Origin of the sequence: Stackebrandtia soli (assembly GCF_965137155.1) — a bacterium.
Classification (GTDB): domain Bacteria; phylum Actinomycetota; class Actinomycetes; order Mycobacteriales; family Micromonosporaceae; genus Stackebrandtia; species Stackebrandtia soli.
In genome coordinates, this window is record NZ_CBCRZX010000027.1 from 1 (window position 1) to 57,211 (window position 57,211).

Genomic DNA, 57,211 nt, shown 5'->3' on the forward strand with positions numbered 1-57,211 from the left:
CCCCGCGCGGACCCCCGCCGACACCCAGACCGTCGCACCGGCCGGCGAGAACGACACCGCGTTGCCGACGATGTTGCCGACCACTCGCACCAGCTCGGTCGCCGCACCGGAGACGATCGGCCACTGTGTCCGGTCAACGTCACAGTGGACGGCAACGCCCCGGGCAGTGCCCAACGGCTGGACCGCGACGAACGCCTCCGCGACGACCTCCGCCAGCGACACCGGCGATCGCGCGGAGGTGACCGCGCCCGCGTGGATGCGCGACAGCTCGAACAGGTCGTCGACGAGGCGACTCATCCGGCGGCTCTCCGCGCCGATCCGACGGTGGTAGTCGGCGACGTCGGCGGGCGAGGTGACGACCCCGTCGACGAGCGCCTCCGACAACGCCCGCATGCCCGCCAGCGGGGTCCGCAGGTCATGACTGACCCACGCCACGAGGTCTCGTCGTTGACGTTCCATGACGCGCTCGCGTTCGCGCAGTTCCTCCCGCCACGCGGCCTCGGCGGTCAGACGTCGACCGAGCCACACGGAGACGGCGAGACCGACCGTGCCGGACACACCGACCAGGATGAGCATGACGTTGCGGTCGTGCGGCGACAGGAACATCTCGACCGATGCCCCCAGGATGCCCGCCAGGAGCGACAGGACCGTGATGACGAGGAGCAGGCTCACCGCGACGGTGACGGAGCGGCCCCGCAGGGCTCGCAGCACGAGCGCGCCGGGCACCGCCACGGCGGCGGCGCAGACGGACGCGACGAGCAGCAGCGCCGCGAGGTCGCCCATCATGACGGGTCCCGATACCGGTAGCCCGTGCCCCAGACGGTGATGATGCGCCCGGGTCGGCTGGGATCGTCCTCGATCTTCTCGCGCAGCCGTCGCACATGGACGGTGACAGTGGACTCGTCACCGAAGTTCCACCCCCACACCTCCGTCAGGAGTTGCGCTCTGGAGTGAACGCGGCCCGGGCGGGCCAGCAGGTAGGCCAGCAGGTCGAATTCGCGGGCCGTCACCGCGATCGTCCGACCGGCGAGCGCGACCGTTCGAGCGCCGAGATCCACGACGAGGTCTCCGTCGGTCAGGCGTCGAACCCTGCGGGGAGGTTCGGCGGCGGCGCGACGCAGGACCGACGACACGCGCAACACCAGCTCGCGCGGGGAGAACGGCTTCGCGAGGTAGTCGTCGGCGCCGAGGCTCAGGCCCATGATGCGGTCGTCGGCGTCGCCGCGCGCGGTCAACATGACGATCGGGACCGCCGTTTCGGCGCGCAGAACCCGGCACACGTCCCGCCCGTCGAGCCCTGGCAACATCACGTCGAGCACGACCAGGTCGAAGACGCCGGACCGGAACACGGCGAGGGCCTCGAGACCGTCCCCGCAGACCGTCACGGAGTAGCCGTCGCGTTCGAGATAGCGGCGCACGACGTCGGCGACGGTCGCGTCGTCGTCGACCACGAGTATCGCGGCGTCCGGGAGGGCACTCATGCGCCCAATCTAGGGCGGTCGTGCCATCGGTCGAAACGCCGGACATCGATCGGCGCGGGGCGTCGCCCGCCAAGGAATCTGAAGGAATCGACATGTGTCGATGACAGGCGCGTGGTGGATCCGTTCGGCGCCAATGATCACGCCGATCGGTGACGGCGCGGCGGTGGTCAGTTCTCGCCGCCGATGTCCACTTCGTAGGCCTCGTAGATGAGCCGCGAGACAAGTCGGCGGTATCGATGGACGTCGGCGACGAGATGCCGGACGGGCGGCTCGATATCACCGGGATCGGGCCCGTCCAGGCGGGAGTTCAAGGCGTCGATGCGCGACCGGATGTGGTCGTGCTCGTCGTCGAGGCGCCGCACGGCGGGCGCGAGCCGGGGCGCGTCCGCCGTCAACCGCTCGATCGGAGAATCGTCCGGAGGCGGGGGCGGCAATACCGCGCTGAGCCGTTCCAGGTCGGACCGCAACGATCGAAGCCAGTCCGATCGGGACGAGTACGAGGCGTTTACATCGCGTTCGAGACGCTCGATCGCGTCGCCGTATTGATCCGGTCCGGTCATGGCTCGGCCCTCCTCACCCACGGGCGATCCTTCGATGATGGCCGACGGGAGCGCGGTTGTCCACCCCCGGCGCTCACTGATGAAGGCGCTGAGCAGGGACGACGAGAACGACGACGGGGCCGCCCGCTAGGGCGACCCCGTTAAGTCGGTACGGATGAGACGGACGCGTCTGCCGTCAAGAATCGCCGCGTTGGGCGCTCTCGGCTTGCAGATCGTCGTCGATCTCCTCGTCTTCCTCGGCGGCCTTGTCGACCTCCGCGGGCTCGTACATCTCCTCACAGATCTGGAGGTAGAGCTCGTTCGGATTCGGCAGGTGCTTGATCTCGCGAAGCGCCTGATCCTGACCGGCGGACTCCATCACGAAGGTGCCGTAGTCCATCACTCGGCCGAGCGGGGACTGCTCGTACTTCATGTCGGTGACACGCAACAGCGGCATCATGGCGACCTTGCGGGTGATGATCCCGCTGATGACCATGACACGTTTGTTCGTCAGGATGAACCGGTCGAAGTACCAGTCGAAGACCTTCCACGCGGCCCAACCGAGTACAGCGAGATAGATCAGGACGACGGCGGTCACGGCCGTCGCCTCACCGCTCCAACCGAGCAGGCCACTCACGTACCCGCTCAGGAACGTCGCGAGGACACCCACGACGATCACGGGCATCAGGTGAATCCAATGCCGACGCCACTCGCCCCGGTACTTCTCGGTCGGGAAGAGATAGCGCGCCGTCATCGGCGACGGAGACTCGGGCACAGGCATCTTGCTGGGACCGACCGGCATGCCGGAAGCGTCGAAGCGGAAGCCTTCGAGGTCGTCCGCGGCGATGTCGGGCGGGCCGGCACCGTCTGGTGGCTGACGCGGAATGAGCGGATCGACTTGGTCGAACTGCTCGGTGATCCGAGGATCCGGATCACCGGCCGCATTATCCTGGTACGTCATGGTCTCACGTAACGAGACTGGAAATGAACGTCGCGAAACCCTTGCCGATGTCACCGATGCTGCCGGCAATCGTCTGAACGACATTGCTCGCACTATTTGGACTGAAGGCAACAAAGAAGACCAGGAAAGCCACACCGGCCCAGGTCAGAACCTTTTTCATATCGGGCGAACCCCCTCCCACAGCGGCTCAGACGAGTCGTAACGCCAACCGGGCCAGGTGTGCCGGCGGTCACTACGGCTCACGAACATCGCTGAGCGTACAGCGTTAGTCGCATTGGCGCGGTCAATGTCACTCGTAACGTCTACGGTCACGGCATCCCCTTCCAACGGGTTTAGCCACCTCAAGACTAGCGGTATTTCGCCGCAATCGCATCTTTGAGTCACTTCCTCCCCATGGAGAAAACGGACATATCGCCCTGAAGATGGGGGTCGCACCTCGTGACGGCCGCATCACTCCAGCTCAGGGCCGCACACCACTCGCAGGTGTCAGATTTCCGTCACCGCAACGGATTCCGCCATTCGTGGGATATTTCACGAACACGAGCGATTCAGAAAGTCGAGGCGTGCGCCCGGATCCACGCGTGCATCGCGATACCGCTCGCCACGCCCGCGTTGATCGACCGGGTCGAACCGTACTGAGCTATCGAGCAGACCTGTTGGCACGCCTGCCGGACCGCCTCGGACAGCCCCGGCCCCTCCTGACCGAACACCAAAGCAGACAGTCGAGGAAGGACGGTCGTCTCCAGCGGGACCGAGCCCGGCAGGTTGTCGACGCCGATCACGGCCAGTCCGCGCTCGTTCGTCCACTCCAGAAACTCGTCGACCGTCGGGTGATGAATCACGTGCTGATAGCGGTCGGTGACCATCGCGCCGCGACGATTCCAGCGACGTTTGCCGATGATGTGGACGCTCGCGGCACCGAAGGCGTTCGCGTTCCGCACGACGGTGCCGATGTTGAAGTCGTGCTGCCAGTTCTCGATCGCGACGACGTACGGGAACCGCGTGGCGTCCAGATCGGCGACGATCGCCTCCGTCGTCCAGTACCGATACCGGTCGACGACGTTGCGCCGATCGCCCTCGGCCAACAGCTCCGGGTCGTAGCGCTCATCGTCCGGCCACTCCCCCTGCCACGGGCCGACACCGATCTCCTCGACGTGGTCATTCACGCAAGGAGCTTAGAGGCCGCCCCCGCGCGGACCGACACGGCCGGGTCGGCGCCAGGCCCAACCCACCCGCCGATTCCCGCTTGGTTGGCCAAAAGCTCCGCTTGGTTGGCCAAATGTCGGAAACAGGCGTGATTTCGCAATTTGCCCAACCAAGCGGGACCTTTGCCCAACCAAGCGGAGACACGGGGCCGACAGCGTTGATCGAACAGGGGCAACGGTGGTCTCAACAGGAACACGACCACGACCACGTTCTCGTTCGCGTTCTCGGACGAGGCCCTACCCGCGCTGCGAGTGCGGCAGGGAGCAGGTCGGGGTCCCGCCCGGCAGGCGATGCCGATTCCGGGCCACGAGCCGGTACACCGGCCACGCCAGCGCCGACACTGGCCGCCATGACAGGACGCTCCCCACGATCCGGAGCACCTTGTGCGGCGAGGTCCGCAGCAACGCCGCGATCGCGTCCGGACCCGAGGCACGGCGGCCCACCGCCGGAAGCCACCACACGGCCGCGTCGACGTCGGCGACGGTGAGCCCGTTCACGGACAGGTCGACCCACTGCCACGCCTCTATCGTCACGCCCGGGCCCGCGACCCGCCGCGCCACGTCGGCGCTACGCGAGCAGAAGGCGCAGTCGCCGTCGAACAGGAAGAGCGCGCGATCCGTCATGACGCCAGCGTACGCCCGCACACGGCCGGTCACCACGAGCGCGAACAGCCCCGATCCGCCGAGTCTCGAAAGCCAAGGGGCGCAAGGAAATGGGGGCTCGTGGGCCTCTGGGTCGCCTTCCGGTGCCTGACAGGAGCGCGCCGATCGGTCAGGCGCGCACGCCCGCGCCGCCGTCGACGATGAGGACCTGCCCCGTCACGTAACCCGCCGACGGGGAACACAGGTACGCGATCGCCGAGGCCGCCTCGTCTGCGGTGCCGGGGCGACCGATCGGCATGTCGAGGCCGCGCTGCAACTCGGGAACCGTCGACGAGCCCGTCCTGATCAGGCCCGGCGCGACCGCGTTGACCGTCACGCCGTCGGCCACGAGCTCCATCGACAGGGCCCGGGTCAAACCCGTCACGCCCGCCTTCGCCGCCGCGTACGCGGCCTCTGCCGGGACGCCGTTGACGACGCCCGCCGTCGCGGCGACGTTCACGACCCGACCCCACCCGCGCTCCGCCATGCCCTGCACGAACGCGCGGCTGACGAGGAACGTCGTCGCCAGGTTGCGTTCCACCTCCACGTTCCACTCCGGGTACGTCAACTGCGCCACCGGTCTCAACACGGCGGGCGCGGTCTTCGACGCCAGACCCGCGTTGTTGACCAGGACGTCGACCTCGCCGATCTGCTCCTCGATCGCGTCCGCCAGGCCCGCGACCTCGGCCTCGATCGTCAGGTCGACAACGAATCCGGTGCCGCCGATCTCCTCGGCCCGCTCGTGGATGCGCTTCGTGGTGGACACGAGGACGACCTCCGCGCCGACTGCCGCGAGGCGCTTCGCCACCGCGAAGCCGATGCCGTCCGGGCTGCCCGCGCCGGTGACCAGCGCGACCCGCCCCTCCAGGCTGTCCACATCGGCTGGTTCGGGGGCATCGCGGCGTGCGGAGGGATGCGGGATGACCTCTGCCATGTGTTCGGTTGACGTCGACCGGGAAGGCTCCATGTGGTGCATCCTCGCACGAAACACCGACAGGGGCATCCCCCGACCAATCACCCCATTCCACCCACACGAAGGTCGCCCGCCATGCGCGCGGTGAGGCCGACGCGGGCGCCGTCGCCGTGGCAGGATCGACCCGTGACCACCCGCGACGACGCTGCGACCAGCGACCCGATCGCCGAGCTCGCCGTCGCCGCCATCGCGTCCGCGCTGCTCGGTCGGCCCGTGCCGGCTCGCGAAGGCGACGACTCGACGCTGAACCGCCTCGGTGCGTCCTTTGTCACCGTCGACCGGGCCGGACGGTTGCGCGGTTGCATCGGCTCGCTGTACGCGGCCCGACCGCTGCGCGACGACATCACCCGCAACGCCATCCGCGCGCTGCGCGACCCCCGGCTCCCCGCCGTCACGGCCGACGAATGGCCACAGTTGACGGTGTCGGTGTCGGTGCTGTCGAAACCCGAACCCCTGCCGGTGGGGACCATCGACGACATTCACGACCTGATCCGCCCCGGCGTCGACGGGCTGACGCTCGCGACGAAACACTCCCGCGCGACGTTCCTACCGTCGGTGTGGCGCTCCCTGCCGGAACCGCGAAGCTTTCTGGCGGCGCTGATCGCCAAGGGCGGATGGACGGTGGATGATTGGCCCACCGACCTCCGCGTCGAGCGGTACACGACGACCAGCCACATCTCGCCCGCACCGCGACCACCCTTGGAGACGCTATGACCGACGAGGCGAACGCCCGACGGCTCGCCGCCGCCGTCGCACAGAAGGCCGCGATCGCGTGGATCGCGCCGAACAACGCGCCCGAACGAGCACTGTGGTGCGTCTGGGTCGACGACGCGCTCTACGTCGTCTGCGGCGACGGCGAACAACGCGACCCGGGCTTCGTCGACGGAGAGACGGCCACGGTCGTTCACCGGGGAGACCACGGCGGCCGGATCGTCCAGTACGGTGCCGCCGTGACGCTCGTACCGCATCCGTCTCCGCAATGGGACGGCATCGCGGCGGCGCTCGCCCCCAAACGACTCAACGCAACGGGAGACACGGTCGCCCGCTGGGCCGACGGCTGCCGGATCTGGCGGATCGCGGTGCCGGAGGCACCCGAGACCCCCGAAGAGGAGACGGCCGACGAGACCCCCACGGAGGCCGAAGACTCGACCGTCCCGACCGAGCCGGTCGTCGACGGCTCGGCGCTGACGGTCCTCGTGGGTCGATCACTGCCTGACGACGACCTCGCCGCGCCCGTCCGACCGTCGACGGCCGCACGCCCCACGCGAAAGCCGTTCCGCCTCCACCGGGTCAAACGCCGACACCGGTCCTGACGCGTTCACCGGTTCGGGACGAGGACGCTCGGTAGAGCGGTCGCGGTCGGCGCGGTCACGAAGCCGGACGCATGACGCGTTCACCCGATCAAGCGGGTGGTCACGACACCGCGCGGAGCCCGCGCGGACCGGTCAGGCCGTCGCCGAGATGATGTCCGCCGCGCCCTGACGCAGCAGTTCCGCGGCGACGTCGGTGCCGAGGGCCTCCGGGTCGGTTCCGCGCCCGCTCGCGTCGAGGACGGTCTTGCCGTCGGGCGCGATGACCCGGCCGTGCAGGCTCAGCGTGCCGTCGTCGAGGGTCGCGTAGCCGGCGATCGGTGAGTGGCAGTTGCCGTCGAGCACCGAGAGCATCGTGCGTTCGGCGGTCGTGCGAAGCCACGTCGGCTCGTGCCGGAGGGCGCGCGCGTAGGCGTTGGTGACGTCGTCATCGGTGCGGCACTGGAGCGCGAGCGTGCCGGAGCCGACGGCGGGCACCATCGCGTCAACGGGGAGGATCTGGCTGATCCGCTCCGTCAGGTCGATGCGTTCGAGCCCGGCGACCGCGAGCAGCAGCGCGTCGTACTCGCCCGCGTCGAGCTTCGCGAGGCGGCTGTTCGCGTTGCCGCGCACCGGGACCGGGAGCAGGTGCGGCCAGTGCAGGGCCAGCTGCGCCGCGCGGCGCGGCGACGATGTTCCGATCCGAGCGCCTTCGGGAAGGTCGTCGAGCGTGATGCCGTCGGGTTGGACTACCGCGTCGCGAACGTCGTCGCGTTCGAGGAAGGCGACGATGTCGGTGCCTTCGGGAACGGGCCGGTCGCCCGGAATGTCCTTGACACAGTGGACTGCCAGGTCGCACGCGCCGCCCAGGAGCGCCGCGTCGACCTCCTTCGTGAACGCGCCCTTCCCACCGAGGTCCGAGAGCGGCCCCGTCCACCGGTCGCCGGAGGTCGTCATCGCAACGACCTCGACGGTCAGTTCCGGATCGGCGGCTCGCAAGAGGGCGGAAACCCGGTCGACTTGGGCGAGTGCCATGGGTGAGGATCGCGTGCCGATACGCACAATCGTCGACATGTCGGACAGCCTACGCACCGGCCGGGGCGCCTTGTCACGGCAGGGCGACGAGTTCTCCGCGCGCGATGGGCAGCACCTGACCTCGAACGGTGACGCGTTCGACGACCCCTTCCGACGCCGAGACGACGCATTCCAGGTGCGAGGGTCTGTCGATGTGGGTGCCCTGTTCGATGAGGTACGACGTGTCGCCGTCCGGGGCCGCCCAGCCTTCGGCGACGAGGTAGACGCCGAGACCGAGCGCGGCCGAGCCGGTGGCGGGGTCCTCGACGATGCCCTTCGCCGGGTCGAACAGGCGGGCGCGGGCGGTGGCCTTCTCCGCGTCCCAGGTGAACAGGTAGACCTCGTCGACGCTGTCGTCGGTGATCGGGTGCGCCCGATCGAGCGCGTCCTCGGTGACCGGCAGGTACGGGAACTCGAGGCCCGTCCCCGCGACGCGGAGCCGTCCGGCGAGGTCGTCGGCGCCTAGCCCGCATGCGGCCAGGTACGGCGCGGGGTCGATCGGGTCGGCGATGGTCGCGCTGGCGCCGGTCAGCGTCGCGAACGCCCCGGAGACCGTGACTGCCAGCAGTCCCGCGCCGCATTCCTGGACGAGTTCGCCTTCCTCGACCTCGCCGCGACGGGCCAGGGTCACGGCGGTGCCGATGCTCGGGTGGCCCGCGTACGGCAGTTCCGCCTTCGGGGTGAATATCCGGACGCGGTAGTCGGCCTCCGGGCTCGTGGTCGGGACGACGAACGCCGTCTCCGACAGGTTGAACTCGGCGGCGATCGCCTGCATGCCGGACGGCGTGAGCTCTCCCGCCCCGAACACCACCGCCAGGGGATTGCCGGTGTAGGCACGGCCCGTGAACACATCGACGATCTCGTATTCCAACACGCGCTCAGATTACGTCGTGTCGTCGGCGGTTGCGCTGCGATGCCACTCCGACACCGATGGGGAAAGTGGAGCGTTCCTCGTGCGGAGGCTCGGACCGAGCTCGACGAGAAGGAGTCGTTCACTCGTTCGTGTGGTCCTCCGCGTCCGGTGGCGCCGGCGCGGCGCGAAGTGCCGGGCGCCTTCACAACGGAACCGCCTCTACCGCCGTGACCTCTCACTACTCTTGGTCCACATGGCGGGGATACGGGTCTACATCGCTCGGATGGCGGGTACCGCGATCTTCGACCCGAACGGCGAACAGGTCGGGCGCGTGTCGGACGCGGTGGTGCGCGCGTCGCTCGACCGCGATCCGCCGAAGGTCCTGGGCCTGGTCGCCGAGATCCAGGCGTTTCGCCGGATCTTCGTGCCGATGGGTCGAGTGTCGACGATCGACGCCGCCGCGATAGTGCTCACGACGGGCACCTTGAATCTGCGCAAGTTCGCGCTTCGGCCCGGTGAGTCGCTCGTCCTCGGGGAGTTGCTCGACCGGCCCGTCACGGTCGGCGGCGAGCGGGTGCTCGTGTCCGATGTGGCGATGGAGCCGACCGCCCCCGGCGAATGGCATCTGTCCACTGTCGCGTTGCGTCCGCGAGGGGGCCGGTTGACGCGGCGCGGCCCGTTGCGACAGATCGCGTGGTCCGACATCGACGCGTTGGCGGCGACGGCGGACACCCAGGGCGCCGCGAACCTGGTGTCGGCGACGGAGGGGCTGCGCCCGGCGGACCTCGCCAGCATGGTGCAGGATCTGCCGATGCGGCGACGGGTGGAGCTCGCGGCGGCGCTCGACGACGAGCGCTTGGCCGACCTGTTGGAGGAGCTCCCGGAGCACGACCAGGTGGACATCGTCAACTCCCTGGGGCCGCGTCGGGCGGGTGACGTGATCGGCGAGATGGACCCGGACGACGCCGCCGATCTGCTGAACACGATGCCCGCGACCCAGAAGTACGAGCTGTTGAGTCTGATGGAGCCCGACGAGGCTCACCCGATCCGGCAGCTCCTGAACTACCGCAAGGGAACCGCGGGCGGCATGATGACGAGCGAGCCGCTGATCCTGCCGCCGGACGCGTCGATCGCGGAGGCCCTGGCGCTGTTGCGGGAGCCGCAGCATCCGCCGACGATCGCGGCGCAGGTGTTCGTGTGTCGGCCGCCGACGGTCACGCCGACCGGCCGCTATCTCGGGATGGCGCACTTCCAGCGGCTCCTGCGGGAGCCCCCGAGCATGCTGTTGGCCAGCTGCGTGACGACGGACATCGACCCGATCGACCCGGACCTCCCGCTGCTGGACCTGACGCGGCGGCTCGCCACGTACGACCTGGTGGCGATGCCGGTCGTCCGGGATGACCGGTTGTACGGCGCGGTCACCGTCGACGACGTGCTGGACCACCTGTTGCCCTCCGACTGGAGGGAGCGCGAGCGTGGCTGATCCGCGCAGACGACTCGACGAGCCGCGGCGGTCGCGGCGGCTTCCCCTGCCGTCGATCACGCCGGAGACCTTCGGGGCGTTCGCCGAGCGCTTCGCCAGGTTCATGGGAACGGCGCAGTTCCTCGTCTACATGACACTGTTCGTCGTCGTGTGGGTGACATTGAATCTGGTGGGTCTGTTCGGTTTGCGCTGGGACCCGTACCCGTTCATCCTGTTGAACCTGTTCTTCTCCACGCAGGCGTCATACGCGGCGCCGCTGATCCTGTTGGCGCAGAATCGGCAGGACGCGCGCGACCGGGTCCAGATCGAGTCGGACCGGCAGCGCTCGGAGGCCGCGAAGGCCGACACCGACTATCTGGCGCGGGAGATCGCGGCGTTGAGGATCGCGTTGGGCGACGTCGCGACGCGCGACTTCATCCGCTCGGAGCTGAACCGGATCGGCGAGCACGGAGACGGCCGGACGGCGGACCGGCACTCCTGAGCCCTGCCCGGCGGTTCACCTGCGGGGCGTCAGCGCTTTGGGTTGAGGCGGCGTCGCCGAGGTCGGTGCGGTGTGTCCGGCACGCGGACGCGTCGTCGGCACGCGGGGCTCCACAAGCCCCTACCGGGGTGGTGCTCGGGCGCTGCCGGCGAGCGTCCGTTCGGGCGCTCGCCCGCGCGGGCAAGCCCTTGACGCGCAATCGATCGAACCCTGCGTGTCCAGCCGATTCCGGGGCTGCGCGGCGCGGGTACAGTACTCCTGCGAAACGGCACACCCTGGGAGTCGACTGATGACACAGCCCCCGTATCACGAATACCCACAGTCGTCACCGGGCGATTACAACCCGCACAATCGGCCCGATCCGTACCTGGCCGACCCCCATCCGGGGCACCCCCCGGGCGTCGATCCGTACGCGCCCGAGCCTCCGGCACCGACGCACCACACCGGACCGATCCCGCCGCCACCGGCGACCCACCACACGGGGCCGCTGCCGCAACAGCCCGTACCGGCGGACGTGACGGTTCCCGTGCGCCGCAACCGGCCCATCCACATCCCCGGGCAGTCCCCGCCGACGCACCACACGGGACCGATACCGGCGCAACATGCTCCGCCCGTCCCACACCAGGTCCCCCAGGCCACCCACCACACTGGACCGATGCCGGCCGGTCCCGCACCGTCCCACCACACGGGACCACTTCCAACACACCACACGGGACCGATACCGACGCATTCCGTCCACACCACCGGATCGATACCGCAGCCGCCCCCACCGGACGACGAGCCGTTGATCGACCCGCGCATCGGCTACGCGCCGTTTCCAATGCCGACGGCGGCGACGCCGCCGAAACGGTGGCGGACGTGGGCGATCAGCGGCGGAGCGGGCGTACTGGCCGTCCTGCTCGTCGTCTGGTTCATCGTCGCCGGTGGGGACTCCGGTCCGGATGACGATCAGAGCGGGAACAGCGGCGTTCCCGACCCGAACGCCGCGATCACCGTGAACAGCTACCCGCCGACGGGCCTGTTGCCAGGCGACAGCGTCGACGAGATCGGCAACACGGCGGTTCAACCGCTGTACACGACGTTGACCCGGACCGACCCGAACACCGGCCTGCCCGCGAACATGCTGGCGGAGTCGATCACCGGCGACGACGACGCTCGTGAATGGACGATCACCTTGCGCGAGGGCTGGACTTTCCACAATGGTGAGCCGGTGACCGCGGAGTCGGTCGTCGACTCCTGGAACTACGTCGCCGCCGGATCGATGGACTTCCCCGCGGCGCCACTGTTCCGGTGGATCGAGGGATACGACAACGCGCAGGAGAACGACGACGACATGTCCGGACTGTCGATCGTGGACGACACGACGTTCACGGTACGGCTCGACCGGTCGTGGGCGTCGTTCCCCGCCACTCTGATCTACCCGGCGTTCGCGCCGCTCGCCCCCGAGTGCGTCAACGCCCAGAAGTCGTGCGCGACCCGGCCGATCGGCACCGGGCCGTTCGTCGTCAAGGGCGGCTGGGACCCCGGCACCACGACACTCCGCTATGAACGGTGGGACGAGTACCCCGGCGACGAACCCGCCTACGCGAGCGTCGAGTTCCGGTTCTACACCGACACGAACCTGATGGGCCAGGACTACCTCGCCGGGTCGGGAGACCTCGCGCGGATCAGCGCCGACCAGGTGAAGAACGCGGGCGAGGGCGTGACGTCCTTCCCGACCGGCGAGTTCGGGTTCATCGGCATCCCCCACTACCTCGACGGCTACGCCGACGCCGTGTTCCGCCGCGCGCTGTCACTGGCGATCGACCGCGAGGGCATCCTCGCCGACAGCGGATACACCCATCGACGCGCCGCCGACGGATTCACTGCCACCGGATATCCGGGCTCCGCGGACGACTCCGCCTGCGAAGACTGCGCGTTCGCGCCCGATGAGGCGTCCGCCCTGTTCGACCAGTCCGATTGGCCGAAGGACCAGACCTTCGAGCTCGCGTACGCCGGCGAGGACAAGGAGGCGCCTCGTCTCGCGGCGGCGATCTGCGAAGCCGTGACCACGACGCTCGGCATCGACTGCGAGCAGGTGCCACTCCCGTACGCCACGCTGCGAGAAGCCGTGGAGAACGACGAAGCCAGCGGAGCGTGGCTCGGAAGCTGGATTCCCGAGACCGGCACCGCCGACGGATTCCTCGGGCCGCTGTACGGCTCCGGCAACCAGTTCGGCTACCAGAACGACCAGTTCGACCAGGCGCTCGCCGCCGGCAATCAACAAGCCTCGGTCGAGGAGGCGTTGCCGCTGTACGCGGCCGCAGAGGAGAAACTCGCCGCGTACATGCCGGTCGTGCCGCTGACGACGGGCGTCTACCATCTCGCGCACCGGGATCGCATAGTCGAGGACAGCCTGTACGTCGACCCGACGACGCAGGCCCCGCAGTTCGACCTCGTCGAGGTCAATGCCGCATAGGCATACGTCGATCCGATGGCGGCCTCATCCGGTCGTCCGCACTTTCGGTGAAGCGCCGCACAATCCGTTGCGGAGCCACTCGGACACGGGCAACCTGGAGGCTGTCTCGTTACCCAGCAGATCGGCTCCGGCGGCGCCAGAACGCCATCGGCCGTGTTGTGAAAGCTCCTCCATACAACACCGGTATGCAGGAACTCCTCCGCCTCGCCGAGTGACGCTCTGCCACCCGCCTCACACGACCTGAGATAACGAGACAACCTCTGTGAGCTGGATCGTGATGTCATCGTTATCGGGAGGGGCCGCCGCATGCCGACGCCGCGCCAACCCGACGACGCGACACAACGGCACGAAACGGACGAAACCCCCGCGCCGACTCACCGTGCGAAGGCGGCCGTCCCCGCCGTGACTCCCGTCGACCCGTCGCCCGAACCCGACAAGGACGACGACAAGATCAGCGTCATCCAGATCATCGCCGCCACCAGCGCGTCGACGACCGCCGCCGTCGTCGCGAACCTGCTCGGCGTGATGGGAACCGTCGTCGGAGTCGCCGTCATCAGCGTCGTCTCGTCGCTCGCGACCGCGCTGTACCTGCGGTCGATGAAACGCACCGGCAGGCACATCAAGGCGGTCGTCCAACAGGTGCCACAGCTGCCGGTCCCGCTTCGGCACCCGGCGCCGACGACCCCGACCGACGACGCGGCCACACCCTCGCTGACGTCCACGCGGAAGGACTCCCCGTCCGACGCGACGGCGCTCGACCGGACGACCGTCATCGACAAGCCGACCGAAGAGTCCGCGTCGGCGCCCGCGAAACCGTTCCCATGGAAGCGTTTCGCGATCTCGACCGTCGCGGTGTTCGCCTTGAGCATCGGCGCGCTGACGGCGTTCGCCCTGATGTCGGGCGACCCGCCGGCGACGTACTGGCACAGCCCGGGTCAGGCCAACGAACGCGAAGACCAACCCGGTGACGCCGAGCAGCCCGACGCACCGGTGTCCGAGACGCCGAGCGTCGAACCGTCGACGACCGAGAGCCCGACTCCCGAACCGACGTCGCCCACGCCGACGAGCCCGAAGCCGTCTCCGTCGACGACGGAACCGACGACCGACCCGGACCCGTCGGATCCGCCCGCGAGCCCCGAGCTCCCCGGCGAGGACGTCGAATAGCCGCCCCACCGCCTTGCTATCGGACGGTATGAGGGGCACCCCGCTCGTTACCGGCACTCCCGCGGAGGCAGCGCGTTCACCACCGCGCGGCCTCAGTGTGGAAGCCTCAGGCGCCAAACGGCCCCGCTCTCACCTCCCCCGATACGGGAAGCGGAGAGCGGGGCCGTTCACGAGTTGCGGCGTCAATCTTCGGCCAGGACGGCCGCGAGGTCGGCCGGGACGGGCATGCGTCGCGTGATGCCGATCCGCGCGCGGCCGGTATTGCCTTCGGGGTACTTCCCAAGGGCGGAGCCGGGACCGGCGACGAGCAGCCGGATCACCTGCCCGACCGCCTCGACACGGTCGCCTTCCCTCCACGCCCGGGCCAACATGGCGGCATGCGACCAGGTGTTGGGCCACGGCCAGGGCTGGGACAAGATGTGAGCCCGCTCGTCCGCGGCCCAGAACCGCTGCGAGGTTTCGGCGGTACGGGCGTTCGCGAGTTCGGCGAGGAACGCGGTCTTGGCCCGAGGCGGCATGCGCTCGACGATCACGATGTATCCCTCGTCGTTCCGGGGGCGCAGCACGAACAGCCGGGTTCGCAGCCGCAGGTGTCGGCCTCGCTCGTGGATCCGGTGTTCGGTGGGGCCAGGGCGGCCGTGGGCGCGCAGCAGGCGTCGCCGCGCCACGCCTCACGGCCCTCCTTGACCGCCACGGCGGCGATGACGACGGCGGCGATCGGGTCGGCCCACCACCATCCGAACAGGCTGTTGACGGCGAGCCCCACCAGCAACACCGCGGACAGGTACGTGCACAACAGTGTCTGTTTGGAGTCGGCGACGGCCGAGGCGGAACCGAGCTCGCGCCCCGCACGACGCTGCATATAGGACAGGCCGGGCATGATCGCGAGCGAGAGCGCCGCCAGGATCAGGCCGACGCTGGAGTGGTCGGCCTCCTGGCCGCCGATGAGGGTGCGCGCCGATTCGACCGTCACGTAGGCGGCCAAAGCGAAGAACGAGACCGCGATGATCCGCAGCGTGACCTTCTCGCGGGCTTGACGGGTGTCGTGGTCGGCGGCGGAGAACTGCCACGCCACCGCCGCCGCGGACGAGACCTCCACCACCGAGTCCAGGCCGAACCCGATCAGCGCGGTCGACGAGGCGATGGTCCCGGCGGTGATCGCCACGATCGCTTCGATGACGTTGTAGGTGATCGTCGCGGCCACCAGGAGCCGCACGATCCGAGTCAACTTCGCCCGCCGCGCCGGCGACGGCCCCATCGGGGTGAGAGTCAGGGGTCGCGGAGAAGTCATCAGCAGCAACCCTTCTCATCGGTGGCGGCGCAGGCGGCGGGGTCGACGGCCAGCACCACCCCGAGCAGGTCGCCCAAGGCATGGGACAGACGGGCGTCGGCCAGTTCGTAGCGGGTACGGCGGCCTTCCGGTGCGGCGACCACCAGCCCGCAGCCGCGCAGACACGCCAGATGGTTGGACAGGCTCTGGCGCGTCACCCCCAACAGTTCGGCGAGCTCGGCCGGATAGCCCGGCGCTTCCCGCAGGGTCAACAGGATTCGCGAACGGGTCGGGTCGGACAGCGCGTGGCCGAAGCGAGCCAGCACCTGTCCGTGAGTCAAGGTCTCCACGAGGCTGACAATACATCAACGGATGTATTCACTAGATGCTGTACTGAGGTGCCCGCGTTCGACGAGCGGGACGCCTTCCTGCAAACGAAGAGAATCGTGCCTTGACCACGATCGACGGAGCTTGTCGCGGAGTCCCACGTCCTTTAAGGCCCAAGGGAACGACGTCGCTCGACGAGGACAAGAGGTACCCAGCTCCGGGACCTGTCGCGTTCCCAGGCTGCCGCAGCGTCAGTACGTCAACGGCCACGTTCGCGGACGCCACACGCGACCCGGAGCGGCGATCGACGCCCCACACGACCGACATCGGAAGGGCCGCACCGATCGTCCGCGTCGGCCCCGCGAGACAACCGCCACTTTTCGCCGCCGACGGCGCTCGCCCACGGCAGCCCGGACGGGGCGGGACGTACGATGGGGCCCATGTCTACAGCCCCGGCAGCCACGATCGAGCAGGCGATCCACACCGCGTTGAGCACCGTCGACGACCCGGAGATCCGGCGTCCCATCACCGAACTGGGGATGGTCGACTCGGTTCTCGTCGACGGCACCCACGCCGCGGTCCGCATCCTGTTGACGATCGCCGGATGCCCGTTGAAGGACAAACTCAACAACGACATCACGGCCGCCGTCACCTCCGTCGCCGGGATCGAATCCGTGTCGATCGACTTCGGCACCATGTCTCAGGCGCAACGCCAGGAACTCCAGTCGAAGCTGCGCGGCGCGGGCGGCGGCGACGTCGAGATCCCCTTCAGCCGCCCGGACTCCCGGACACGAGTGTTCGCGATCGCCTCCGGCAAGGGCGGAGTCGGCAAGTCCAGCGTGACCGTCAACCTCGCCGCCGCGCTCGCCGCGAAGGGCCTGTCGGTCGGTGTCGTCGACGCCGACATCTACGGCCACTCGGTGCCGCGCATGCTCGGTGTCGGCGACGCGCGACCCACCGCCGTCGAGGACATGATGATGCCCCCGCAGTCGCACGGCGTGAAGGTCATCTCCATCGGGATGTTCACCAAGGGCAACGCCGCCGTCGTCTGGCGCGGCCCGATGCTGCACCGGGCGTTGCAACAGTTCCTCGCCGACGTGTACTGGGGCGAACTCGACGTCCTCCTGCTCGACCTGCCGCCCGGCACCGGCGACATCGCGATCTCGGTCGCGCAGCTCCTGCCGACGGCGGAACTCCTCGTCGTGACGACCCCCCAGCAGGCCGCCGCCGAGGTCGCCGAACGGGCCGGGTCGATCGCGATGCAGACGCACCAGCGGCTGTTCGGTGTCGTCGAGAACATGTCGTGGCTGGAGACGCCCGGCGGCGAGCGCCTCGAGGTGTTCGGTTCCGGTGGCGGGGAACAGGTCTCGGCGACCCTGTCGACGCGGATGGGCGCCTCGGTGCCGCTGCTCGGCCAGATTCCGCTCGAACCGGCGTTGCGCGAGGCGGGCGACGCGGGTGTGCCGCTCGTCCTCCAGGACCCGAGCTCCCCGGCAGCGCGGGCGATCACCGCTATCGCGGACCGGCTGGCCGTCCGCCGCGATTCCCTCGCGGGCAAGTCCCTGGGCCTGGCCCCCAAGCGGGGCTGAGACTCCTTTTTCGACGCATTCGCCGCCGATCGACCGTAGTGGATTGATCGGCGGCGAATCGTTAGGTTTGACAGTCCACGATGGTCTCACTCAGGCCGAGATCCGCGAGCGGGAAACGCTTCTCTCCGACGTAATTCGGTTCGAGCACGGATTCGAAGACGTCGAGTGCCGCGCGGGCGATGGCCTCGGCTTCGGCGAGCGCCCGGCGAGTGTCATCAGCGGTCTCGGCCTGCCGGACGAGCTCCCGGACCCGCGCGTGATCACCCGAATCTGCTCGGGTCCGTTCGTCGAGGCGATCCCCCGCAATCCCAAGCCCCCACACACCCTGCGGCGCACGCTTTTGCGAATTCCCGAGTGCGACCTCATCGGAGCGAGGGGCCATCCGACCGTCCTGCTAGAAACACGAAGGACTCGTTACGCGCGGGCGCGATCCCGACGGCGTCATCGATCCCTGTGAGCATGGCTGCCGCGAACCCGCTCCCCGCCTCCGCGGAAAGCCGAGCGAGTACGGCCAAGGTCCCGTTCGGGCGATTCTCGTCGGCAGCAAACGCCTCCACAAGTCGAACGGCACCAACCGGGTCGACATCGGTGAGCACAATGGCGGTCGCGACCATCGCGCTCGACTCCCATCCCCATGTGGCGCGCAGTGCGGTGACTTCGTCGTACAACATGACGACGGAGGGGCGATCGCCGTCTCGCACCCGGCCGATGAGACGCCGAACTTGCTCCGACCGTGTCACATAATCGCTGTCCCCCATCATGTCTCGAATCATCTCGGCACGGTCGTGATCGTGGGGTGTCATCGTGATCAGCAACGGTTCCAGCAGATAGTCGAGTAGCGCCGGGTCATCCGGGTCGTCGTCATGGTGAAGGGCGGCGAGCACGACGTCTAGGAGCGCGAAGACCATCGGAGCGCCCGTCGGCGACAGCCGCTCGACGAGTTGGACCAACCCAGTCGCGGTTCCCGCCCTGTCGCATAGTGACGCCAGTTGTGGCAGGGCCGCGTCGATCCGAGACTCTCCGAAGAGGACCGACAACACGATGTCCGCGCTTTCGCAGTGGATCCGGTCATCATCGTCGAGACCTGGAAGCACCGACAGTCTCGCGACGAGTCGACGACACGCAAGCGCCTGTTGGGGATCGCTCTCTCGAAGCGCCGCCGCGAGCTCCGTGAGATCACCGACGTAGCTCCTGACGTCGAGCTGTTTCGCCGTCTCGCGTTCGGCGAACGACAGGAGGGTCGCCGCCAGCCCGGGAACCGTCCCTGCGAGCGAGAGGCTGACGGTGGCCGCGACGGTCGCGGCGAACGGTCCAGGTGTTGTCGCAACACTCGCGGCGAGGGCAGGATCGGTCTTTCCAATGGTCACGGCGACCCCTGCGATGGCGGCCGCACGGCGGTCATCCTCGGTGATCGTTTCAACGATCCGCAGCGCATGGTCCGGTTCCAACCTCGCCTTGACCTCGGCGATGGATCCGATCCGCTCGCCCCGACCCGTCTCAGGGGTGAGCCGATTCGCGGCGTCGAGGGCGGCGTCGAGAACGGTCGCGGCGGTTGCGTCATCCGTGGAAACGAGCGCCCGAGCGATATCGGTCAGTGCGACGGCGCGAATGCGATCATCTGGCAAACGCGCCGCGAACTGTGTCGCGGTGGCGAGGACTCTCCGCGCGGCCGTGGGTTCCGTGATCGCGGTGGCGACTCGCACGGCCGGCCACACCTTCCAGAATCGTGTGTCCAGGCCGTGGTGGTCGCCGAAGACGAGACGTTCCGCCTGTTCCGGCTGGTTGGGCGCGATCTCCACGGCGATGTCGGTGATCGCGGCCGCATGCAGTTCCGGGTCGCGGATATTGTCCCCCGCCGACAACGCGGTGTCCAGGTCGTGTCGGGCCCAGGCCTTGGCGTAGGCGCTCCGCGCGTGGTCGGCGTCGAACCCGGACATTGGAAGGAACGCGCTCGCTTCGGACAGCAACCGTCGAGCATGGACGAGGTCGTCCGTCTCGACGGCGATTCGGCTGTACAACTCGACTTTGGGTACGTCGTAGGTCAGGCCGCGGCACAGGACCACAGCCTTGTCGAAGTGTTCGCGCGCCGCGTCAACGTCTCCGAGAGCGCGGGCGATGTCGAGGTGGGTTCCCGCCAGTGTTCGCTGGTCGGTGATCGTGTCGAGCGCCCGCGCCAAGAGCATCGGGGTGCCGGTCAGGCCCGGGGCAATGACCCGCATACAGCTCTTGCGCGCGCGTGAGGGAAAGTCCGCGACAAGTGTGAACGCGCGTTCCGGATCTAGGGCGGCGACATGAGCAAGGATGGGAACCGCGAGCCCGACCCCGCTGCCGGAGATGAGAATTCCGATGATCCTGGCGATGGTGTCCACATCGTCTCGCGGAACGCGGCGAGCGATCCCCGCCAGGGCCCTTTGCCAGGGGATCCGTCGAGGAATGCGCTGGGCGGTCACGATCGCCCGATCCAGGTCGCCGTGAGCCGCGATCGCGATCGGGAGGCGCCAGGGAATCGCGGCGTCGCGGTGTCGGCGGACGGTTCGGGTGGCACCGGCGCTGATGGCCAGAAGGTCGAGTTGGTTCATGAATGTCCTGGTCGAATGGGACGAGCACCTTGACCATCGATGACGGTATGACCGTGGGCGTGGGCGGACCGTCCGCCGCCTTGGCAATGGCCGGAACAGCTCGGTTCCACCGTGACGGCGAACGTCGCCGCACCGACCGAGATGCCGACTCGGCCGAGGAGGTTCGGGGCGGCAACGGTAGCGCTCTTTCGCCAAGATTTCGATCGGATATCCGGCCGGGTGGCGAGTCGGTGAACGGCCCGGGCGACTTCCATCCACTATGTCTTCTGATGGATGCGCCGCTTGGCGGCACGTGATCGGAGGACGGCCCGGGGAGCACCAGGAGCGCCTGGACGACGGCTCGGGTGGGGTCCGTCAGGTCGCGTCGGCGTCGAAGCGGGGGCGTGGCGTGGCCGGGGCCGCGTCGGAGTCGTCGCCGCTCGGCTGGTCGGGGATGCCCGGCGAGCCGTTGTGGGGGCGCGCCGCGTCCGACAGGGAGGAGGCGGTCTCGTCGAGGTCCTGGCGGAGGCCCGACGTCGAGTTCTTCAAGTCGTCGAGCGCCGACTTCAGCGGGTTGCGGATCGCCGCCTCGTCCTCTTCGCTCAGGACGTGCTTGCGAATGAAGGTCTTCGGGTGCAGGTCGGTGATGTTGATGTCGGTGCCGACCTCGCGGCTGATGTCCGCGGTCGCGTTCGACGCCATGCGGCGCAGTTTGCGCACGCCCTTGCCGACTTCGGCGAGGACCTTCGGCAGCCGTTCGGGCCCGATGATGAACAGGGCGATGAGAAGCACCACCACGATCTCGGCGGCGCCGAGGTTCTCGAACATCACCTGCTCCTTGCTGTCACGAGGGCGTTGATGCGGGGATCGGGGGACGGCCGGGGGGCTGGCCGGGCGAGATCGCCGGTGCCGATCCCGACGCGAGCCCAGCCTACGCGTCTCCGCCCTGCCTTGTCACCCACCGTCGGACCAGCAGATCTCCACCGCCGGTCGTGAAACCACCGTCGCGCATCAACCGACACACGCGTCGATCCGACGAACGGCGGGACGCCGACGCGTGCCCAGGTGAGCCGTGCCGGCGTCGCCGTCGACCCGGCGTCACTCATCGGGGGACGCGGCGAGGGTGACGTCGATGTCCTGTTCGCTGCCGCCGCGGTCGACGGTCAACGTGACGGACTCGCCGGGCGAGGACCTGAGGATCAACGCGCGCAGGTGAACGTCGTCGGTGACGTACTGGCCGTTGAAGGCGACGATCCGGTCGCCGCCGGCGAGACCGGACTCGGCGGCCGGCGTGTTCTGTTCGACGGATTCGACGGTCGCCCCGAGTGTGCCGTTCGGCGTCGTCTTCAGTTTCGCGCCGAGGACGGTCTTGGTGGCCGTTCCGGTGTCGATGAGCTCGTCGACGATCCGTTTGAACTGATTGCTCGGGATCGCGAAGCCGAGGCCGATGCTGCCGCCCTCGCCGTCCTCGTTCGCGAAGGTGTAGATCGACGTGTTGACGCCTATGACGCTGCCGTCCATGTTGATCAGGGGGCCGCCGGAGTTGCCGGGGTTGATGGCCGCGTCGGTCTGGATCGCCGCCGTCACCGTCGCCTCCTTCTCCGAGTCACCGGAGATGACCGGACGGTCGAGCGCGCTCACGATTCCCTCGGTGACGGTGTGGGAGAGGCCCAGCGGCGCGCCGACGGCCATGACCCTGTCCCCCACCATGACCTCGTTGGAGTCGGCCACGCTCAACGCGGGCAGGTCCGATCCGTCGACCTTGATGACGGCGATGTCGGTCGACTTCGCCTCGCCGACGAGTTCGGCCGGCACGATCCGGCCGTCGCTGAACTGGACTTCCATCCTCGCGTTGTCCTCCTCGGCGAGGCCCGCGACGTGCTGGTTCGTGACGATGTAACCCTCCGGGGAGTACACGAACCCGGAACCGTTGCCGCCGCTGCCGCCCGAGGACACCCAGATCGTGACGACGCTCGGGAGGATCTGCTCGATCTTCTCCTGGTAACTGCCCGGCGGTGGGGATCCGTTCGGACTGAAGGTGCCCGTGGTCTGCTGGCCCGGTTTCGTCGCGATGACGCCGAGGAGCGCCCCGAGCATTCCCGCGAGGACGGCGACGACCGCGCTCACGGTGATGACCGTCCCCAATGTCAGCCCGGGGGCCTTCGGTGCCGGGGGGATCGGTGGCTCCGTCGGTGGGAACGTGGGTTCGGGGGTGTGTGTCACGACCGCGTGTGTCGAGGGGTTCCGCCACGGGTCGGTGGCGGCGTCGCGCGCCCACCACGGGGATTGCTGGGGGTGGCCGGTGTTCCCGCCACTTGCCTCGGAGCCGGTGCCCGCGCTGGGTGGCGCAGTGCCGTCGGACATGCGAGAGTCCTCTCCCCGCCGAGCGTGTCGACGTGTCGTCACGGGTGCGCACCACGGCACGAAAAGGCCACCGGTGTCGAGCCCACTGATCAACGGTTTCGATTCGTATGATGCCCGGCGCCCGCAACCCAGAGACGCGCGGCCGACCGTTGATCGATGCTACCTGTCGTCGCATCGTTCGCACCCGCAACAGGCGAAGGCACCCACACCATGGGCGTACGCCCCGGTCGGGTGCCGTCGTCGTCGAAGTCGTCCCGACCCCCCACCGCCGTAGTGCCTGGACGCTCAAGTTCAGGCACTACGGTCGTGGTCGGTCCTGGCCGACCGGTGGCGCCGTGCCACCGGTACGCGGGTGCTTCGGCGCTGTCCGATGAGCGGACGCGCCGCTGTCGTGTCCACGAGACGTCGGGCGCCGCGTGCCGCCGCGAGAGGGATGTGATGCTGGATGAAAAGAAAGTCGACCGTCAAGGTGCCGGAACACGAGCGCCGCAAAACGCGCGGCGTTGTCGCACCGTGAACGGTTCAGCCGTTGAGCTTGTTCAGCTCGTCGGCGAGCGTTCCGGCCTCATCTGGGGTCATCTCGACCACCAGTCGGCCACCACCTTCAAGCGGAACCCGCATGACGATGCCGCGGCCCTCCTTGGTGACCTCCAGCGGACCGTCGCCCGTCCGCGGCTTCATGGCCGCCATGTGTGACTCCCCTCGACTCGTGCCGCTCGACGCGGCGTATTGGGTGGGACATAGTGCGATTGTTTTGGCGATCAACCAAAACTCTCGATCAGCAATCTTCCCCGATGAGCACCGAGAATTCCAAACCGGCCCGGAGTGTTTGTGACGCAGACTGGAAATTTATCACTCCCAGTGTCACAATCACAGCAAGTCGCGCGGCATGTCACTCATATCGCGCCCGCCCCGTTGTGTCAGGACGAAGAGTTGGTCGACATCGGAATCACGGCGCGTCTCCATTCGCCAGTACGTCCCGGTTTCCTTGCCGTACGAACGAAACACCGCACCATCGATCCAATGATGAGCGTCTATGAAATCGCCGAAACGGCGACGATCGACGTCGCGCCGAGGCCTCCGGAACGCGGCGCGGACAACGAGCCTCCCGCCCACGCGACCCGCCCCGCAACCCCTCGTGACACGGCACACAATCGGGCGAGCCGCGAAACGGGTCACGCGTGAAAGCGCGATCGGCGCTGTTCGACATCTACGGCGACCATCTACGCGCCCGCGGCGGCGCCGCGCCCGTCGCGGCGCTCGTCGACCTACTCGAACCGCTCGGGGTCAAGGCGCCCGCCGTCCGCACCGCGATCTCTCGGATGGTCAAACAGGGCTGGCTGACCGCCTGCCACATTCGGGGGCACCGGGGCTACTCCCTGACGCCGCGCGCGACCCGACGCCTCGACGAGGCCGCCGCACGCATCTACCGGACGAGCCGCCGCGACTGGGACGGCAAACTCGACATGGTCATGTTCGCTCCCCCGGTGTCCAGACAGGAACGCGGCCGACTCGCCGACGCGCTGCGCTTCCACGGGTACGGACCGCTCGCCCCCGGAACGTGGATCTCCCCATGGCGCACCCCCGCGCTCCCGACGGTGTTCGCCGAGTCCGATGTGGCGTACGACCGGTTCACGACCGTGCACCACGGCAACACGAAGGCGCTCGTCGCCCGGGCGTGGGACCTGGAGGAACTGGCGCGCAGGTACCGCGAATTCGTCGCGGAGTTGGAGCCCGTCGTCGGGCTCATCGGCGGCGGCACCCCCGATCGCGACGCCTACACGGCACGATTCCAGCTGGTGCACGCGTTCCGGGTGTTCCTGTTCTCCGATCCGGGACTACCGTCACGATTGCTGCCCACGCCGTGGGCGGGGAGCGCGGCGGCGGCGTTTTTCGACGCCCACGCGGCCAGGCTGCGTCCGGCCGCCGACAGGTTCGTCCATGAATGTTTGATGTCGAGGTGAGGTTGACATGTCAGATGCGGTGTTGGTGGAACGCGACGGCGCGGTCACGACGATCACGCTGAACCGGCCGAAGGCGTTCAACGCTCTCGATCGCGCCGCGAAGGAGGCGTTGCTGGCCGCGTTGACGGAGGTCGACTCCGACGAGGCGTGCCGTGCCGTACTGCTGGCGGGTGCCGGCGGGAGGGCGTTCTGCGTGGGTCAGGACCTGCGCGAACACGTGCACAACCTTGAGGGTGATGATCCACTCGCGACGGTCCGGGAGCACTACAACCCGATCGCGCGACTCCTGTTCGGACTCGGTAAGCCCGTCGTCGCCGCCGTACGAGGCGCCGCCGCGGGCGCGGGCGCGTCGCTGGCGTTCCTCGCCGACTTCCGCGTCGGCGGACCGGGAACGAGCTTCACGATGGCGTTCGCGGGCATCGGGCTCGCCGCCGACACGGGCGCCAGTTACACCCTGCCGCGGCTCGTCGGACACGCGAAGGCGACGGAGATGCTGCTGCTGAACACGAAGGTCGGCGCGGAGGAGGCGGCTCGGATCGGCCTGTTGACGGAGCTCGTCGAGACCGACGAGCAGGTAGACCGGAGGGCGCGAGACCTCGCCGCCCAGCTCGCCGAGGGCCCGACGGTCGCCTATGGACGCATCAAGCGGCAGTTGCGATTGGACGGTGACTTCCCGACGATGCTCGACGACGAGGCCGCCGCCCAGTCCGATTGCGGTTTCACCGTCGATCACGCCGGCGCCGTCGACGCGTTCGTCAACAAGCGCAAGCCCGAGTTCGGCGGACGCTGACCGACAGCCGAGGACCGTCCACGAGTCCGCGCCACCGGATGGCGCGGACTCGAAGCCGCGAAGCGGTGAGGACACACTGGCGCGCCTGGGGCCCGGGAGCACGGTCGGAGAGGTCGAGCGTCGGCGAATCGCGTCGACCGGTGGCATGGCGCGTCCGATCCGGTACGGCCCTTGAGGTCGACCCGCACCGGCGGATCAACCGCTACGGCGTCCGGGCTCCATCGACGGCGATGCTTCCACGCCGTGCCTCAACACACCGACGGGCGTCGAACACCGGCCCCTCACCGAGCCGTATACGCCCGGCCTCGCGCGGAGCGCGAGAACAGCGCGACCCCTAGTCTTCCTCGGGGTCGAGGTCCGTCTCCGCACCCGCGACGAACGCCAACATCGACAGTTCGTCGCCGTACGGCGCGACGAACGCGGGCAGCTCCGTCGGGCCGAGCGTGTTCACGTACTCCCAGAACTGGGCGACGGCGTCGGCTCGATCGCTCGCCTCGATCGGGAGTGAGACGGTCACCAGCCACCGCTGTCTCGGGTCAGCCTCGTTCATGGCGATATCCCATCATGCCGACGCGTCGCGCTCGTCGTCAGCCGACTCGACGTGTCCAGGCTCATCCGTTACGGGGTCGGTGACGTTGTCGCCGAGCGCTTTGCGTCGGCTGTCGCGCAGGTCGTCCGCGTCGGACGTTCGTCCCTCACGAAGCGCGGCGACCTCGGCGGCGAGAACGCGCACGAGCTCGTCCTTGAACCCGATGTCGTACGCGAGGCGGGTCATCGCGGCATCGACCTGGCCGGTGCGGTAGCCGCGCGCGCCGGTGTCGAAACGGGTCACGGCGACGTCGGCCTCGGTGAGCGGCCGATCGCTCGGCAGATCCGCCGGAAGACCGTCCACTGTGACGAGTACGAGGCCCGGGTCGTCCCCCGTGGAGAAGACGACGACGGCGAAGGCGACCCCGGCCGCGAGGACGAGCGCCAACGCGACGAGCACGAATTCCATCACATCACTCCAAACGGGACCATCCTCCGCCCGGTGGCGTCGCCGAGTTGCCGGCGCCGCACCGGTTCCATCCCGTGATCCTCGCACGGGGCGTCGGACACGGACCGGCCCCGCCCCCGTCGTGCATCGGGGCGGGGCCGGTCTTGAGGTGTCAGGGCGTCATGAAGGCGTGTGCGGCGGCGGCGAGGTAGAACGGGTCGTCGGCGGCGCACAGTTCGCGGACGGAGTGCATCGACAGGATCGCGATGCCGACGTCGACGGTCAGCACGCCGAGCTGCGCGGCCGTGATGGGGCCGATCGTCGTCCCGCATGGCATGGAGTTGCGGCTCGTGAACGGCTGCCACGGGACGCCCGCACGGTCGCAGGCGGCGACGAACAGGGCCGCACCGGCGGCGTCGGTGGCGTACCGCTGGTTGACGTTGACCTTGAGGATCGGGCCGCCACCGGCGATTGGGTGGTGATCGGGGTCGTGCCGCTCGGAGTAGTTCGGGTGGACGGAGTGGCCGGTGTCGCTCGACATGACGGCCGTGCCGGCGAAGGCCCGGGCGATCTGGTCGCTTCCGGCACCGCGGGCCGCGACGACGCGACGCAGCACGGTGTCGAGGAACGGCCCCGCCGCTCCCGCGTACGACTCGCTGCCGCACTCCTCGTGGTCGAACGCCACGAGCACCGGGACGTGCGAACCGGGGTTCTCGGAGGCGGCGATGAGCGCCGCCGCACCGGCGTGGACGCTCACGAGGTTGTCGAGGCGAGAGCAGGTGAGCAGTTCGCCGTCTCTGCCGAGGTATGCGGGCGGCTGGACGTCGTGCACCATGAGGTCCCACGCGACGACGTCGGCGACGGCGAGACCGGCCTCCTCGGCGAGGTACGCGATCAGTTCCCCGTCGGCAGGGTCGCCGAGACCCCACACCGGTTTGAGGTGGTTCTGCGGGTCGAGGACCTGGCCGTCGTTGACGCCACGGTCGAGGTGGATCGCGACCCGGGGAATGCGCAACAGTGGACGGTCGATGTTGACGAGGTGGGCCGCGCCGTCGCGGGTGACGAGACGCCCGGCGATACCGAGGTCGCGGTCGAGCCAGGTGTCACGGGGGATGCCGCCGTAGACCTCCACCGCGACCTGTCGCCAACCGGCGGCGCCGGCGTCGGGGCGGGGCTTGACCTTCAAGGTCGGCGAGTCGGTGTGCGAGCCGAAGACACGGAAACCGGTGTGCGGGGCCACGTTCTCGGGAACGAACCACGCGACGATCGACCCGGCCCGAATGACGTACTTGCCGCCGGGGTTGTCGTCCCACTCCGCCGTCTCGGACAGCTCCACGAAGCCCGCGGCCGACAGCATCGCGGCGGTTTCCGCGACCGCGTGGTACGGGGTGGGCGACGACGACACGAAACGCATCAGGTCGTCGGTGTGGGTTCGGTCGAATCGCACGGTCATAGCGGGCTTCACTCCCAGGTGTGATGAGGCGGGCATCGTCGCCCGATCGACCCTAACGGGGATCGCGGAGCGCGGCCAAGCCGTCGTTCGGCGTCAACGATCACACCCGCACGACTACCGGACGGATCGCGACGTGGACCTGAAGGCGGGTTCAGGCGGTTTAAGCGTGGCTTCAGCTCGGACCGGTAACGTCGACCGTGGGGAGGAGGCCGGAGGCCCCGACGATCTACCACAAGGGATTGTCAGTGGCGGGATCTTTTGCCCAGCAATGCGTTCCGTCGAACGACATTCGATCTTGGGTTCGCGATCGGACGTGATGATCACGGTCCGTCTCCGGCCCGACCGTCGGAGCGCGGGCGAGGGAATCGAGTGTCAATCGCAACCAAAGCGCGGCCCGCGCGCGACGAGCCGAGCCCGATCGGTGTCGATGCGGGCCGGTCCACGGCGCGACGTCGTGGGCGGAACGGGATTGGGCAGCGTCGAACCGACCGTCGTGCTCCGACGACGGACGAGCGCGAGCGCGCCGAAGCCTCGAACACGACGAGGCCTCGGCACGGACACCGGCACCCGGAACGGCCGAACGGACGGAGGACGAGCCCAACTCCGCACCGACGCCGAGCGCGCCCGCCCGGCCCGCCGCGCGAGCGCGGGTTCGCGAACGGGGCAGACGGGTTACGGCAGCAGTGTCGACGGCGGCGGTCTCGTGTGCGTCGCCCGCGCGGGAGGAGAGGAGACGGTCAGCCACAGGTTGCCGATCCTCCCCTGTTTGAGGGAGACCGCGAAACCGCTCGCGGGGTCGCGAGCGCGCAGCGCGCGAAACGGCGGTTCGAGTTGCCGCAGGACGACCGCGTAGCCGCGCGTCCGCCACCACGCCTCGACGGTCGCGTACAGGGGCTCGGTTCGGTCGAACATGTCCCCGAATCCGTCTCCGCCGCCACGAAACTCGAGTTGGTACGACACTTCGACGTTGACGCTCTCGGCGTCGCCGATGCCGCCCGCGTCGAGCGGGATGGCGTTACGCAGGCCCGGTTGGATCCTGACTCGGAATCCCTTCGCCGTGATCGCGCCGACGGCTGCCGACACGAGCTCGTCGGCGACGGCGTAAGCGTCGAGTTCCGTCACGGTCGCGTGGTCGCGTCGGCTCATGGGTGGTCACCCGTGATGTCGCCTCCGGTGCCGGTGACGATCCGGGCGATGTTGTCCCGGGACTGGTTGTCGTCGGTCCAGTAGTCGGAGTGCGCACCGCCCTTCCACTCGAAGTCGATTGTGGGCAGGGTGATGCTCGGCCCGAACGGACCCATCGGATCGTAGGTCTTCTGCCCGGTGTGCGTCTCGAACAGCGGGGTGCCCGGGTCCGAGGCGAAGCGGCGTCCGCCGAAGTCCTCGTCGCTCGGGTTGTTGCCGAACGCGACCTCGGTCTCGGTGAGGTAGCGGATCGGGTCGTTGCTGGCGTGCGAGGAGTACACGTTCTCGGGGTTGAGACCCAGCTCGGCGGCGGTGTCGGTGCCGACGCCCGGTGATCCGACGAAGATCGCCTCGTCGACGTCGAGGCCGTGGTCCTTGGCGGTGTATCCGATGACGGTCGATCCGTAGGAGTGGCCGACGATGCTGTTGTGCGAGCGTTCGCCTTCGTGGGTGACGCGCAGGCCGTCGCTGAACCGGTCGAGCGCCGTCCCCGCGCGCTGCGCGTAGCCGGGGTCGCTGGCGTCGCCGTAGCGGCCCAGGTTCGTGAGATCGTCCATGCCGTTCCACTCGAGGATCTGGTCGGGGGCGTCGTACCCCAGCCACATGATCCCGGCGGTGCGCTGGGTCGGGTCGAGGTTGTTCGCGTCGTAGACCATGCGGTCGACTCGGCCGATGTCGCCTCGGACGCCCGCCAGCTCCGCCGACGTCCCGGGTACGAACGTGACGATGTTGTCGGCGGTGTCGGGGTTCCCGATCGCGACGATCGCCTGGCCGTCGCCCTCGGTCGAGACGCCGAGCAGGTACGCGCGCTGTTCGTTCGACTGGAGGCCGTCCTCGTCCCGCCCGTCACCCCCGCTGAGCTCCAAGCGATCCTCGATGGCCTCGAGGCCGCGCTTCTTGCCTTGCAGTTCGCGGTATTCGTCGGTGTCGGTCTGTCCCTGGTCCTCCAGGGTCGACATGCGTTCGTTGACGGTGTCGAGTTCGCGGTCGAGGACGAGCCGGTTCGCCTGGTCCCGGGCGGTCGCGGGGACTCCGTCGAGCCAACCGATCCGGTCCGGGTGTTGGGCGATGAGGTACTGCTGTTCCTCCGGGGTCAGCGAGTTCCACCATTCCTTGACGCGCTCCGGGTCCGTGCCGATGGCGGGGACGGTCGACAGGTCCACGGGGGCTTGCTGGCCGGGCACTGGCGGTGTGAGCGCCGCCAGGTCGGTGGAGGCGGTGGTGTCGGCGGTGTCCGCGTACTGGATGGCGGCGCGGAACTGCTCGACGATCTCCTCGGCGGCGGTCTGATCCTTCGCCGACTTCGGTGTGACGGAGCCGTTCTCGGCGACGGTGGCGGAGATCCGGGTGGCGGCCTCCATCGCGTCGGTCAGCATCGCCTTCGCCTTGTCGAGTTCGCCCGCGAAGTCGGAGAGGATCTGATCGGCGCGCTGGAGCATGAGCACCGTGTCGGTGATGACGACGGCCTGGTCGCGGATCGCCTTGTCCGCGGCGGGAGAGCCCTGCCCGTCCCACGCGTCGTCGAAGTCGGTCAATTGCGGCGCGATTTCGTCGGCGCGTTCGTCCAATGCGTCCGCCAAATCGCGATACGCCTTCGCGGACGTGCGAAACGACTCCGGGTCACAGGCTTTCAATTGTGCGAAACTCACCACGGCGACGGGCACCTTTCTCCAATGGTGAAACCGGATCCGTTTTCGGGGGTGTGACGGATCACGGTGTTGTTAGGAAATGGTGCCTGATGACGCTATGAAATCGCCATATCGACTGCCTGATTCGGTGACGCTACCGCCGCCCGCGGCGTCGACACGGCCGGCGAAGGGGTCGACGAATCGCGAGAAAAGGCCATCTGAGCAGCAAAAATGCCGACCCGTGGCCGTCGTTCGCCGTGTCGGCGTCGACGAGGTGGGTCGGCAATCGCGTGAAATGGTTCGCCCGCGCTGTTAAAAACGCGTTAAGAGCCTACAGTGGATGAAAGAAATGCCATGGCGGGCAACCAATGCGTACGGCGGCGTCGGTACCTTCAGGTCGGCGATGGGCGACTAGAAACCAATGTCGATCGATGTTCCGTCGCCGTCGTTCCAGTCGAAGTCGTCGTCTTTCTTCTGCCCCTGAATAACGTCATCACTGTAGTGCATGAGGCGCTCGCCCGAGTCCTTGTCGTAGCGGCCGATCACGGGCGGGAGCGCCTGCTGCGACGGCATCCACAGCGCGTCCTCCTCGAGGAAGTCGTCGTCATCGTCGTCGACGGAGAACGGACGTTCGGAGCCGCCGCGCACACCTGGGCCGAAGTCACTGTTGTCGGGGGCACTGGAGAAGGACATCGAGACCTCGCAATGAAGTGATGGACGGGCCGGTTCGGCGAGCGACTCGCCGACAGGGGTGGCGTCACGAGTCGCCAAACCCGGGACGTCGTCGACGATGGTCGACGAATCCGCGCACGACCCGCGAACACCGACGACGCGACGCTTGTCGGCCATTCTACCGGCGGGTCTCACCGAAGCGCGAGCCTTGTTCCCCGGTCGCGAGCGACGGGACGTCCGGGAGTCGCCCCGGGAACGAACCGGGCGGGACGGACCACCACCCCGCCTTCCTCAGTCCTCTTTCGACTTCAGCGGGGCGCCGAAGCGCTGCGCGTACGTGTTGGCGATGACCTGACCGGTCTGGCTGCCCTCGCCGAGGACCTCGTCGGCGGCGGCGTGGACCTTGCCCGCGAGCATGGTTCGGGCCGCCTGACAGCCTTTGAGGATCTCCTCGGCGAGCTTCTCGTGGCCCGCCTCCAAGGCGGCCGGTTCCAGGCGAAGCCCGGTCAGCGCCCCGCTCGCGTCGACGCGAACCTTGATCGTGCCGGAAGCGTTGGCCGCCTTGGCCTCGATCCGGGAGACCGCCTCCTGAAGTCGTTGTGCCTGCTCGGCCTGGTGCCGCATCCGGCGGTCCATCTCGTCGATCTGGTCGCTGGCCGCTTGGTTCTCCGACATGAGGTCACACCTTCTCGTTGAGCGTCGGGCGGGGTCGTCGACCGCGAGCGGTCGTGTGCGGGACGACGGCACGGACCGGCCGCGAAGCCGGTCCGTGCCGTCACTCGTCAGTCGCGCTTCACGACCGCCGAGGCGGCCTGAACTGAGCGATCAGTTCCTTCGTGCGCTCCAGTTTCGCGGCGTGCTCCGCGGCGGCGGACCGCGAGGTGAGGACGATCTGGTGCGCCAAGGCTCCCGGGTCGGACGCCAGCGCCTCCTCCGTGAGCGCGAGGCCCTTCATCAGCCCGCTCGCGTCGACGGTGACCGTGATCGTGCCGTCCTCGCTGGAATGCTTGGTCTGCAAGACATCCATCGCGGAGGTGAGCTTCTCGATCGCCGACAGTTGATCATCCAGCGCCTGGCTCAGCGAATCGAACCGCGCTTCGGCCTCGGCTATGACGGCGTCGTCCGGTTCGGGGACCCGGGACGGGAGCACGGTGCCGGTCGGCTCCGGGCCGTCCTCGAACTCGAACTCGACGTGCCAGTCGTCGTCGGCCTTGCCGGGCTCGGTCGTCACAGCTCCTCCTCCGGCAGGTACGCCATCTGGACCATCCGGGCGCCGTCACGGCGGTTGACGAGCCAACCACGACCGTTCGGCATCTTCGAGGCCTTGATGTCGTTCATGAGCTTGCCCTCGGACTTCGGCGCCGAGCCCTGGAAGCCCGGCGTGGCGAGGTCCTTCATGCGGCCGAGGAACTGTCCGAACAGGTCACGGGCGGCACCGCCGGCGCGGCGGGTGACGATGACGTGCAGACCGATGTCGCGGCCCTGCGGGATGAGTTCCAGCAGCGGCATGAGCGGGCTCTGGTAACCGCCGGTGGCGACGAGGTCGTAGTCGTCGATGACCGCGAACATCTCCGGCCCCGTCCACCACGACCGGTCGCGCAGCTGCTGCGGCGTGACGTTGTCGGGTGCCCGACGGCCCTTACCGGCGCTCAACAGCGCCTGAACCATCTCGGCGGACTGCTCGGCTGTCGAACAGTGCTTGACGAGGTAGTTCTGCGGGACGGCGCCGAGGAGGCTGCGGCGGTAGTCGAAGAGCACGAACTGCGCCTCCTTCGACGTGGCGCGCGTGGTGATGGTCTTGAGCAGCTGCCGGAGGAAGGTGCTCTTTCCTGTCTCCACATCGGACACGAAGATGAAGTGCGGGTCGTTGGCCAAGTCCAGGTACACCGGCTGGAGATTGTTCTCCGCGATGCCGACCGGGATCTTCCACTTGTCCTGCGGCTCGAACGTCGAGATCGGAAGGCTCTCGTACGGCAGTTTCGCCGGGAGGAGCCGGACGGCGGGTGCCGGGGCGCCACGCCACGCGTCCTTCACCTTCGACACGAAGTCGGTGATGCCGCCGGGAAGGTCGTTGGCGTCCGGGTTGCCGTCGATGCGCGGCAGCGCCGCCAACATGTGCAGTCCGCCCGGGTCCATACCGCGACCGGGACGGTTGGCGGGAACCTGCTCGGCGACCTTGCGGCCGACGAAGGAGTCGAACGCGTCGGCGAGCTTCAACTCGATCTTGCTGCCGAACACGTCGCGGATCGCGGGACGGAACGTCGACCACTTCGCGGTCGTCGCGACGACGTGGACGCCGTACCCGAGACCGCGCTGCGCGATCTGCGTGATGACGCCCTCGAGCGCCTCGAAGTCCTCGCGGACCGTCTGCCAACCGTCGATGCACAGGAACACGTCGCCGAACGGGTCGTCCGTGACGCGGCCGTCGGCGCGCATCTTGCGGTAGGTCTGCATCGAGTCGACGCCGAGCCGCGCGAACCGCTGTTCGCGCTGCTCCATCACCGTGAAGACCTCCGAGACGGTGCGGCGGCACTCGTCGGCGTCGAGTCGCTGGTAGACGCCGCCGACGTGCGGCAGGTCGCGCATCAGGGCGAGACCACCGCCGCCGAAGTCGAGGCAGTAGACCTGGACCTCTTTCGGCGTGTGGGTGAGGGCGAGCGACGCGATCAGCGATCGCAGCGCCGTCGACTTGCCGGACTGGGTTCCACCGGCGATGGCGACGTGACCGGCACCCGCGGCCAGGTTCAGCCAGTAGACGTCGCGCCGCTGCTCGAACGGCTTGTCGACGAGCGCGATCGGGACGCGGAGAGTGCCCTGCTGGTCTTCGCGGGTCGTGCCCAGGCCGCGTTCGGGCGACGTGCCGAGCGGGAGGAACTCCTCCAGCGTCGGCGGGACGTCGAGGGGGTCGAGCCACACCTTGTGGGCGGGCATGCCCTTACCCTCCATCTTGGAGACCAAGATGTCCATGAGGGAATCGCCGACCTTCTCGTCGTCGTCCGCGACCTCTTCCTTCTTCTTCTCCTTCTTCGGCTTCGGCGGCGGGGCCACGAAGCTCGCGGTGAACTCGCGGATCTGCGGTCCGCCCGATTCGGCGATGGCCTTCTCGGCGGCGCTGCGCTGGTACACGCCGGACACATAGGACGCACGGAAGCGGATCAGCGGTTCGGTACCGAACCGGAGATAACCGTGACCGGGAGCGCGGGGCAGTTCGTAGGCGTCCGACACACCGAGGACGGTGCGGGACTCGATCGCCGAGAACGTCCGCAGACCGATGCGGTAGGACAGGTGGGTGTCGAGACCGCGGAGCTTGCCCTCCTCCAAACGCTGGGAGGCCAGCAGAAGGTGCACGCCGAGCGATCGACCGACACGTCCGATCTGGACGAACATGTCGATGAAGTCGGGTTTCGCGGCGAGGAGCTCTGAGAACTCGTCACAGATGATGAGGAGGCTCGGCATGGGCGCGATGGGAGCGCCGGCGGCGCGGGCCTTCTCGTACTCGCGGAGGGAGGCGAACTTGCCGGCGGAACGCAGCAGTTCCTGACGGCGCAGCGTCTCGCCCTCGATGGCGTCCTTCATCCGGTCGACGAGCACGAGCTCGTCGGACAGGTTCGTGATGACGGCGGAGGTGTGCGGCAATTTGTCGAGGCGGGTGAACGTGGCGCCACCCTTGAAGTCGACGAGCACGAAGTTGAGGACTTCGGGCGAGTGCACGGCGGCGAGCGCGAGCACGAGTGTTCGCAGCGCCTCGGACTTACCGGAACCGGTCGCACCGATCATCAGACCGTGGGGACCCATACCGTCCTGGGCGGATTCCTTGATGTCGAGGTCGACGGGGAGACCGTCGGGGCCGACGCCGAGGGGGACGCGCAGTCGGTCGCGGTTGGGGCGGGGTGCCCACGCGCGGTCGGGGTCGTAGTCGTACGGGTCACCGATGTCGAGCAGGTCGGTGAAGCTGAGGTTGCCCTCGAAGTTGTCATCGTCGCCGTCGCCGGAGCTCGTCGCCATCGACATGCGCAGCGGGGTGAGTCGTCGCGCGAGGGATTCGGCTTCCTCGATCGTGAGGGAGTCCGGCCTGCGGATGTCGTCGATCGCGTCGACCGTGCCCATGCGGAGGGTCTGGTCGTCGCGGTGCTGGACGAGCAGCATGCCGGGTTCCATCTGGCGCGGCGGCGGCGTGCTCATGTCCATGATGGTCACACCTTCGACACCGCCTTCGGTGGCGAGGTGGTCGGCGCCGTCGGTGTTGCCGCCGTCGAGGATGACGATGACGTGGTGTCCGTCCCACGGCGGCGAGGCCGGGTTGAAGCGGGGGCGGCCGACGAGGAGGTCGCCGAAGCGTTCCTCGATCTCGCGCAGCGAGTTGCCCATGAGTCGGACCTGGCCGAGCGCGTCGGTCTTCTCGGGGTGCAGCGCGTGGGGGAGCCACTTCATCCAGTCCCAGTGCTGCATGTTGGTGGGGGACGCGCAGACGGCGAGGACGAGTTCGTCGGGGCTGTGCCAGGTCGCGATCTGAGCGATCATGGCGCGCAGCAGCGCGCGGCTCTTCTCGCTGTCGCCCCGGTAATAGAGCCGGGAGAAGCCGCGCAGGTCCATCGCGACGGGGAGGTCGTTGACGACCGCGTTGACGTTGAGGAAGCGGCGCAGCGCCGCCGTGCACAGCGGTTCGAGGTCTTCCACCGGTTTCGACGGTGGTACTCGGATCGGTGTCGCCAGTTGCTGTGGGCCGAGGCCCATGCGGATGACCGCGAAGTCTCCGTCGCCTGATCGGCGTTCCCACAATCGGCTGCTCGCCGCCGTCGACCACAGGGTGTCCGGGTCGGGGTGGCGGTAGAAGAGGCCGCGACGCTGTTCGCGACGCGTCTTGTGGACCTGGCGGCGCAGCTGCGAGAGGCGGCGCAGGTAGTCGCGCCGGATCTGCAGCATCTCCTGCTTGCTCGGGCCCTTCGAGCTGTTCATCATGTTCATGAAGACCATGCCGAGCATCGACACGGCGAACAGGCCACCGGTGACGGCGCGGAGCGGGACGCCGCCCGGACCGCCGCTGCCGGAGCTCGCCATCATGAGCATCATGGCGCCCGATCCGGCGACCATGGGCAGCACCATCATCAGCTGCTGCCAGTTCTTGCCACCCGGTTGCGGTAGCTCCGGCGGCGCCTCTACCTGAAGGTCGCCGTCGGGTAGTTCTGGTGCGGGCCGACGTTGCCGCCGTTTCACCATGACAAGACCCATGAGCAGGTGGCCTCTCTGTGGCTTGGGTTTTCGCTCAGCGTCACCGCGTGAACGGCTGTCTCGTTGCCCGGGAGATCGGCTACCGCGGAGTCACGACGTCGTCGGCCGCCGTCGGATCCGCCGCGTACGACACCGGTACGCGGTAACCCTCCGTCTTGCCGAATGACGCTCTGACACGCGCCTCGCACAACCTTCAGATAACGGAACAACCGCCTGGGTCGCCGATGCCTTGGGGTGCACTCACACCATACGGTGGTCTCGCACATTCAACCAGAGGCCGCCCAGCACCTCGGTTCGCGCGCCGACGGCGCCGAGCGCGGCCAGGCGTGGACGAACGACGTGCCGGGCGCGGGCGAGCGGGTCCCCTCGGCGTCGGCGGGTCGACGGTCGTCGCGTCACGGTCTGCGGCGAGACGGCCGGGCGGTTCGGCGGTCACGGGCCGCGTCGCCGATCCTGGTACCGTGCCCAACACGCCAGGGACGCGGGGACACCGGGCGGGTGAGGCTCCCCCGGCGGACCGAGCGACGCCCTGGCGCACGCCTCCTCGACGGGACGGCCTCCAGCCCGATCGTGCCGCTTGCCAAAGCCGATAGGCTATGGGGCGTCCGGTTACCCGGTAGCTCGCCTCACCCGAGCCGAGGCGTCCCGGATGACCTTGACCGCCGCTCGCACAACCCCCTTGTGATGACACCGAAGAAAAGGACGGCCGACGGTGACCACGGCTATTCGTACCGGCCTGACGCGGATCACGGTATCCGCGCCACGGCGGCGTATCGACCTCGTACTTCCCGACCATGTCCCCGTCAGCGAGTTGTTGCCGACGGTCCTCGACTACGCGGGTGAAGGCGCCGCCGACGAGGCGGAGAAGCACGGTGGCTTCGATCTGCGCCGAGCCGACGGTAAGACGATCAATCCCTCGCAGTCGATGGCGATGCAGCAGATCCGCGACGGCGAGGTCCTGCACCTGGCGCCACGCCACGCCGACTGGCCAGAGGGCGAGTACGACGACGTGGTCGAGGCGATCGCCGCCGGCGCGAAGGTGCTCGGCAAGCCGTGGGACGGCAACCACACGCGTATCGCGGGCCTGTCCATCGCGGCCGCGACCGCCGCGATGCTCTTCGGGGGCCTGCTCATGGCCGGGCCGTCGTGGCTCGGCGTCGGGATCATCTCGCTCGTCATCGCCACTTTGTTGATGGTCATCGGCATCGCCGTGTCCCGCACCGTGGGCGACTCGGTCGCCGGCGCGACGGTCGGGGGTCTGGCACTGCCGTTCGCGGCGCTCGGCGGGTACACGATCCTCGGTGGCCGCGCCGAACTGAGCGATTTCGGGGCGCCGCACCTCCTGGTGGGAAGCGCGCTGCTCGTCGTCCTCGCGATCCTCGGCTTCTACGGCGTCGGTGAGTCGCTGCGGGTGTTCACGGCGGGGGTCGTCGTCGGCCTGCTCGGCATGGTCGCCGCGCTGTTGAGCTTCACGAGCTGGTCGCCCGCCGCCATCGCGGCGGCCACGGTGTCGATCACGGTGGCACTGCTGCCGTCGATTCCGCTGCTGTCGATGCGGTTCGCGAAACTGCCGATGCCGGAGTTGCCGCAGACGGCGAAGGACCTCGTCAAGGACAAGCCGAGCCCGCCGAAGGAAGAGATCTTCGGCAAGGTGCTCCGCGCGGACGAGCTGTTGACCGGCCTGCTCCTCGGAGTGTCCATTGTCACCGCACTGTGCCTGTACGTCGTTCACACCAACGGCATTCCGGCCGCCGCGCCGATTCTCGTCGGTGTCGTCTCGGGCGTCTACCTGCTGCGCGCCCGACTGTTCCCCGCCGTGCGTCAGCGCGTCCCGCTGATGACGACGGGCGCGTTCGGCATGATCCTGTCGGCGCTGTACCTGGTCAGCCTGTTCGGATCGACGCTGGAACTGCTCGGCCTCGCCGCGGTGATCCTGCCGATCGTCGCCCTCGCCACGGCCTCGGGCCTCATCTACTCGAAGAAGACCCCGTCCCCCTACATCGGACGCATCGCGGACGCGGTCGACGTGCTGCTGATCGTGGCCGTCGTCCCCGTCGCCTGCACGACGATGGGTCTCTTCACGTTGTTCCGGGAAATGGTCTAGTCCGTTCCCACAAGCCGTCCACAAGGGCGCCCTCGGCCTCGGCCGGTGGGCGCCCTTGTCATGCACCCCGCACCGCGACGATGTCGAAGCGCGCCGACGACTACCGGCGAAACCTTCCCGAAGACGACTCTGTGTCACGACCACAATTCACGGGAAATCTTGGCACGCAAGGCTTGACAGTGTGCGCTAGCCTGTTGGGACAGGTGACGGTAACGTCGCCTGTGACACATCCCCACGGGAACCGGCGAGCCGGTTCCCGTCGATTGGAAGAGGTGACCACCAAATGGCGGCCAACCAAATTAACAAGGAGTACATGGAGTCGGTTGCGGCCGACTTTGAGGGACTCGCGGAAGAACTAGCCGGCGACGCTCAGGCGCTCATGAACTCGCTCGCCCCCATGGAGCAGGACCTGGTCGGTAAGGCCGGTACCACCTTCACGAACATCAAGAACACGGTCCAGGAGAACCTGACCGTGATCAACCGCGCCCTGGACGACATCGCCGTGGGTATCCGTACCACCGGTCGCGAGATGGACGCCTCTGACGAGCAGAGCGACTCCTCGTTGAACCAGGCCTTCGGTGACGGTGGCTCGGCCGCCTCGCAGCTGTCCGCCGGCCGCTAAATCCCGTCCTCCCAAGCTTCCCTTACTCATAAAGGAGAATCACCATGTCCGGTGACATGATTCGTTATAACGGCGCAGGAATCGACGACGGTTTCGGCGCCCTCGACAGCTTCGTCAACAAGCTCGACACTCGCCTGGACGAGCTCGAGCAGAAGGCCGCCCCGATCGTCGAGACCTGGGAGAGCCAGGTCGCGCGTCAGGCCTACGACGACAAGAAGAAGGTCTGGAACGACGCCGCGGACCGCATCCGCAACGCCATCGTCGAGGTCGGCCGCGCCCTGGCCAGCTCGAAGGAAGAGATGGAACTGACCGACCAGATGGCCAGCCGTCACTTCGGCTAAGCCAACTCAGCGCCTCATCGAGGCGACGAGATCTTGGTGACGGGTGCATCACGTTTCGACGTGATGCACCCGTTTCGTGTGTGCCGCAACGACTCCACCCCCGCGATGCGATGGCAGGACGAGTCGACCGGCGACGGGGGTGCGCAAACCCGTTATCGTGTTACCGCAAGCAAAGCACCCTTCGGAGGAAACCCATGGCCACGAGGCGAGATCAGCTGCAGAGCTACCAGTTCCTGTTGCAACGGGTGGTTTCCGCTCTCGTCTATCGAAAGACCGACCCGGCCAACTCGCCTTTCCGCAAAGCCGGAGGCGCGGTCTTCGCCGGGGTCATGCTCAGCATCCTCGCTCTGGCCGTCACCGCCGTCATCCAGATCTTCACGGGCGCTTGGAAGGACACCAAGTGGTACGACGGCGGAAGGATCATCATGGAAGAGGAGACCGGCGCCCAGTACGTCGTCTTCCCCACGACCGATCACCTGAAAGCGCTGCAGGACCAGGGGTACCACTACGAACAGCTCCTGTACCCGGTGGCCAACTTCGCCTCGGCGGCCCTGCTCGCGGGGACGACCGAGGTCGTCGAGGTCAGCCGCGAATCGCTCGCCGGCGAGGGACTGGAGAGCAAGGTTCCGTCACGCGGCATGATGGTCGGCATCCCGGGTCTCCCGGACTCGTTGCCGACCCCGGAGGAGCTCCTCAAACCCGGCTGGGCGGTCTGCTCGAACCCGACCGAGGACGAGGGGGCGACCTCCGTCCTGTACGTCGGTGTGACCGTCGGCGGCGACCTCGTCCCCAATGTCACGGACCCGGCCCAACCTGGACAGGCGCTCCTGCTGAGCGATCCGGGCGACGACACAATCTACCTCGTCTGGAACGGCTACAAGCACAAACTCGTTGACCCCGACATGGGTTTGGCCATCCTCAACACGGGTGATCCGTTGGACGTCGCACCCGCCGTCCTCAAGGCGATCCCGTCGGGCGCCGACTTCGCGGCCCCCGCCATCGCCAAGGTCGGCGATACTTCGTCGGCCGTAGCCGGCACCACGATCGGCGACGTCTACCGGACGACGAACCCAGCGAACACTCAGTTCCACGTCATCCTCGATAACGGCCCCGCTCGAATCAGCGAGGTGCAGGCCGAGCTCATCACCCGAACCCACGACACCGAAATCCTGGACGGCGAGGTCGGCGCAGTCCCGGACGCGAACCAGAACGCGTTCCTGCCGGACCGCTCCGACAAGAAGCAACTCGCTCAGGCTCTGCCGCAACAGATCCCGCAACTGGCCCCCAGTTGGGACCCGACCGCCCCGGTGTGCGTCAACTACACCAGCGCGACCGACCCGACCCAGATCGTCATCAACGCCGACGACCCGGGCACCAAGGGCGTCGCCACCCAGCAGGTGTCGAACGACAAGAACACCTACGCGGACCGGATCGTCATCCCGCCGGGCGGCGCGATGCTCGTCCAGACCGGGCAGGGCGCGGGCGCGCGGGGCCTCATCACCAGTGAGGGTTGCCTTTTCCTGTTCACCTCCCCCACCGGTGGCGAGCAGGACAAGATGACGATGGCCGTCGGCGGCGTCCCCGGCATCCAGGCCGTCGGATACCACGAGACCAAGCCCGTCACGATCCCGTCCGAACTCGAGGCCCTCATCCCGCCGGGTCCCGCGTTCGACGCGGTCGCGGCAGCCAACACGACCGTCCTGGGAGTGACCGATGCGGGCAAGTAGCACCAAACGACTCGCGGCCGTCGCCGTCGCCGGCCTCGCGGGAACACTCCTCTCCGCTCTGGGCGCGGTGCCGGCGCTCGCGGCCGACTGCGAAAAGCCGTCCGACACCGCGACCGCCGCCCAGATCAACACGCTGCCGTGGGCGCAGGGCGTCCTCGAAGCCGACAAGGTCTGGTCGATGACAACCGGCAAGGACATCACCGTCGCCGTCATCGACTCTGGAGTCCAAGCCGACCACCCGGTGTTCGGCGAGAACCAGGTGAAGCCCGGCAAGGCATACATCGACAAGGTCGAGGACACCGGCGGCTCCGATGACGCGCGCGTCGACTGCGTCGGCCACGGCACCGCCGTCGCGGGCATCATCGCCGGGAAACCCACCAAGGACACCGAGTTCGCCGGCATCGCGCCCGACGCGACGATCCTCCCGGTCCGGGTGGCGAACAAGATGCCCGGCGCGGATCAGGTGCCGGGTGAGGACGAGGAACCGCCGCCGGTGAGCCCCAACGAGGTCGCGGAAGCGATCCGCTGGGCGGCCGACAACGGCGCCGACGTCATCAACCTGTCACTGAAGTACTCGGAGGACTACGGGTCGCTCAAGAGCGCGATCGCCTACGCGATCAGCGAGGACATCGTCGTCGTCGCGTCCGGCGGCAACAACAACACCGACGAGAAGAAGCGCCTGCTCCCGTCGTACCCCGCCGCGTACGAGGGCGTCATCGGCGTCGGCGCCGTCGACGAGAACCTGATCCGCCTCCCCGATTCCCAGGAGGGCGACTGGATCGACATCGTCGGTCCCGGTGCCCGCAACGTCGCTCCGCAGTTCGACGGCAACTACCAGAAAGGCTTCGGCGCGACGTCCGGAGCGACCGCGTTCGTCTCGGGCACCGCCGCGCTCGTTCGCGCGTACCACCCGGACTGGACGCAGGAGCAGGTCACCGAACAGATCCTCAAGACCGCGTCCGCCGTCGGCGCGAACATGAACACGGCACAGGCGAAGACCATCTACGGGCACGGCATGGTCGACCCGGTCATGGCCGTCACCGAGGTCATGCGGGGGGACGCCGAACCGGCCGCACTCCAGCCGATGGACCGCCTGACCATGCAACCCGAGTACATCGCCTCGCTCGAACACGAGGCGTGGGCGACGTCGATGGGCCTGTGGATCGGGCTCGGCGGCTTCGCGGCGTTCATCGCGACACTGTTCGCCGTCGGCGCCATGCGACGCGGCCGCGGCGGCAAGTGGCGGACGAAGAAGGCGTCCCGCGACGTTTACAGGGTCCACATGGGCTCTGACAAGGGGACGCCTGGTGAAGCCCCCGACCGGCGGTTTCCCGTCGAGCGACCGCAATATCGGGCCGCGCCGCCACCGAGTCAGGAACCCCCACAGCCCCCGTTGAGCCCGTCCTACGTCTGTGGACTCTCGTCGAGGCACAGGATCCGCCCCGTGGTCGATTCCAGCCAGTCCGACGTCGAATCAGGACAGTCTGACCGGTTGGCCACCTCCAAGGTCACCATGAGCGCGTCCGATTCATAGCATTCGATCGGCACGGGATCGAATCCCTCGAAACGAACACAGGTCTCCGGCCGAACCACATTCGCATCCACAATGCTCATCATGTCGATGGTGCAGAGCATCCAGGTGCCCGACTCGCGGGTCAACCCGAAGTCCCATCGCATGTCGACCGGTCCGTCGTACTGGGGCAGCATCAGCCGAACGTCGCCGATGACCGTCGACTTCGAACCAGACGTCCTCGATTCACGAATCGACCAGGTCATCGCCTTGTCGTCGAACCATCTCCGCACCGTCTCGATACCTTCGGCCGGCATATTGAAGCGCACCCCGTCCGTCGCGTCCGCGCACGCGAACTCGCGGGCGCCCGCGAGATCACCCGCGAGCACCGACTCCACATAGTCCGTGACGACGTCCTCGGGCTCCGCGCCCGAGAAGAACAGGTAGTACGCGGACCCGGCGAACACCACGGCCAGGGCGACGCAGACCGTCATCATTGTCCATAGTAGTTTCCGAGAGCGCCTCGGTTGCGGCGGCGGGGCGGTGGGGTAGCCGCCGACCGGGTATCCACTGACCGGCGGACCGGTGACGGGGTAACCGCCGGGCTGTCCGCTCACCGGCGCCGACTGCCCCTGCCACGGCGGTGGCTGGCTCATGTACTGCGGCTGGCTCGTCGGCGGTTGACCCGTGTACTGCGGCTGGCTCGACTGAGCCCCCGCGCCCCAGTGCGGCTGTTGATGGGGATCGTGCATTCCGTGTTGCGTCATCCTTCGCACCCTCTGACGTGTTGTAATCCCGCGTCAGCCGAGTGTACAAGTACGGGTAAATATCGATAGGAATCGCAGAATTGAGTGGTGAGTGGACGGACGAGCCCACCCACCACTGTCGACCTAGCGGACGCGGACGTCCACCGACACCGGCTCGCCCGCCGCGTCACCCGTCGTCGCGTCGGCTCCGACCGCCCCGAAGGCGATGTCATCCGCGAGCGTCTCGCGAGCGACGAAGCCCGAGTGGGCGGTCACGGCGGACCGGACGGTCTCGGTGGCGGAGACGACCACCGCGACCCGATCCGTCACCGCGAGCCCGGCGTCCTTTCGGGCCTGCTGGATCACGCGTACCACGTCACGGGCGACGCCCTCGGCCTCCAACGACGCCGTCACCTCCGTGTCGAGGACGACCACGCCCTCCAGGCCGGGCAGCATCGCCGTCCGGTCTGCCGCGCGCGGCGTCATCTTCACGGTGAACTCGCCCTGTTGCAGGCGAACGCCTCCGACGACGACCTCGCCGTCCGGCCCGAGCGCCCAGTCCCCACTCTTCGAGGCCTTGATGACCCGCTGCACCTCGGAGCCGAGCCTCGGCCCGAGGACGCGCGGCACCAGACTCAGCGTCCGATCACAGTACTGGTCCACTTCGGTCGAGAACTCGACGTGCTTGACGTTCACCTCGTCCGCGATCAGCTCGACGAACGGGGCGAGCCGATCCGCATTCGGGGCGGCGATCGTGACGCTGTTCAGAGGCAGGCGAACCCGCAGCCGCGTCGCCTTCCGCAGCGACAAAGCCGCGGAACAGACGTCGCGCACCGCGTCCATCGACGCGACGAGTTCGGCGTCGTCCGGAACCACGGCCGGGTCGGGGAAGTCCGCGAGGTGCACGGAGCGCCCGCCGGTGAGACCTCGCCAGACGTCCTCCGTCAGCAATGGCAACAGAGGCGCCGCCGTCTCGCACAGCAGCCTGAGAACCGTTGCGAGCGTGTCGAAAGCGGCGCGCTCGCCGGACCAGAATCGCATGCGGGAACGGCGGACGTACCAGTTCGTCAGCACATCCACATAGGCCCGGACGGAGACGCACGCCGACGAGAGGTCGTAGCGGTCCATCGCGGAGCGCACCTCGTCGACGAGGACGGAGGTCTTGGCGAGGATGTACCGGTCGAGGACGTGATCACCGACGACGGCCCCGGCGCGGGCCGCCTCGGGGTCCGCCTCGTATCCGGCGGCCTTCGCGTACAGCGCGAAGAAGTGCCAGACATTCCACAGTGGCAATACGATCTGTCGGACCGTCTGCCGGATGCCGTCCTCGACCACGGACATGTCACCGCCGCGCAACACCGGTGAGGACACGAGGAACCACCGCATCGCGTCCGACCCGTAGTGGTCGAACATCGCGTAGACCTCGGGGTAGTTGCGGCGGCTCTTCGACATCTTCGAGCCGTCGCTGCCAAGCAGCGTCCCGTGCACCACGCACGTCTTGAACGCGGGACGGTCGAACAGCGCCGTCGCGAGGACGTGCATCGTGTAGAACCAGCCGCGGGTCTGCGCGGTGTACTCGACGATGAAGTCCCCGGGGAAGTGGTGCTCGAACCAGTCGGCGTTCTCGAAGGGGTAGTGCACCTGCGCGAACGGCATCGCCCCCGACTCGAACCAGCAGTCGAGCACCTCCGGAACTCGACGCATGGTCGAGCGGCCCGTCGGGTCGTCCGGGTTCGGGCGGGTCAGCTCGTCGATGCCCGGCCGGTGCAGATCCGTTGGGGCGACGCCGAAGTCGCGCTCCAACTCGGCGAGTGAGCCGTAGACGTCGACGCGCGGGTGATTCGGATCGTCCGACATCCACACGGGGATCGGCGAACCCCAGAACCGGCTCCGGGAGATCGACCAGTCCCGGGCGTTCTCCAGCCACTTGCCGAACTGGCCGTCCTTGATGTGGCCGGGCGTCCAGTCGATGTCCCGGTTCAGTTCCACCATCCGATCGCGGAACCGCGTGACGGCCACGAACCAGCTCGACACGGCGCGCTGCATCAGGGGACTGTCACAACGCCAGCAGTGCGGGTAGGAGTGCAGGTGGGTCTCGTGACGCAGCAGCCGACCCGACGCGCGCAGGTCGCGAGAGATCGGGGCGTTCGCGTCGAAGACGAGCATCCCGGCGTACGGGCCGACCTCGGCGGTGAAGCGACCGCCCGAGTCGACGGGGACGACCGGCTCGATCCCGGCGGCGTCGGTGACGACCTTGTCCTCCTCACCGAACGCGGGTGCGATGTGGACGATCCCCGTGCCGTCGGACGTCGTGACATAGTCGGCCGTCAGGATCCGATGCGCCCCGGGGTGTCCGAGGAAGAATTCGAACGGCGGCGCATAGGACGTGTCGACGAGCTCGGCTCCCCGGTACCGCGCGACGACCTCCGGCTCCTCCCCCAGTTCGCGCGCGTAGGCGGCGACGCGCGCCTCCGCCAGCAGATACCGGTGCCCGTCCGCGCCCTCGACGACGACGTAGTCGACCTCGGGGTGAACGGCGGCGGCGAGGTTGCTCGGCAGCGTCCACGGCGTCGTCGTCCACACCAGTGCCCGCACACCGTCGAGATCCGTGCCGGGGGCGTTCAGCTGCAGCGAGACGGTCACCGCCGGGTCGTTGCGATCCCGGTAAACGTCGTCCATCTTGGTCTCGGTATTGGACAGTGGCGTCTCGCAGCGCGGGCAGTACCACAGGACACGATGGCCCTGATAGATCAAACCCTTGTCGTACAAGGATTTGAAGGCCCACATGACGCTCTCCATGTAGTCCCGGTCGAGCGTTTTGTAGTCGTTGTCGAAGTCGACCCACCGGGCCTGCCGGACGACATAGCGCTCCCACTCCTTCGTGTAGCGCAGCACGGATTCGCGGGTGACGGCGTTGAACTTGTCGATGCCGAGCTCCAGGACCTCGTCCTTGGTGGTGATGCCGAGTTGTTTCTCGGCCTCGACCTCGGCGGGCAGCCCATGGCAGTCCCAACCGAAACGGCGTTCGACTCGGTGGCCCCGCATCGTCTGATACCGGGGGACGATGTCCTTGACGTAGCCGGTCAGCAGGTGACCGTAGTGGGGCAGGCCGTTCGCGAACGGCGGTCCGTCGTAGAAGACGAACTCGTTGCCTCCGTCGGCGCCCGCGTCGCGCGCCTCGACGGACGCGTTGAACGTGTCGTCGGCGGCCCAGAATTCGAGCACGCGTCGTTCGACGGCGGGTAGGTCGGGGCTGGCGGGGACTCCGCGCCCTGGGTCGTCTTTCGGGTAGGCCATGATCACTCCTTCGCACTGGCCTGGTGTCTATCGATGCCGGTGCGAGGACGAGACCGAAATCGGCCCGCGGTACCACCCCGCTTGGCGACCCGGGAGCTCGTCCCGTCGGGTGACGAGACGGCCTTGAGGGTCGTCCACTCATTGCGCGGCTGTCACGGGCCTACCCGTCCAGGTCTAGTGAGGCTGACGCCCGTTCTTCTGGAAGCTCACCGGTGATGGCCGGTTCGACGCTGTTGCCCCCAGTCTATCGGCGCCCCTCCGGTCCACCGCAATCCGATTCTCACCATCCCCCGCTTGGTTGGGCAAATGTCGGAAACAGGCGTGATTTCGCAATTTGCCCAACCAAGCGGAACTTTTACCCAACCAAGCGGAACTTTTGCCCAACCAAGCGGGGAAATGGAACGGCCCCCGCCGGTCCCTTGCGGGATCGGCGGGGGCCGGCACGAGTGGTGCGGCGAACTACTTCGCGCTCGCGCGCAGCTCGGCTTCCTTCTTGTGCAGGTCTTCCAGACCACCGCACATGAAGAACGCCTGCTCGGGGAAGTGGTCGTACTCGCCCTCGGCGATCTTCTTGAACGCGTCGACGGTCTCAGCGACCGGCACGAACGAACCCTCGACGCCGGTGAACTGCTTGGCGGCGAACGTGTTCTGCGACAGGAAGCGCTCGATGCGACGGGCACGGCCGACGATCAGCTTGTCCTCTTCGGACAGCTCGTCCATACCGAGGATCGCGATGATGTCCTGAAGCTCGTTGTACTTCTGGAGGATTCGCTTCACCTCGGAGGCGACCCGGTAGTGCTCGTCACCGACGACCTCGGGCTCGAGGATTCGCGACGAGGACGCCAGCGGGTCCACGGCCGGGTAGATGCCCTTGTCGGACACCTTCCGCTCGAGGTTCGTCGTCGCGTCCAAGTGCGTGAACGCGGTGTGCGGCGCCGGGTCGGTGTAGTCGTCGGCGGGGACGTAGATCGCCTGCATCGAGGTGATCGCCTTACCGCGCAGCGACGTGATCCGCTCCTGGAGCTGACCCATCTCGTCGGCCAGCGTCGGCTGGTAACCCACCGCCGACGGCATACGGCCGAGCAGCGTCGACACCTCGGAACCGGCCTGCGTGAATCGGAAGATGTTGTCGACGAAGAGCAGCACCTCCTGGTTCTTGACGTCGCGGAAGTACTCCGCCATCGTCAGCGCGGACAGGGCGACCCGCAGACGGGTCCCCGGCGGCTCGTCCATCTGGCCGAAGACCAGGGCGGTCTTCTCCATGACGCCCGACTCGGTCATCTCGTGGATGAGGTCGTTACCCTCACGGGTCCGCTCACCGACGCCCGCGAACACCGACGAACCGCCGAAGTTCTGGGCGACACGGATGATCATCTCCTGGATCAGAACGGTCTTGCCGACACCGGCACCACCGAACAGACCGATCTTTCCACCCTTGACGTAGGGGGCCAGCAGGTCGAGGACCTTGATGCCGGTCTCCAGCATCTCCGTCTTCGGCTCCAACGCCGCGAACGGCGGGGGCTGACGGTGGATGCTCCAGTAGTCGTCGGCGTTGATCTCCTCGCCGGGCTCCAGGTTCAGGCACTCGCCGAGCGCGTTGAACACGTGCCCCTTGATGCCGTCGCCGACGGGAACCGAGATCGGCTTACCCGTGTCGGACACCGGAGTACCCCGGACGAGACCGTCGGTCGGCTGCATGCAGATCGCGCGGATGGTGTTGTCACCCAGGTGCTGGGCGACCTCCATCGTCAGCGTCTTCGTGCCCTCCGACAGCTCTACGTCCACCTTGAGGGCGTAGTAGATCTCCGGCATCGCGTTGCGCGGGAACTCCACGTCGACGACCGGGCCGATGACCCGGACCACGCGTCCCGCTGCTGTGCTTACCGCGGTCATTTATGACTCACTTCCCGCCGCGGCAAGCGCGCTGGCGCCGCCGACGATCTCACTGATCTCCTGAGTGATCTCGGCCTGCCGCGCGGCGTTGCGCTCGCGGGACAGGGTCTTGATCATTTCTTCCGCATTGTCGGTCGCGCTCTTCATCGCACGCCTCCGCGCCGCCGACTCAGCGGCGGACGCCTCGACGAGCGCGGCGTAAACCCGGGTCGTCAGGTACTTCGGCAGCAACGCGTCGAGCAACGCGTCCGGGTCCGGTTCGTACTCATAGGACGGCACCAGGCCTTCGGCGACCTCTTCGATCTCCAGTGGCGCGAGCTGTTTCGCCTCCGGGGTCTGGGTCAAGAGCGAGACGAACTTGGTGTGCACGATGTGCAGCTCGTCGACTCCGTAGACGCCATCGGATCCCGCGCTCGAATCGTCGTCGTCGGCACCGTGCACGAACGCCTTCAACAGCGTCTTCGTGACCTCGGCGGCGTCGGCGACGGTGGGCTGGTCGGAGAACCCGCCCCATTCGGCGGAGACCGGGCGGCTACGGAACTTGTAGTACCCGGCGCCGTTGCGGCCGGTCACGTACAGCACCGGCGTCTTGCCTTCCGCGACGAGCCGCGCCATCAGCTGCTCGGCGGTCCGCAGGACGTTGGCGTTGTAACCGCCACACATGCCCTTGTCACTGGTCACCACGAGGACACCCGAGCGACGCACGACCGGTCGGGCCTGCAACAACGGGTGGTTGATGTTGGCGGTGGACGCCAACGCCGTCATCACACCCGTGATCGCCTGGGCGTACGGCAGCGAGGCCGCCACACGTCCCTGTGCCTTACCGACGCGGCTGGTGGCCACCAGCTCCATCGCCTTGGTGATCTTCTTGATGGACTGTGTGGACTTGATCCGTCGCCGCAGCACACGTAGCTGCGCACCCATAGGTCAGCCCTTCTTCGTGACGACGCGCTGGACGGTCTCCACCGCGACGTCGCCTTCCAGCGCCTCGGCCGGAGCCTCGTTGACGTTGACGGTGTCCTCCTTGGCGAGGAACATCGCCTTGAACCGTTCGATCGCGCTCTTCAGCGTGGCGACGGCGTCGTCTTCGAGCTTGCCGGAGTCGGCGATCGTGGCGAGCAGGTCCTTCTGGTTGTGCCGCAGGTATCCGAGGAACTCGTTCTCGAAGCGACGGACCTCACCGACGGGGATGTCGTCGATGCTGCCGCTGGTGCCGGCCCAGATGGAGATGATCTCCTCCTCCATGGGGTAAGGCTGCGCCACACCCTGCTTGAGGAGCTCGACCATGCGCAGACCGCGCTCGAGCTGCGCCTTCGACGCGGCGTCCAAGTCGGACGCGAACGCGGCGAACGCTTCCAGCTCGCGGTACTGGGCCAGGTCGAGACGGAGGCTACCGGAGACCTTGCGCATACCCTTGACCTGCGCGGCGCCACCGACTCGGGAGACGGAGGTACCGACGTTGATCGCGGGACGGACACCCGAGTTGAACAGGTTCTCCTCGAGGAAGACCTGGCCGTCCGTGATGGAGATGACGTTGGTCGGGATGAACTGCGAGATGTCGCCGGCCTTCGTCTCGATGATCGGGAGACCCGTCATCGAGCCGCCGCCGAGCTCGTCGGACAGCTTCGCGCAACGCTCGAGGAGACGCGAGTGCAAGTAGAAGACGTCGCCGGGGAAGGCTTCGCGGCCCGGGGGACGGCGGAGCAGCAGCGAAACGGCGCGGTAGGCCTCGGCCTGCTTCGACAGGTCGTCGAAGATGATGAGGACGTGCTTGCCGCCGTACATCCAGTGCTGGCCGATGGCCGAACCGGTGTAGGGGGCGAGGTACTTCAGACCGGCCGGGTCGGACGCGGGGGCCGCGACGATGGTCGTGTACTCCATGGCGCCGTGCGCTTCGAGCATGCCCTTGACGCTGGCGATCGTGGAGGCCTTCTGGCCGACCGCGACGTAGATGCAGCGGAGCTGCTTCTTCGGGTCGCCCGATTCCCAGTTCTTCTTCTGGTTGATGATCGTGTCGATCGCGACCTGCGTCTTGCCGGTCTTGCGGTCACCGATGATCAGCTGACGCTGGCCACGGCCGATCGGGGTCATCGCGTCGATCGCCTTGATGCCGGTCTCGACCGGCTCGGAGACGCTCTGACGCGCCATGACGTTGGGCGCCTGGAGTTCCAGTTCGCGCGACGTCTCGGCCTCGATGTCACCGAGGTCGTCGATCGGGTTGCCCAGGGCGTCGACGACGCGTCCCAGGAAGGCGTCGCCGACCGGGACCGACAGAACTCGGCCGGTCCGCTTGACCTGCTGGCCCTCTTCGATACCGGCGAAGTTACCCAGAATGACGACGCCGATGTCGCGCACGTCAAGGTTTTGGGCGATTCCCAGCGTGCCGTCGGCAAATTCCAAAATCTCGTTGGCCATTGTCGACGGCAAGCCCTCGACAATGGCGATCCCGTCGCCGGCCACGGTGACGACACCGATCTCCTCGCGGGAGACTTCCGGCCGGTACGACGAGACGTAGGCGTCAAGCGCGCTGCGAATCTCGTCGGAGGAGATGGTCAGCTCTGCCATCTTTTTCTATCCCTCGGTTTCTTGTGATAGCTGTACCGGACGGATTAACGCCCGCCGGCCAGCGCCTTTTTGGCTTCGGTGAGGCGCCGGGCAACGGTGCCGTCATACAGATCATGTCCGATTTGGACACGAATGCCGCCGATGACCTGCGGGTCTACGGTCAACTTGACCGCCACAGGCTGACCGTATATCTCGCTCAGCTTGTCCGCCAAGCGCGACTCCTGGTCCGACGACAGCAGGGTGGCCACTGTCACGTAAGCAAGGCGCTGTTCGCGCTTCTCCGCGCACAGCTCGAGCAACCGACGAAGACCGGAGTCGAACCGTCGGCCACCGAAACCGGCGACCGCCAGCTCCACGAGCCGGATCGTCGTCGAGGTGGCCTTGCCCTCGAGCAGCGCCCGCACCAGCGACACACGGGACTCGACGGAGGCCGTCGAGTCCGTCAGCGCGACCGCGAGCTCGGAGTCTCCCGAGACGACCTGACCGAAACGGAACAGTTCGTCTTCGACGTCGCCGAGGACGCCGTCGGCGGCACCGGCCGACAGCAAGGCGTCGACGCCGAGGGTCTCCAGACCGGTCCGCAGCTCACCCGGGGTCGACCAGCGACCCTTGACGAGAGCGACGATGACCTTCAGGGCACCCGAGGACACCTTGCCGGACAGGACCTGCTCGGCCAGGTTGGCACGGTCGTCGCCGGGACGACCCGGGTCGGTCAGCGCGCGACGGAGACGGGGCTCGGCCGCGAGGAGGTCGCGCACCGAGAGAATCTCGTCGGCGACCTTGCGCAGCGTGTCCGGCTTCACCCGCTTGGCGTACCCGGTGAGGGCCTGACGGCCCCCCTCCAGTGCTTCACGTGCAGCGGCCGACATTAGCGTGCCCCCGCCGTGTCCTGGTCCAATTCGGACAGGAACCGCTCGACGGTGCCCGCGCGACGAGCCTCGTCGGCGAGCGACTCGCCGACGATGCGGCCGGCGAGAGTGACGGCGAGCTCGCCGACGTCGGAGCGAAGCTCGGTGAGGAGCTGCTGCCGGGACGCGGCCAACTGGTCGCGCCCGGCCGCGATGATGCGCTCGGACTCGGTGCGGGCCTCCGCAAGGATCTCCTCCTTGGCCGCGACCGCGTCGGCACGAGCTTCGTCACGAATGCTCGACGCCTCGGTGCGGGCCTCGGCCAGCTGCCGGCGGTACTGCTCGAGCAGTTGGTTGGCTTCTTCTTGAGCCTTGTTGGCGCGCTCGATGCCGCCTTCGATGGCGTCGACCCGCTTGCGGTAGGTCTCCTCCATCTTCGGGAAGACGAACTTCATCAGCACGAAGCACAGTAGAGCGAACGCGATCACGCCGACGACAATCTCTTGCCAGATCGGGAAGAGGATCGCGCTGCCGTCTGCTGCTGCCATATACATGAATGCTCCCTGAGTGTGGGGTCGACAGCCTTCGATCAGCCGGAGAAGATGAAGGCGAGCAGCAGGCCGAACAGCGCGAGCGCCTCGGCGAGGGCCGCACCGACGAACATCATCGGACGGGTCAGGCCGGCCGACTCGGGCTGACGGGCCGTGGCCGAAATCCAGGCCGCGAAGATCAGACCCACACCGATGGCACCACCGATGGCGGAAAGGCCGAAGCCGATGACGCTAAGGCTTCCAGTCATGTTGTTTCTATCTCCTCATTGAAGGCGTGGCGTGTCCGTCACGCGCACGGTTGTCCCTTGTCGTGGCCCGAGTGGACCAAGAGTCTTAGTGTTCGTCAGCCAGCGAAGTCTGAATGTAGACGGCCGTCAGCAGCGTGAACACGTACGCCTGAAGCAGCTGGATGAAGAATTCGAAGAAGGTCATGACGATCGCCATGATGAACGCGAGGGGCGACGCGGCCATGAACCAGCCACCGGCCTCGAACAGCGTGAAACCACCGAGAATGAACACCAGCAGGATCATGTGACCGGCGAACATGTTGGCGAACAATCGGACCGACAGCGTGATCGGGCGCAGGATCAGGTTGGACAGGAACTCGATCGGAATGATGATCGGGTACATGTAGCCCGGAGTTCCCGAGGGAATCGAGCTGGCCTTGATGTATCCGAAGAAGCCGTGCTTCTTCACACCGACGGCGAGATAGATGATCCACGACAGCACACCGAGAATGAGCGGGAATGCGATGTGCGCGTTGGGAGAGATCTGAATGCCGGGCACGATCGCCATGACGTTCGTCAAAGCGATGAAGCAGAACAGCACCGTAAAGTACGGGGCGAATTTGACGCCCTGGGGACCGATGATGTCCTTGGCAATGCCGTCGCGCACGAATCCGTAAATGGATTCGGCAAGCCACTGTCCCTTGGTGGGAACGATTTTCGGATCACGATAAGTGATGAGGAAGAAGCACAGCAGGATACCGACGGCGAGGAAGATGCCGAAGGTGATGGTGGTGAACCATCCGCCGGGCACGGCAGAGAACCAGTCGCCATAGTTGAAGTTCTCGATACCTGGGGGGAAGTGGATCCCACCTTCCTCCGCGAGTACCACGGGAGCTTCAGTCACCGCTTTCGCCCTTCACCTTGGTTGTTGTTTGAGTCTTCGGGTTGTCCAAATTTCTTGACCACCAAGTAAAGCCCCGCGGCAGCGCCGAGGACACTCCCGAAGAAGGTGCCAAGGTGCTTAGGGATGCCCAGCCATTCGTCGAGCAGCCATCCGGCGCCTCCCCACAGGATCATTCCCGCGAGGAGATAGCTGATTACTGCCCACCCTTGATCGGCACCAGAGGCTCCACTGGGCTTCGGTGTCTGGTCATTGGTCATGTTGGCGCAGAGACTATCAGCCGGGTGGGCACCCTCCCACTCGGCCCTGACACGCCGAGAGACCACAATACCTCAACCATGACCGAGGTCACTGTATGTCGTCGACGGGTTGTACATAAGGCAATCGGACGCGCGACGCCCACACCATGAGCGCCACCAGAACGGCCACAATAGACACAACTGAGCCCACCGCCATCGGCATCATGCCGCTCCATTCGGCGCGAGTGGCCGCCAGGAACGCCCCGGCGAACAGAATGATCTTCGCCACGAGGCCCATCAATCCCGCGGGCAACACCAATCTGAGACCGAGTGGCTCTGTCCATACGACGAAATACCAGGACGCGGCGAAACCGGTGGCGGTCAACGCGACCCCGGCGAGCGCCCCGAGCAGCCCGGCCGTCCCCCGCCAGACGCCGCCGGCGATCGCCAGCGGAACGGCGACGGCGGCGCACGCGTACAGCGCGGGCGGCATGTGGCGCAGCTTGGAATGGGTCATGGCCCCATCGTGACACGCTCAGCCGAGCAGGCGAGCGACGACCATCCCGAGCGATTCGTCTATTGAGGACGCGATTCGGCCGAAGGTCGCGTCGTCCGCGCCCCAGGGATCGGCGACGTCAACACCGTCGTGATCCGCGCGACGTCCGTCGGCGAGGGTGACGAGCGCCATCCCGCGCGCCATGATCCGTCGCTCCCCCGCCACGTCGGTGGGGAGTTCGTCCGGCGCGATCGCCGCCGCGATCAGTCCGAAGTGGTTCAACTGGAAGGTGCGCTCGGCCGCGTCGGGGTAGGCGTCAACGATGTAGGCAACCTGGTCGCCGGTGGCGGCGAGGATGAGGTCGGAGGCCTCGACGTGCTCGCGGGCGAGGTGCCGGGCGCGGAACCCGAACGAGTCTCCGCCCCGGGCCGCGACCTGGGCGGCCGCGGGCGGGTTCATGGCGCTTCCGACCTGGCGATGGTCGACCCCGCACGAATGACTGTAGACGGACGTGGTGGCGCCCCGCGCGTCGACGCGGGCGGCGAACAGGCGCTCCGCCATCGCGGAACGGCAGGTGTTACCGCCGCACACGTGCAGGACGGTGAACGGCGGCGTGGGCGTCCGGTCGTCGGTCACTCGTCGTCGGGCCCGAGCGCGTCGGGGATGACCTCGCGAATGCGGTCCAGGGACAGCGCGCCCTGCCGCAGCACGCGCACGGTGCTCGACGCGCAGTCCACAATGGTTGACGGAACGGTGTCGGCCGACGGTCCGGCCTCGAGGTAGACGCTGACCGAGTACCCGAGCTGCTGCTTCGCCTCCATGGCGGTCGCGGCGGGTGGCTCGCCGGTCTTGTTCGCCGACGACACCGCCATCGGGCCGGTCTCGGTGAGGACTTCGAGCGCGACCGGATGCAAGGGCATCCGCACCGCGACGGTGCCGTCCGTGTCGCCGAGATCCCACTGGAGGGTCGGCGAGTAGTGCATGACGATGGTCAGCGGTCCCGGCCAGAACGCGGCGGCGAGATCCTTGACGTTGTTCGGCACCGACATCGTCAGGCCGTCGAGAGCCTTTCGCGAACCGACCAGGACCGGGGGCGCCATGTCCCGCCCGCGATTCTTCGTTCGCAGCAACGCCTCGATGGACCAGGACTTGAAGGCGTCGGCGCCGAGCCCGTAGACGGTGTCCGTCGGCAGCACCACCAAGTCACCCGCGCGAACGGCGGACACGGCCGCGCTGATCGCGGCATCCCGTTCGCTGGCCTTCCGGCAGTCGTAGAGTCTCACGCCGACCAAGGTTAGATGCTGCCCGACGACCCGGCAACTCGGCTACGGCCGCATCGCGGTCGGAGCTCCGGACGACCGGGGCTCTCGGTCCGGTGATCGGCGAGGACCGGTCGGCACGCGGGTTCTCGCGGAGTGGGCCCGTCATTGAACTGGTGCGGCGGATGCGTTCGGCGGCAAGGGTTCGGGCCGAACACCGACGGGTGCCGTAGCAGACCGGAGAACGGCGACCTCACGCCGTCGGCGGGAAATCCCCTGACGCGTCGGAGTTCCCCGAACTCGGGTGCGCTCGCGAACGGGCCACGCCGGGACGCCGTCCCCGGACGTCCGTCCACTCCAGGCGAACATCGATCGACTGCCCTCGGAGCGATGGCTTCGCCCCGAGCCCCAGGTCAGGTCGGTTTCACGGCCATCGTGAAGCGGGGTTTCCCGGCGAGGTCGCGATGCGGACGCACCTGAGTGAACCCCTTCGCGCGCAATAGATCCGGTACGACGACCTCGTGGGTGTCGTCGTGTTCGATCGCGGTGACGCCGCCGGGGGCGAGTAGCGCGAAGATCCGGTCCACCAAGGGTCGGATAACCGACAGTCCGTCATCACCGCCGAACACGGCGATCGCGGGATCGATTTCGACCTCAGTGGACACGGCGACGGAACTCGGTACATACGGCGGGTTCGAGATGACCGCCGCGCAACGTCCATCCCATTCGGACAGAGTAGTGGGATCGACGGCGTCGGCGTCGACGGCGCGCACCGACGAACCGGCCAGATTGCGTGTCATCCAGTGCCAGGCTCCAGGGTCGCGCTCGACGGCGAAGACGGTCGCGTCGGGACGCTCCGTCGCGATCGACAACGCGATCGCGCCGGTGCCGGAGCACAGGTCGACGATCACGGGATCGGGAACGTCCGAGACCGCCGCGAGCAGCGCTTCCACGACCAACTCCGTCTCCGGTCGTGGCACGAAGACCCCTGGACCAACGGCCAGTTCTACCCGCCGAAAGGCGACGATACCCAATATGTGCTGCAACGGTTCCCGGCGTTCCCGACGAGCCACCACAGACTCATATTCATCGATCTGTTCCGGGCCCGGCGGCTCCGCGACGATGAGCCGTCCCCGTTCCACCCCCGCGACATGCGCGGCCAAGAGCTCGGCATCCACACGGGGCGAGGCGACCCCGGCGGCGTCCAGACGACGCGTCGCGGCCGCCACGATCGCGCTCCATCCACGTCCCATTCCGGCCCCTCCGACACCCGACAC

54 protein-coding genes and 1 pseudogene are annotated in these 57,211 nt (G+C 67.8%); 15 read left to right on the top strand and 40 right to left on the bottom strand.

The genetic code is table 11. The annotated features are described in order from the left end of the window. The 8 genes from ACM9NP_RS15715 to ACM9NP_RS15750 all read right to left on the bottom strand — a co-directional run. A partial coding sequence (locus ACM9NP_RS15715) for a sensor histidine kinase (protein WP_415647447.1) occupies positions 1–786 on the bottom strand: 786 nt, incomplete at its 3' end. Continuing rightward, positions 783–1,481: a response regulator gene (locus ACM9NP_RS15720; protein WP_415647448.1), complete on the bottom strand. Its 699-nt coding sequence runs from the start codon at positions 1,479–1,481 to the stop codon at positions 783–785. The genes ACM9NP_RS15715 and ACM9NP_RS15720, both read right to left, overlap by 4 nt. A 167-nt stretch (positions 1,482–1,648) precedes the next feature. Continuing rightward, positions 1,649–2,041 carry a hypothetical protein gene (locus ACM9NP_RS15725; protein ID WP_415647449.1) on the bottom strand — a complete coding sequence of 131 codons (393 nt, stop codon included), beginning with the start codon at positions 2,039–2,041 and terminating at the stop codon, positions 1,649–1,651. A 175-nt stretch (positions 2,042–2,216) separates the two neighbouring features. Then, positions 2,217–2,981 carry a PH domain-containing protein gene (locus ACM9NP_RS15730; protein WP_415647450.1) on the bottom strand — a complete coding sequence of 255 codons (765 nt, stop codon included), beginning with the start codon at positions 2,979–2,981 and terminating at the stop codon, positions 2,217–2,219. Between the two features lie 4 nt (positions 2,982–2,985). Continuing rightward, complete coding sequence (locus ACM9NP_RS15735) at positions 2,986–3,141, bottom strand: hypothetical protein (protein ID WP_415647451.1); 156 nt, start codon at positions 3,139–3,141, stop codon at positions 2,986–2,988. A 388-nt stretch (positions 3,142–3,529) separates the two neighbouring features. After that, positions 3,530–4,147, bottom strand: coding sequence for a TrmH family RNA methyltransferase (locus ACM9NP_RS15740; RefSeq protein WP_415647452.1), 618 nt, complete (start codon positions 4,145–4,147; stop codon positions 3,530–3,532). 276 nt (positions 4,148–4,423) lie between these two features. Further along, positions 4,424–4,810 (bottom strand): thiol-disulfide oxidoreductase DCC family protein, encoded by a 387-nt coding sequence (locus ACM9NP_RS15745; protein ID WP_415647453.1) that lies wholly within the window; start codon positions 4,808–4,810, stop codon positions 4,424–4,426. A 148-nt stretch (positions 4,811–4,958) separates the two neighbouring features. Then, positions 4,959–5,762 carry an SDR family NAD(P)-dependent oxidoreductase gene (locus ACM9NP_RS15750; RefSeq protein ID WP_415647505.1) on the bottom strand — a complete coding sequence of 268 codons (804 nt, stop codon included), beginning with the start codon at positions 5,760–5,762 and terminating at the stop codon, positions 4,959–4,961. Between the two features lie 165 nt (positions 5,763–5,927). Between ACM9NP_RS15750 and amrA the strand changes: the two genes are divergently transcribed. Then, positions 5,928–6,515, top strand: coding sequence for an AmmeMemoRadiSam system protein A (gene amrA / locus ACM9NP_RS15755; protein WP_415647454.1), 588 nt, complete (start codon positions 5,928–5,930; stop codon positions 6,513–6,515). Continuing rightward, complete coding sequence (locus ACM9NP_RS15760) at positions 6,512–7,114, top strand: hypothetical protein (RefSeq protein ID WP_415647455.1); 603 nt, start codon at positions 6,512–6,514, stop codon at positions 7,112–7,114. Before amrA ends, ACM9NP_RS15760 begins: the two co-directional genes overlap by 4 nt. Before the next feature lie 132 nt (positions 7,115–7,246). On the opposite strand, the gene hemC is transcribed toward ACM9NP_RS15760, so the two are convergent. Beyond that, a complete protein-coding gene (hemC, locus tag ACM9NP_RS15765) occupies positions 7,247–8,164 on the bottom strand; it encodes a hydroxymethylbilane synthase (protein WP_415647456.1) in 918 nt (305 codons plus the stop codon). Between the two features lie 34 nt (positions 8,165–8,198). After that, complete coding sequence (locus ACM9NP_RS15770; RefSeq protein WP_415647457.1) at positions 8,199–9,038, bottom strand: PhzF family phenazine biosynthesis protein; 840 nt, start codon at positions 9,036–9,038, stop codon at positions 8,199–8,201. Between the two features lie 232 nt (positions 9,039–9,270). Between ACM9NP_RS15770 and ACM9NP_RS15775 the strand changes: the two genes are divergently transcribed. From ACM9NP_RS15775 to ACM9NP_RS15790, 4 genes are all read left to right on the top strand, one after another. Beyond that, a complete protein-coding gene (locus ACM9NP_RS15775; protein ID WP_415647458.1) occupies positions 9,271–10,500 on the top strand; it encodes a magnesium transporter MgtE N-terminal domain-containing protein in 1,230 nt (409 codons plus the stop codon). After that, entirely contained in the window at positions 10,493–10,981 is a 489-nt protein-coding gene (locus tag ACM9NP_RS15780) for a DUF1003 domain-containing protein (RefSeq protein WP_415647459.1), read from the top strand. The genes ACM9NP_RS15775 and ACM9NP_RS15780 overlap by 8 nt, the downstream gene beginning before the upstream one ends. A 289-nt stretch (positions 10,982–11,270) precedes the next feature. Next, positions 11,271–13,439: an ABC transporter substrate-binding protein gene (locus ACM9NP_RS15785; protein ID WP_415647460.1), complete on the top strand. Its 2,169-nt coding sequence runs from the start codon at positions 11,271–11,273 to the stop codon at positions 13,437–13,439. A 306-nt stretch (positions 13,440–13,745) separates the two neighbouring features. Next, complete coding sequence (locus tag ACM9NP_RS15790) at positions 13,746–14,603, top strand: hypothetical protein (RefSeq protein ID WP_415647461.1); 858 nt, start codon at positions 13,746–13,748, stop codon at positions 14,601–14,603. Between the two features lie 182 nt (positions 14,604–14,785). Here ACM9NP_RS15790 and ACM9NP_RS15795 read toward each other — a convergent pair whose 3' ends face one another. From ACM9NP_RS15795 to ACM9NP_RS15805, 3 genes are read right to left on the bottom strand one after another with little or no spacing between them, the layout of a single operon-like run. Next, positions 14,786–15,121 (bottom strand): DUF3703 domain-containing protein, encoded by a 336-nt coding sequence (locus ACM9NP_RS15795; protein WP_415647506.1) that lies wholly within the window; start codon positions 15,119–15,121, stop codon positions 14,786–14,788. An 11-nt stretch (positions 15,122–15,132) separates the two neighbouring features. Next, positions 15,133–15,894 carry a cation diffusion facilitator family transporter gene (locus ACM9NP_RS15800; protein ID WP_415647462.1) on the bottom strand — a complete coding sequence of 254 codons (762 nt, stop codon included), beginning with the start codon at positions 15,892–15,894 and terminating at the stop codon, positions 15,133–15,135. Beyond that, positions 15,894–16,223, bottom strand: a complete 330-nt coding sequence (locus ACM9NP_RS15805; RefSeq protein WP_415647463.1) for an ArsR/SmtB family transcription factor — start codon at positions 16,221–16,223, stop codon at positions 15,894–15,896. The genes ACM9NP_RS15800 and ACM9NP_RS15805 overlap by 1 nt, the downstream gene beginning before the upstream one ends. 408 nt (positions 16,224–16,631) lie before the next feature. Here ACM9NP_RS15805 and ACM9NP_RS15810 point away from each other — a divergent pair, with 408 nt between their 5' ends. Further along, positions 16,632–17,789, top strand: coding sequence for an Mrp/NBP35 family ATP-binding protein (locus ACM9NP_RS15810; RefSeq protein ID WP_415647464.1), 1,158 nt, complete (start codon positions 16,632–16,634; stop codon positions 17,787–17,789). A gap of 61 nt (positions 17,790–17,850) precedes the next feature. Here the strand turns inward: ACM9NP_RS15810 and ACM9NP_RS15815 are convergent, their stop codons facing one another. Both ACM9NP_RS15815 and ACM9NP_RS15820 read right to left on the bottom strand, forming a co-directional pair. Continuing rightward, positions 17,851–18,171 carry a hypothetical protein gene (locus ACM9NP_RS15815; protein WP_415647465.1) on the bottom strand — a complete coding sequence of 107 codons (321 nt, stop codon included), beginning with the start codon at positions 18,169–18,171 and terminating at the stop codon, positions 17,851–17,853. Beyond that, positions 18,152–20,368: a hypothetical protein gene (locus ACM9NP_RS15820; protein WP_415647466.1), complete on the bottom strand. Its 2,217-nt coding sequence runs from the start codon at positions 20,366–20,368 to the stop codon at positions 18,152–18,154. Before ACM9NP_RS15820 ends, ACM9NP_RS15815 begins: the two co-directional genes overlap by 20 nt. A 29-nt stretch (positions 20,369–20,397) precedes the next feature. Here ACM9NP_RS15820 and ACM9NP_RS15825 point away from each other — a divergent pair, with 29 nt between their 5' ends. Then, positions 20,398–20,664, top strand: a complete 267-nt coding sequence (locus ACM9NP_RS15825; RefSeq protein WP_415647467.1) for a hypothetical protein — start codon at positions 20,398–20,400, stop codon at positions 20,662–20,664. A gap of 58 nt (positions 20,665–20,722) precedes the next feature. On the opposite strand, the gene ACM9NP_RS15830 is transcribed toward ACM9NP_RS15825, so the two are convergent. The 3 genes from ACM9NP_RS15830 to ACM9NP_RS15840 form a co-directional block, all read right to left on the bottom strand. Next, positions 20,723–21,175: a Sec-independent protein translocase subunit TatB gene (locus ACM9NP_RS15830; RefSeq protein ID WP_415647468.1), complete on the bottom strand. Its 453-nt coding sequence runs from the start codon at positions 21,173–21,175 to the stop codon at positions 20,723–20,725. Positions 21,176–21,445: 270 nt separating this feature from the next. Next, positions 21,446–22,711: a S1C family serine protease gene (locus ACM9NP_RS15835; protein ID WP_415647469.1), complete on the bottom strand. Its 1,266-nt coding sequence runs from the start codon at positions 22,709–22,711 to the stop codon at positions 21,446–21,448. A 522-nt stretch (positions 22,712–23,233) separates the two neighbouring features. Then, positions 23,234–23,401 (bottom strand): DUF3117 domain-containing protein, encoded by a 168-nt coding sequence (locus tag ACM9NP_RS15840; RefSeq protein WP_415647470.1) that lies wholly within the window; start codon positions 23,399–23,401, stop codon positions 23,234–23,236. Between the two features lie 491 nt (positions 23,402–23,892). Between ACM9NP_RS15840 and ACM9NP_RS15845 the strand changes: the two genes are divergently transcribed. Continuing rightward, a complete protein-coding gene (locus ACM9NP_RS15845) occupies positions 23,893–24,675 on the top strand; it encodes a PaaX family transcriptional regulator (protein ID WP_415647471.1) in 783 nt (260 codons plus the stop codon). 7 nt (positions 24,676–24,682) lie between these two features. Then, the gene (locus tag ACM9NP_RS15850) at positions 24,683–25,465 is read left to right on the top strand and encodes an enoyl-CoA hydratase-related protein (RefSeq protein ID WP_415647472.1); all 783 of its coding nucleotides are present in this window, start codon (positions 24,683–24,685) and stop codon (positions 25,463–25,465) included. 334 nt (positions 25,466–25,799) lie between these two features. On the opposite strand, the pseudogene ACM9NP_RS15855 reads toward ACM9NP_RS15850, so the two are convergent. The 9 genes and pseudogenes from ACM9NP_RS15855 to eccCa form a co-directional block, all read right to left on the bottom strand. Further along, positions 25,800–26,000, bottom strand: a pseudogene (locus ACM9NP_RS15855) (hypothetical protein); the annotation flags it as partial. 27 nt (positions 26,001–26,027) lie between these two features. Continuing rightward, positions 26,028–26,462 carry a DivIVA domain-containing protein gene (locus ACM9NP_RS15860; RefSeq protein WP_415647473.1) on the bottom strand — a complete coding sequence of 145 codons (435 nt, stop codon included), beginning with the start codon at positions 26,460–26,462 and terminating at the stop codon, positions 26,028–26,030. A gap of 151 nt (positions 26,463–26,613) precedes the next feature. After that, a complete protein-coding gene (locus ACM9NP_RS15865) occupies positions 26,614–27,894 on the bottom strand; it encodes a M18 family aminopeptidase (protein WP_415647474.1) in 1,281 nt (426 codons plus the stop codon). A 672-nt stretch (positions 27,895–28,566) separates the two neighbouring features. Then, positions 28,567–29,040 (bottom strand): hypothetical protein, encoded by a 474-nt coding sequence (locus ACM9NP_RS15870; RefSeq protein WP_415647475.1) that lies wholly within the window; start codon positions 29,038–29,040, stop codon positions 28,567–28,569. Continuing rightward, positions 29,037–30,728 (bottom strand): alpha/beta hydrolase, encoded by a 1,692-nt coding sequence (locus ACM9NP_RS15875; protein ID WP_415647476.1) that lies wholly within the window; start codon positions 30,726–30,728, stop codon positions 29,037–29,039. The genes ACM9NP_RS15870 and ACM9NP_RS15875 overlap by 4 nt, the downstream gene beginning before the upstream one ends. Positions 30,729–31,118: 390 nt before the next feature. After that, positions 31,119–31,556: a hypothetical protein gene (locus ACM9NP_RS15880; RefSeq protein WP_415647477.1), complete on the bottom strand. Its 438-nt coding sequence runs from the start codon at positions 31,554–31,556 to the stop codon at positions 31,119–31,121. A gap of 114 nt (positions 31,557–31,670) precedes the next feature. Next, positions 31,671–32,054, bottom strand: coding sequence for a YbaB/EbfC family nucleoid-associated protein (locus tag ACM9NP_RS15885; protein ID WP_415647478.1), 384 nt, complete (start codon positions 32,052–32,054; stop codon positions 31,671–31,673). Positions 32,055–32,172: 118 nt separating this feature from the next. Continuing rightward, positions 32,173–32,610, bottom strand: a complete 438-nt coding sequence (locus ACM9NP_RS15890; protein ID WP_415647479.1) for a hypothetical protein — start codon at positions 32,608–32,610, stop codon at positions 32,173–32,175. Beyond that, positions 32,607–36,608 (bottom strand): type VII secretion protein EccCa, encoded by a 4,002-nt coding sequence (gene eccCa, locus ACM9NP_RS15895; protein WP_415647480.1) that lies wholly within the window; start codon positions 36,606–36,608, stop codon positions 32,607–32,609. The genes ACM9NP_RS15890 and eccCa overlap by 4 nt, the downstream gene beginning before the upstream one ends. 712 nt (positions 36,609–37,320) lie before the next feature. On the opposite strand from eccCa, the gene eccD reads away from it, so the two are divergent. From eccD to mycP, 5 genes are all read left to right on the top strand, one after another. Further along, positions 37,321–38,712 carry a type VII secretion integral membrane protein EccD gene (gene eccD / locus ACM9NP_RS15900; protein WP_415647481.1) on the top strand — a complete coding sequence of 464 codons (1,392 nt, stop codon included), beginning with the start codon at positions 37,321–37,323 and terminating at the stop codon, positions 38,710–38,712. 283 nt (positions 38,713–38,995) lie between these two features. Further along, positions 38,996–39,334: a WXG100 family type VII secretion target gene (locus tag ACM9NP_RS15905; RefSeq protein ID WP_415647482.1), complete on the top strand. Its 339-nt coding sequence runs from the start codon at positions 38,996–38,998 to the stop codon at positions 39,332–39,334. 44 nt (positions 39,335–39,378) lie between these two features. Further along, a complete protein-coding gene (locus ACM9NP_RS15910) occupies positions 39,379–39,675 on the top strand; it encodes a WXG100 family type VII secretion target (protein WP_415647483.1) in 297 nt (98 codons plus the stop codon). Between the two features lie 194 nt (positions 39,676–39,869). After that, positions 39,870–41,402, top strand: coding sequence for a type VII secretion protein EccB (eccB, locus tag ACM9NP_RS15915; RefSeq protein ID WP_415647484.1), 1,533 nt, complete (start codon positions 39,870–39,872; stop codon positions 41,400–41,402). After that, complete coding sequence (mycP, locus tag ACM9NP_RS15920; RefSeq protein WP_415647485.1) at positions 41,389–42,936, top strand: type VII secretion-associated serine protease mycosin; 1,548 nt, start codon at positions 41,389–41,391, stop codon at positions 42,934–42,936. The genes eccB and mycP overlap by 14 nt, the downstream gene beginning before the upstream one ends. 866 nt (positions 42,937–43,802) lie before the next feature. Here the strand turns inward: mycP and ileS are convergent. The 13 genes from ileS to prmC all read right to left on the bottom strand — a co-directional run bounded on the left by ileS (position 43,803) and on the right by prmC (position 57,187). After that, positions 43,803–46,955: an isoleucine--tRNA ligase gene (gene ileS, locus ACM9NP_RS15925; RefSeq protein ID WP_415647486.1), complete on the bottom strand. Its 3,153-nt coding sequence runs from the start codon at positions 46,953–46,955 to the stop codon at positions 43,803–43,805. Positions 46,956–47,414: 459 nt separating this feature from the next. After that, complete coding sequence (gene atpD / locus ACM9NP_RS15930) at positions 47,415–48,848, bottom strand: F0F1 ATP synthase subunit beta (protein WP_415647487.1); 1,434 nt, start codon at positions 48,846–48,848, stop codon at positions 47,415–47,417. Beyond that, entirely contained in the window at positions 48,849–49,772 is a 924-nt protein-coding gene (locus ACM9NP_RS15935; RefSeq protein WP_415647488.1) for a F0F1 ATP synthase subunit gamma, read from the bottom strand. It abuts the gene before it with no gap. A gap of 3 nt (positions 49,773–49,775) precedes the next feature. Continuing rightward, a complete protein-coding gene (gene atpA / locus ACM9NP_RS15940; protein WP_415647489.1) occupies positions 49,776–51,413 on the bottom strand; it encodes a F0F1 ATP synthase subunit alpha in 1,638 nt (545 codons plus the stop codon). A 44-nt stretch (positions 51,414–51,457) separates the two neighbouring features. After that, complete coding sequence (locus ACM9NP_RS15945) at positions 51,458–52,282, bottom strand: F0F1 ATP synthase subunit delta (protein WP_415647490.1); 825 nt, start codon at positions 52,280–52,282, stop codon at positions 51,458–51,460. Further along, positions 52,282–52,815, bottom strand: coding sequence for a F0F1 ATP synthase subunit B (locus ACM9NP_RS15950; RefSeq protein ID WP_415647491.1), 534 nt, complete (start codon positions 52,813–52,815; stop codon positions 52,282–52,284). The genes ACM9NP_RS15945 and ACM9NP_RS15950 overlap by 1 nt, the downstream gene beginning before the upstream one ends. Before the next feature lie 35 nt (positions 52,816–52,850). Then, entirely contained in the window at positions 52,851–53,060 is a 210-nt protein-coding gene (gene atpE / locus ACM9NP_RS15955) for an ATP synthase F0 subunit C (protein WP_415647492.1), read from the bottom strand. Between the two features lie 85 nt (positions 53,061–53,145). Further along, positions 53,146–53,943 (bottom strand): F0F1 ATP synthase subunit A, encoded by a 798-nt coding sequence (gene atpB, locus ACM9NP_RS15960; protein ID WP_415647493.1) that lies wholly within the window; start codon positions 53,941–53,943, stop codon positions 53,146–53,148. After that, positions 53,940–54,200 carry an AtpZ/AtpI family protein gene (locus ACM9NP_RS15965; protein ID WP_415647494.1) on the bottom strand — a complete coding sequence of 87 codons (261 nt, stop codon included), beginning with the start codon at positions 54,198–54,200 and terminating at the stop codon, positions 53,940–53,942. The genes atpB and ACM9NP_RS15965 overlap by 4 nt, the downstream gene beginning before the upstream one ends. A gap of 88 nt (positions 54,201–54,288) precedes the next feature. After that, positions 54,289–54,696 (bottom strand): hypothetical protein, encoded by a 408-nt coding sequence (locus ACM9NP_RS15970; protein ID WP_415647495.1) that lies wholly within the window; start codon positions 54,694–54,696, stop codon positions 54,289–54,291. Between the two features lie 18 nt (positions 54,697–54,714). After that, the gene (locus ACM9NP_RS15975) at positions 54,715–55,311 is read right to left on the bottom strand and encodes an arsenate-mycothiol transferase ArsC (protein WP_415647496.1); all 597 of its coding nucleotides are present in this window, start codon (positions 55,309–55,311) and stop codon (positions 54,715–54,717) included. Next, on the bottom strand, positions 55,308–55,958 hold the full coding sequence (locus ACM9NP_RS15980; RefSeq protein WP_415647497.1) for an L-threonylcarbamoyladenylate synthase: 651 nt from the start codon (positions 55,956–55,958) through the stop codon (positions 55,308–55,310). The genes ACM9NP_RS15975 and ACM9NP_RS15980 overlap by 4 nt, the downstream gene beginning before the upstream one ends. Positions 55,959–56,347: 389 nt before the next feature. Further along, positions 56,348–57,187 (bottom strand): peptide chain release factor N(5)-glutamine methyltransferase, encoded by an 840-nt coding sequence (prmC, locus tag ACM9NP_RS15985; RefSeq protein WP_415647498.1) that lies wholly within the window; start codon positions 57,185–57,187, stop codon positions 56,348–56,350. Positions 57,188–57,211 lie beyond the last annotated feature (24 nt).

Bases quoted from the DNA above. Each gene is read 5' to 3' on its own strand.
- ACM9NP_RS15735 (WP_415647451.1), bottom strand. From the start codon at position 3,141: ATGAAAAAGGTTCTGACCTGGGCCGGTGTGGCTTTCCTGGTCTTCTTT.
- ACM9NP_RS15865 (WP_415647474.1), bottom strand. From the start codon at position 27,894: ATGACCGTGCGATTCGACCGAACCCACACCGACGACCTGATGCGTTTC.
- ACM9NP_RS15885 (WP_415647478.1), bottom strand. From the start codon at position 32,054: ATGTCGGAGAACCAAGCGGCCAGCGACCAGATCGACGAGATGGACCGC.
- atpD (WP_415647487.1), bottom strand. From the start codon at position 48,848: ATGACCGCGGTAAGCACAGCAGCGGGACGCGTGGTCCGGGTCATCGGC.
- ACM9NP_RS15815 (WP_415647465.1), bottom strand. From the start codon at position 18,171: ATGGCCCCTCGCTCCGATGAGGTCGCACTCGGGAATTCGCAAAAGCGT.
- ACM9NP_RS15790 (WP_415647461.1), top strand. From the start codon at position 13,746: ATGCCGACGCCGCGCCAACCCGACGACGCGACACAACGGCACGAAACG.
- ACM9NP_RS15820 (WP_415647466.1), bottom strand. From the start codon at position 20,368: ATGAACCAACTCGACCTTCTGGCCATCAGCGCCGGTGCCACCCGAACC.
- ACM9NP_RS15860 (WP_415647473.1), bottom strand. From the start codon at position 26,462: ATGGAATTCGTGCTCGTCGCGTTGGCGCTCGTCCTCGCGGCCGGGGTC.
- ACM9NP_RS15965 (WP_415647494.1), bottom strand. From the start codon at position 54,200: ATGACCAATGACCAGACACCGAAGCCCAGTGGAGCCTCTGGTGCCGAT.
- hemC (WP_415647456.1), bottom strand. From the start codon at position 8,164: ATGTCGACGATTGTGCGTATCGGCACGCGATCCTCACCCATGGCACTC.
- ACM9NP_RS15725 (WP_415647449.1), bottom strand. From the start codon at position 2,041: ATGACCGGACCGGATCAATACGGCGACGCGATCGAGCGTCTCGAACGC.
- ACM9NP_RS15810 (WP_415647464.1), top strand. From the start codon at position 16,632: ATGGGGCCCATGTCTACAGCCCCGGCAGCCACGATCGAGCAGGCGATC.
- ACM9NP_RS15730 (WP_415647450.1), bottom strand. From the start codon at position 2,981: ATGACGTACCAGGATAATGCGGCCGGTGATCCGGATCCTCGGATCACC.
- ACM9NP_RS15935 (WP_415647488.1), bottom strand. From the start codon at position 49,772: ATGGGTGCGCAGCTACGTGTGCTGCGGCGACGGATCAAGTCCACACAG.
- ileS (WP_415647486.1), bottom strand. From the start codon at position 46,955: ATGGCCTACCCGAAAGACGACCCAGGGCGCGGAGTCCCCGCCAGCCCC.
- eccCa (WP_415647480.1), bottom strand. From the start codon at position 36,608: ATGGGTCTTGTCATGGTGAAACGGCGGCAACGTCGGCCCGCACCAGAA.
- ACM9NP_RS15750 (WP_415647505.1), bottom strand. From the start codon at position 5,762: ATGGCAGAGGTCATCCCGCATCCCTCCGCACGCCGCGATGCCCCCGAA.
- ACM9NP_RS15910 (WP_415647483.1), top strand. From the start codon at position 39,379: ATGTCCGGTGACATGATTCGTTATAACGGCGCAGGAATCGACGACGGT.
- ACM9NP_RS15745 (WP_415647453.1), bottom strand. From the start codon at position 4,810: ATGACGGATCGCGCGCTCTTCCTGTTCGACGGCGACTGCGCCTTCTGC.
- ACM9NP_RS15850 (WP_415647472.1), top strand. From the start codon at position 24,683: ATGTCAGATGCGGTGTTGGTGGAACGCGACGGCGCGGTCACGACGATC.
- prmC (WP_415647498.1), bottom strand. From the start codon at position 57,187: ATGGGACGTGGATGGAGCGCGATCGTGGCGGCCGCGACGCGTCGTCTG.
- ACM9NP_RS15970 (WP_415647495.1), bottom strand. From the start codon at position 54,696: ATGACCCATTCCAAGCTGCGCCACATGCCGCCCGCGCTGTACGCGTGC.
- ACM9NP_RS15905 (WP_415647482.1), top strand. From the start codon at position 38,996: ATGGCGGCCAACCAAATTAACAAGGAGTACATGGAGTCGGTTGCGGCC.
- ACM9NP_RS15830 (WP_415647468.1), bottom strand. From the start codon at position 21,175: ATGTTCGAGAACCTCGGCGCCGCCGAGATCGTGGTGGTGCTTCTCATC.
- atpE (WP_415647492.1), bottom strand. From the start codon at position 53,060: ATGACTGGAAGCCTTAGCGTCATCGGCTTCGGCCTTTCCGCCATCGGT.
- ACM9NP_RS15775 (WP_415647458.1), top strand. From the start codon at position 9,271: ATGGCGGGGATACGGGTCTACATCGCTCGGATGGCGGGTACCGCGATC.
- ACM9NP_RS15880 (WP_415647477.1), bottom strand. From the start codon at position 31,556: ATGGCCGACAAGCGTCGCGTCGTCGGTGTTCGCGGGTCGTGCGCGGAT.
- ACM9NP_RS15945 (WP_415647490.1), bottom strand. From the start codon at position 52,282: ATGTCGGCCGCTGCACGTGAAGCACTGGAGGGGGGCCGTCAGGCCCTC.
- ACM9NP_RS15835 (WP_415647469.1), bottom strand. From the start codon at position 22,711: ATGTCCGACGGCACTGCGCCACCCAGCGCGGGCACCGGCTCCGAGGCA.
- ACM9NP_RS15840 (WP_415647470.1), bottom strand. From the start codon at position 23,401: ATGGCGGCCATGAAGCCGCGGACGGGCGACGGTCCGCTGGAGGTCACC.
- ACM9NP_RS15785 (WP_415647460.1), top strand. From the start codon at position 11,271: ATGACACAGCCCCCGTATCACGAATACCCACAGTCGTCACCGGGCGAT.
- ACM9NP_RS15800 (WP_415647462.1), bottom strand. From the start codon at position 15,894: ATGACTTCTCCGCGACCCCTGACTCTCACCCCGATGGGGCCGTCGCCG.
- ACM9NP_RS15795 (WP_415647506.1), bottom strand. From the start codon at position 15,121: ATGCCGCCTCGGGCCAAGACCGCGTTCCTCGCCGAACTCGCGAACGCC.
- atpA (WP_415647489.1), bottom strand. From the start codon at position 51,413: ATGGCAGAGCTGACCATCTCCTCCGACGAGATTCGCAGCGCGCTTGAC.
- ACM9NP_RS15950 (WP_415647491.1), bottom strand. From the start codon at position 52,815: ATGTATATGGCAGCAGCAGACGGCAGCGCGATCCTCTTCCCGATCTGG.
- eccB (WP_415647484.1), top strand. From the start codon at position 39,870: ATGGCCACGAGGCGAGATCAGCTGCAGAGCTACCAGTTCCTGTTGCAA.
- mycP (WP_415647485.1), top strand. From the start codon at position 41,389: ATGCGGGCAAGTAGCACCAAACGACTCGCGGCCGTCGCCGTCGCCGGC.
- ACM9NP_RS15720 (WP_415647448.1), bottom strand. From the start codon at position 1,481: ATGAGTGCCCTCCCGGACGCCGCGATACTCGTGGTCGACGACGACGCG.
- ACM9NP_RS15870 (WP_415647475.1), bottom strand. From the start codon at position 29,040: ATGAGCCGACGCGACCACGCGACCGTGACGGAACTCGACGCTTACGCC.
- ACM9NP_RS15760 (WP_415647455.1), top strand. From the start codon at position 6,512: ATGACCGACGAGGCGAACGCCCGACGGCTCGCCGCCGCCGTCGCACAG.